General features: G+C 73.2%; 59 protein-coding genes and 1 pseudogene (2 of these 60 cut by a window edge). 34 read left to right on the top strand and 26 right to left on the bottom strand.

Annotation, left to right across the window (positions count from 1 at the left end; translation table 11 throughout):
- From sufB to Sfr03f_RS12885, 7 genes are all read left to right on the top strand, one after another.
- On the top strand, nucleotides 1-91 hold the final stretch of the coding sequence (sufB, locus tag Sfr03f_RS12855) for a Fe-S cluster assembly protein SufB (protein ID WP_108953976.1). It extends 1,331 nt beyond the left edge of the window; only the last 91 of its 1,422 coding nucleotides appear in the window; its start codon lies beyond the left edge, outside the window; its stop codon occupies nucleotides 89-91.
- A gap of 74 nt (nucleotides 92-165) precedes the next feature.
- Entirely contained in the window at nucleotides 166-1,350 is a 1,185-nt protein-coding gene (sufD, locus tag Sfr03f_RS12860) for a Fe-S cluster assembly protein SufD (RefSeq protein WP_108953977.1), read from the top strand.
- Entirely contained in the window at nucleotides 1,347-1,667 is a 321-nt protein-coding gene (locus Sfr03f_RS12865) for a bifunctional 3-phenylpropionate/cinnamic acid dioxygenase ferredoxin subunit (RefSeq protein WP_108953978.1), read from the top strand. The genes sufD and Sfr03f_RS12865 overlap by 4 nt, the downstream gene beginning before the upstream one ends.
- Before the next feature lie 7 nt (nucleotides 1,668-1,674).
- Entirely contained in the window at nucleotides 1,675-2,439 is a 765-nt protein-coding gene (gene sufC / locus Sfr03f_RS12870; protein ID WP_108953979.1) for a Fe-S cluster assembly ATPase SufC, read from the top strand.
- Complete coding sequence (locus tag Sfr03f_RS12875; RefSeq protein WP_108953980.1) at nucleotides 2,436-3,695, top strand: cysteine desulfurase; 1,260 nt, start codon at nucleotides 2,436-2,438, stop codon at nucleotides 3,693-3,695. Before sufC ends, Sfr03f_RS12875 begins: the two co-directional genes overlap by 4 nt.
- Nucleotides 3,696-3,712: 17 nt before the next feature.
- Nucleotides 3,713-4,177: a Fe-S cluster assembly sulfur transfer protein SufU gene (sufU, locus tag Sfr03f_RS12880; RefSeq protein ID WP_108953981.1), complete on the top strand. Its 465-nt coding sequence runs from the start codon at nucleotides 3,713-3,715 to the stop codon at nucleotides 4,175-4,177.
- Nucleotides 4,174-4,506 carry a metal-sulfur cluster assembly factor gene (locus Sfr03f_RS12885; RefSeq protein WP_108953982.1) on the top strand — a complete coding sequence of 111 codons (333 nt, stop codon included), beginning with the start codon at nucleotides 4,174-4,176 and terminating at the stop codon, nucleotides 4,504-4,506. Before sufU ends, Sfr03f_RS12885 begins: the two co-directional genes overlap by 4 nt.
- A 157-nt stretch (nucleotides 4,507-4,663) precedes the next feature.
- Here Sfr03f_RS12885 and Sfr03f_RS12890 read toward each other — a convergent pair whose 3' ends face one another.
- Nucleotides 4,664-5,080, bottom strand: coding sequence for a DUF2200 domain-containing protein (locus tag Sfr03f_RS12890; protein ID WP_108953983.1), 417 nt, complete (start codon nucleotides 5,078-5,080; stop codon nucleotides 4,664-4,666).
- A gap of 137 nt (nucleotides 5,081-5,217) precedes the next feature.
- Complete coding sequence (locus tag Sfr03f_RS12895; RefSeq protein ID WP_108953984.1) at nucleotides 5,218-6,519, bottom strand: DUF7847 domain-containing protein; 1,302 nt, start codon at nucleotides 6,517-6,519, stop codon at nucleotides 5,218-5,220.
- 343 nt (nucleotides 6,520-6,862) lie between these two features.
- Between Sfr03f_RS12895 and dapD the strand changes: the two genes are divergently transcribed.
- A complete protein-coding gene (dapD, locus tag Sfr03f_RS12900; RefSeq protein WP_108953985.1) occupies nucleotides 6,863-7,852 on the top strand; it encodes a 2,3,4,5-tetrahydropyridine-2,6-dicarboxylate N-succinyltransferase in 990 nt (329 codons plus the stop codon).
- Nucleotides 7,853-7,927: 75 nt separating this feature from the next.
- Here the strand turns inward: dapD and dapA are convergent, their stop codons facing one another.
- Nucleotides 7,928-8,815, bottom strand: coding sequence for a 4-hydroxy-tetrahydrodipicolinate synthase (dapA, locus tag Sfr03f_RS12905; protein ID WP_108953986.1), 888 nt, complete (start codon nucleotides 8,813-8,815; stop codon nucleotides 7,928-7,930).
- A gap of 199 nt (nucleotides 8,816-9,014) precedes the next feature.
- Between dapA and Sfr03f_RS12910 the strand changes: the two genes are divergently transcribed.
- The gene (locus Sfr03f_RS12910; protein WP_108953987.1) at nucleotides 9,015-10,502 is read left to right on the top strand and encodes a hypothetical protein; all 1,488 of its coding nucleotides are present in this window, start codon (nucleotides 9,015-9,017) and stop codon (nucleotides 10,500-10,502) included.
- Nucleotides 10,503-10,569: 67 nt separating this feature from the next.
- Nucleotides 10,570-10,728: pseudogene (locus tag Sfr03f_RS30625) on the top strand (TROVE domain-containing protein); the annotation flags it as partial.
- A 58-nt stretch (nucleotides 10,729-10,786) separates the two neighbouring features.
- On the opposite strand, the gene Sfr03f_RS12915 reads toward Sfr03f_RS30625, so the two are convergent.
- Nucleotides 10,787-12,013, bottom strand: a complete 1,227-nt coding sequence (locus Sfr03f_RS12915; protein ID WP_108953988.1) for a TerD family protein — start codon at nucleotides 12,011-12,013, stop codon at nucleotides 10,787-10,789.
- Nucleotides 12,014-12,495: 482 nt separating this feature from the next.
- On the opposite strand from Sfr03f_RS12915, the gene ectA reads away from it, so the two are divergent.
- From ectA to thpD, 4 genes are all read left to right on the top strand, one after another.
- Nucleotides 12,496-13,062, top strand: coding sequence for a diaminobutyrate acetyltransferase (gene ectA, locus Sfr03f_RS12920; RefSeq protein WP_108953989.1), 567 nt, complete (start codon nucleotides 12,496-12,498; stop codon nucleotides 13,060-13,062).
- Nucleotides 13,063-13,166: 104 nt separating this feature from the next.
- A complete protein-coding gene (gene ectB, locus Sfr03f_RS12925) occupies nucleotides 13,167-14,438 on the top strand; it encodes a diaminobutyrate--2-oxoglutarate transaminase (RefSeq protein ID WP_108953990.1) in 1,272 nt (423 codons plus the stop codon).
- Nucleotides 14,439-14,516: 78 nt separating this feature from the next.
- Entirely contained in the window at nucleotides 14,517-14,915 is a 399-nt protein-coding gene (locus tag Sfr03f_RS12930; protein ID WP_108953991.1) for an ectoine synthase, read from the top strand.
- A gap of 76 nt (nucleotides 14,916-14,991) precedes the next feature.
- Nucleotides 14,992-15,834, top strand: a complete 843-nt coding sequence (gene thpD / locus Sfr03f_RS12935) for an ectoine hydroxylase (RefSeq protein ID WP_108954095.1) — start codon at nucleotides 14,992-14,994, stop codon at nucleotides 15,832-15,834.
- A gap of 34 nt (nucleotides 15,835-15,868) precedes the next feature.
- On the opposite strand, the gene Sfr03f_RS12940 is transcribed toward thpD, so the two are convergent.
- The 3 genes from Sfr03f_RS12940 to Sfr03f_RS12950 form a co-directional block, all read right to left on the bottom strand.
- A complete protein-coding gene (locus Sfr03f_RS12940) occupies nucleotides 15,869-16,921 on the bottom strand; it encodes an aminotransferase class V-fold PLP-dependent enzyme (protein ID WP_170145071.1) in 1,053 nt (350 codons plus the stop codon).
- 101 nt (nucleotides 16,922-17,022) lie between these two features.
- On the bottom strand, nucleotides 17,023-17,733 hold the full coding sequence (locus Sfr03f_RS12945) for a DsbA family oxidoreductase (RefSeq protein ID WP_108953993.1): 711 nt from the start codon (nucleotides 17,731-17,733) through the stop codon (nucleotides 17,023-17,025).
- Between the two features lie 85 nt (nucleotides 17,734-17,818).
- A complete protein-coding gene (locus Sfr03f_RS12950) occupies nucleotides 17,819-18,919 on the bottom strand; it encodes a pyridoxal-phosphate-dependent aminotransferase family protein (protein ID WP_108953994.1) in 1,101 nt (366 codons plus the stop codon).
- Nucleotides 18,920-19,144: 225 nt separating this feature from the next.
- On the opposite strand from Sfr03f_RS12950, the gene Sfr03f_RS12955 reads away from it, so the two are divergent.
- Nucleotides 19,145-20,236: an amidohydrolase family protein gene (locus tag Sfr03f_RS12955; RefSeq protein ID WP_108953995.1), complete on the top strand. Its 1,092-nt coding sequence runs from the start codon at nucleotides 19,145-19,147 to the stop codon at nucleotides 20,234-20,236.
- 246 nt (nucleotides 20,237-20,482) lie between these two features.
- On the opposite strand, the gene Sfr03f_RS12960 is transcribed toward Sfr03f_RS12955, so the two are convergent.
- From Sfr03f_RS12960 to Sfr03f_RS12970, 3 genes are all read right to left on the bottom strand, one after another.
- Complete coding sequence (locus Sfr03f_RS12960; RefSeq protein WP_108953996.1) at nucleotides 20,483-21,274, bottom strand: enoyl-CoA hydratase/isomerase family protein; 792 nt, start codon at nucleotides 21,272-21,274, stop codon at nucleotides 20,483-20,485.
- A 134-nt stretch (nucleotides 21,275-21,408) separates the two neighbouring features.
- On the bottom strand, nucleotides 21,409-21,630 hold the full coding sequence (locus Sfr03f_RS12965; RefSeq protein WP_030578326.1) for a helix-turn-helix domain-containing protein: 222 nt from the start codon (nucleotides 21,628-21,630) through the stop codon (nucleotides 21,409-21,411).
- Nucleotides 21,631-21,948: 318 nt separating this feature from the next.
- Nucleotides 21,949-23,547 carry an ABC-F family ATP-binding cassette domain-containing protein gene (locus tag Sfr03f_RS12970; protein ID WP_108953997.1) on the bottom strand — a complete coding sequence of 533 codons (1,599 nt, stop codon included), beginning with the start codon at nucleotides 23,545-23,547 and terminating at the stop codon, nucleotides 21,949-21,951.
- Between the two features lie 196 nt (nucleotides 23,548-23,743).
- On the opposite strand from Sfr03f_RS12970, the gene Sfr03f_RS12975 reads away from it, so the two are divergent.
- On the top strand, nucleotides 23,744-24,157 hold the full coding sequence (locus Sfr03f_RS12975; protein WP_170145072.1) for a VOC family protein: 414 nt from the start codon (nucleotides 23,744-23,746) through the stop codon (nucleotides 24,155-24,157).
- Nucleotides 24,158-24,284: 127 nt separating this feature from the next.
- On the opposite strand, the gene Sfr03f_RS12980 is transcribed toward Sfr03f_RS12975, so the two are convergent.
- From Sfr03f_RS12980 to Sfr03f_RS12990, 3 genes are all read right to left on the bottom strand, one after another.
- The gene (locus Sfr03f_RS12980) at nucleotides 24,285-25,751 is read right to left on the bottom strand and encodes a hypothetical protein (protein ID WP_174721577.1); all 1,467 of its coding nucleotides are present in this window, start codon (nucleotides 25,749-25,751) and stop codon (nucleotides 24,285-24,287) included.
- A gap of 89 nt (nucleotides 25,752-25,840) precedes the next feature.
- Nucleotides 25,841-26,977 carry an alpha/beta hydrolase gene (locus tag Sfr03f_RS12985; RefSeq protein WP_108953999.1) on the bottom strand — a complete coding sequence of 379 codons (1,137 nt, stop codon included), beginning with the start codon at nucleotides 26,975-26,977 and terminating at the stop codon, nucleotides 25,841-25,843.
- 88 nt (nucleotides 26,978-27,065) lie between these two features.
- Nucleotides 27,066-27,743 (bottom strand): class II aldolase/adducin family protein, encoded by a 678-nt coding sequence (locus tag Sfr03f_RS12990; RefSeq protein WP_108954000.1) that lies wholly within the window; start codon nucleotides 27,741-27,743, stop codon nucleotides 27,066-27,068.
- Between the two features lie 313 nt (nucleotides 27,744-28,056).
- On the opposite strand from Sfr03f_RS12990, the gene Sfr03f_RS12995 reads away from it, so the two are divergent.
- Together Sfr03f_RS12995 and Sfr03f_RS13000 are read left to right on the top strand one after the other, a co-directional pair.
- Nucleotides 28,057-29,310 (top strand): inorganic phosphate transporter, encoded by a 1,254-nt coding sequence (locus Sfr03f_RS12995; protein ID WP_108954001.1) that lies wholly within the window; start codon nucleotides 28,057-28,059, stop codon nucleotides 29,308-29,310.
- A gap of 43 nt (nucleotides 29,311-29,353) precedes the next feature.
- Nucleotides 29,354-29,575 (top strand): hypothetical protein, encoded by a 222-nt coding sequence (locus tag Sfr03f_RS13000; protein ID WP_108954002.1) that lies wholly within the window; start codon nucleotides 29,354-29,356, stop codon nucleotides 29,573-29,575.
- Nucleotides 29,576-29,666: 91 nt separating this feature from the next.
- Here Sfr03f_RS13000 and Sfr03f_RS13005 read toward each other — a convergent pair whose 3' ends face one another.
- Entirely contained in the window at nucleotides 29,667-30,443 is a 777-nt protein-coding gene (locus tag Sfr03f_RS13005) for a nucleopolyhedrovirus P10 family protein (RefSeq protein ID WP_108954003.1), read from the bottom strand.
- A gap of 86 nt (nucleotides 30,444-30,529) precedes the next feature.
- Between Sfr03f_RS13005 and Sfr03f_RS13010 the strand changes: the two genes are divergently transcribed.
- The 5 genes from Sfr03f_RS13010 (at nucleotide 30,530) to amaP (ending at nucleotide 32,833) form a co-directional block, all read left to right on the top strand.
- Entirely contained in the window at nucleotides 30,530-30,955 is a 426-nt protein-coding gene (locus Sfr03f_RS13010) for an Asp23/Gls24 family envelope stress response protein (RefSeq protein ID WP_245967535.1), read from the top strand.
- A gap of 96 nt (nucleotides 30,956-31,051) precedes the next feature.
- Complete coding sequence (locus Sfr03f_RS13015) at nucleotides 31,052-31,237, top strand: hypothetical protein (RefSeq protein WP_108954004.1); 186 nt, start codon at nucleotides 31,052-31,054, stop codon at nucleotides 31,235-31,237.
- Between the two features lie 2 nt (nucleotides 31,238-31,239).
- On the top strand, nucleotides 31,240-31,623 hold the full coding sequence (locus tag Sfr03f_RS13020; RefSeq protein WP_108954098.1) for an Asp23/Gls24 family envelope stress response protein: 384 nt from the start codon (nucleotides 31,240-31,242) through the stop codon (nucleotides 31,621-31,623).
- Nucleotides 31,620-32,249, top strand: a complete 630-nt coding sequence (locus Sfr03f_RS13025) for a DUF6286 domain-containing protein (protein WP_108954005.1) — start codon at nucleotides 31,620-31,622, stop codon at nucleotides 32,247-32,249. The genes Sfr03f_RS13020 and Sfr03f_RS13025 overlap by 4 nt, the downstream gene beginning before the upstream one ends.
- Nucleotides 32,246-32,833, top strand: coding sequence for an alkaline shock response membrane anchor protein AmaP (gene amaP / locus Sfr03f_RS13030; protein ID WP_108954006.1), 588 nt, complete (start codon nucleotides 32,246-32,248; stop codon nucleotides 32,831-32,833). The genes Sfr03f_RS13025 and amaP overlap by 4 nt, the downstream gene beginning before the upstream one ends.
- Nucleotides 32,834-33,072: 239 nt before the next feature.
- Here amaP and Sfr03f_RS13035 read toward each other — a convergent pair whose 3' ends face one another.
- From Sfr03f_RS13035 to Sfr03f_RS13050, 4 genes are all read right to left on the bottom strand, one after another.
- On the bottom strand, nucleotides 33,073-33,828 hold the full coding sequence (locus tag Sfr03f_RS13035) for an SDR family oxidoreductase (protein ID WP_108954007.1): 756 nt from the start codon (nucleotides 33,826-33,828) through the stop codon (nucleotides 33,073-33,075).
- 28 nt (nucleotides 33,829-33,856) lie between these two features.
- On the bottom strand, nucleotides 33,857-34,693 hold the full coding sequence (locus tag Sfr03f_RS13040; RefSeq protein ID WP_108954008.1) for an SURF1 family cytochrome oxidase biogenesis protein: 837 nt from the start codon (nucleotides 34,691-34,693) through the stop codon (nucleotides 33,857-33,859).
- A gap of 68 nt (nucleotides 34,694-34,761) precedes the next feature.
- On the bottom strand, nucleotides 34,762-34,995 hold the full coding sequence (locus Sfr03f_RS13045) for a metallothionein (RefSeq protein WP_108954009.1): 234 nt from the start codon (nucleotides 34,993-34,995) through the stop codon (nucleotides 34,762-34,764).
- Nucleotides 34,996-35,059: 64 nt separating this feature from the next.
- Nucleotides 35,060-36,091 carry a DEDDh family exonuclease gene (locus Sfr03f_RS13050; RefSeq protein ID WP_108954010.1) on the bottom strand — a complete coding sequence of 344 codons (1,032 nt, stop codon included), beginning with the start codon at nucleotides 36,089-36,091 and terminating at the stop codon, nucleotides 35,060-35,062.
- A gap of 164 nt (nucleotides 36,092-36,255) precedes the next feature.
- On the opposite strand from Sfr03f_RS13050, the gene Sfr03f_RS13055 reads away from it, so the two are divergent.
- The 3 genes from Sfr03f_RS13055 to Sfr03f_RS13065 all read left to right on the top strand — a co-directional run bounded on the left by Sfr03f_RS13055 (nucleotide 36,256) and on the right by Sfr03f_RS13065 (nucleotide 38,839).
- The gene (locus tag Sfr03f_RS13055; RefSeq protein WP_108954011.1) at nucleotides 36,256-36,948 is read left to right on the top strand and encodes a VIT1/CCC1 transporter family protein; all 693 of its coding nucleotides are present in this window, start codon (nucleotides 36,256-36,258) and stop codon (nucleotides 36,946-36,948) included.
- A gap of 134 nt (nucleotides 36,949-37,082) precedes the next feature.
- Nucleotides 37,083-38,087, top strand: a complete 1,005-nt coding sequence (locus tag Sfr03f_RS13060; RefSeq protein WP_108954012.1) for a sterol desaturase family protein — start codon at nucleotides 37,083-37,085, stop codon at nucleotides 38,085-38,087.
- Nucleotides 38,084-38,839: a lysoplasmalogenase gene (locus Sfr03f_RS13065; RefSeq protein ID WP_245967536.1), complete on the top strand. Its 756-nt coding sequence runs from the start codon at nucleotides 38,084-38,086 to the stop codon at nucleotides 38,837-38,839. Before Sfr03f_RS13060 ends, Sfr03f_RS13065 begins: the two co-directional genes overlap by 4 nt.
- Here Sfr03f_RS13065 and Sfr03f_RS13070 read toward each other — a convergent pair.
- Complete coding sequence (locus Sfr03f_RS13070) at nucleotides 38,805-39,827, bottom strand: CopD family protein (RefSeq protein WP_372514419.1); 1,023 nt, start codon at nucleotides 39,825-39,827, stop codon at nucleotides 38,805-38,807. The genes Sfr03f_RS13065 and Sfr03f_RS13070 overlap by 35 nt on opposite strands.
- A gap of 177 nt (nucleotides 39,828-40,004) precedes the next feature.
- Nucleotides 40,005-41,546 carry a S8 family serine peptidase gene (locus tag Sfr03f_RS13075; protein WP_108954014.1) on the bottom strand — a complete coding sequence of 514 codons (1,542 nt, stop codon included), beginning with the start codon at nucleotides 41,544-41,546 and terminating at the stop codon, nucleotides 40,005-40,007.
- 286 nt (nucleotides 41,547-41,832) lie between these two features.
- Here Sfr03f_RS13075 and Sfr03f_RS13080 point away from each other — a divergent pair, with 286 nt between their 5' ends.
- The 3 genes from Sfr03f_RS13080 to moaA all read left to right on the top strand — a co-directional run bounded on the left by Sfr03f_RS13080 (nucleotide 41,833) and on the right by moaA (nucleotide 45,007).
- On the top strand, nucleotides 41,833-42,216 hold the full coding sequence (locus Sfr03f_RS13080; protein ID WP_108954015.1) for a DUF485 domain-containing protein: 384 nt from the start codon (nucleotides 41,833-41,835) through the stop codon (nucleotides 42,214-42,216).
- Entirely contained in the window at nucleotides 42,213-43,835 is a 1,623-nt protein-coding gene (locus tag Sfr03f_RS13085; protein ID WP_108954016.1) for a monocarboxylic acid transporter, read from the top strand. The genes Sfr03f_RS13080 and Sfr03f_RS13085 overlap by 4 nt, the downstream gene beginning before the upstream one ends.
- A gap of 176 nt (nucleotides 43,836-44,011) precedes the next feature.
- Entirely contained in the window at nucleotides 44,012-45,007 is a 996-nt protein-coding gene (gene moaA / locus Sfr03f_RS13090) for a GTP 3',8-cyclase MoaA (protein WP_108954017.1), read from the top strand.
- On the opposite strand, the gene Sfr03f_RS13095 is transcribed toward moaA, so the two are convergent.
- Nucleotides 45,004-45,210, bottom strand: a complete 207-nt coding sequence (locus Sfr03f_RS13095) for a hypothetical protein (protein WP_108954018.1) — start codon at nucleotides 45,208-45,210, stop codon at nucleotides 45,004-45,006. The genes moaA and Sfr03f_RS13095 overlap by 4 nt on opposite strands.
- A gap of 220 nt (nucleotides 45,211-45,430) precedes the next feature.
- The gene (locus Sfr03f_RS13100; RefSeq protein WP_108954019.1) at nucleotides 45,431-45,859 is read right to left on the bottom strand and encodes a DUF3099 domain-containing protein; all 429 of its coding nucleotides are present in this window, start codon (nucleotides 45,857-45,859) and stop codon (nucleotides 45,431-45,433) included.
- A 201-nt stretch (nucleotides 45,860-46,060) separates the two neighbouring features.
- Here Sfr03f_RS13100 and Sfr03f_RS13105 point away from each other — a divergent pair, with 201 nt between their 5' ends.
- Complete coding sequence (locus tag Sfr03f_RS13105) at nucleotides 46,061-46,357, top strand: GlsB/YeaQ/YmgE family stress response membrane protein (protein WP_108954020.1); 297 nt, start codon at nucleotides 46,061-46,063, stop codon at nucleotides 46,355-46,357.
- Between the two features lie 112 nt (nucleotides 46,358-46,469).
- On the opposite strand, the gene tyrS is transcribed toward Sfr03f_RS13105, so the two are convergent.
- The 3 genes from tyrS to Sfr03f_RS13120 all read right to left on the bottom strand — a co-directional run bounded on the left by tyrS (nucleotide 46,470) and on the right by Sfr03f_RS13120 (nucleotide 50,775).
- Nucleotides 46,470-47,738 (bottom strand): tyrosine--tRNA ligase, encoded by a 1,269-nt coding sequence (tyrS, locus tag Sfr03f_RS13110; RefSeq protein ID WP_108954021.1) that lies wholly within the window; start codon nucleotides 47,736-47,738, stop codon nucleotides 46,470-46,472.
- A gap of 122 nt (nucleotides 47,739-47,860) precedes the next feature.
- Nucleotides 47,861-49,255 (bottom strand): metallopeptidase TldD-related protein, encoded by a 1,395-nt coding sequence (locus tag Sfr03f_RS13115; protein ID WP_108954022.1) that lies wholly within the window; start codon nucleotides 49,253-49,255, stop codon nucleotides 47,861-47,863.
- Nucleotides 49,252-50,775, bottom strand: coding sequence for a TldD/PmbA family protein (locus Sfr03f_RS13120; protein WP_108954100.1), 1,524 nt, complete (start codon nucleotides 50,773-50,775; stop codon nucleotides 49,252-49,254). The genes Sfr03f_RS13115 and Sfr03f_RS13120 overlap by 4 nt, the downstream gene beginning before the upstream one ends.
- 141 nt (nucleotides 50,776-50,916) lie before the next feature.
- Between Sfr03f_RS13120 and Sfr03f_RS13125 the strand changes: the two genes are divergently transcribed.
- The 4 genes from Sfr03f_RS13125 to Sfr03f_RS13140 all read left to right on the top strand — a co-directional run bounded on the left by Sfr03f_RS13125 (nucleotide 50,917) and on the right by Sfr03f_RS13140 (nucleotide 53,723).
- Entirely contained in the window at nucleotides 50,917-51,480 is a 564-nt protein-coding gene (locus Sfr03f_RS13125) for a precorrin-3B C(17)-methyltransferase (RefSeq protein WP_159105635.1), read from the top strand.
- Nucleotides 51,481-51,737: 257 nt separating this feature from the next.
- Nucleotides 51,738-52,457, top strand: a complete 720-nt coding sequence (fabG, locus tag Sfr03f_RS13130) for a 3-oxoacyl-[acyl-carrier-protein] reductase (RefSeq protein ID WP_108954024.1) — start codon at nucleotides 51,738-51,740, stop codon at nucleotides 52,455-52,457.
- Nucleotides 52,458-52,462: 5 nt separating this feature from the next.
- The gene (gene fabI / locus Sfr03f_RS13135; RefSeq protein WP_108954025.1) at nucleotides 52,463-53,230 is read left to right on the top strand and encodes an enoyl-ACP reductase FabI; all 768 of its coding nucleotides are present in this window, start codon (nucleotides 52,463-52,465) and stop codon (nucleotides 53,228-53,230) included.
- A gap of 175 nt (nucleotides 53,231-53,405) precedes the next feature.
- The gene (locus tag Sfr03f_RS13140) at nucleotides 53,406-53,723 is read left to right on the top strand and encodes a hypothetical protein (RefSeq protein WP_108954026.1); all 318 of its coding nucleotides are present in this window, start codon (nucleotides 53,406-53,408) and stop codon (nucleotides 53,721-53,723) included.
- A gap of 27 nt (nucleotides 53,724-53,750) precedes the next feature.
- On the opposite strand, the gene Sfr03f_RS13145 is transcribed toward Sfr03f_RS13140, so the two are convergent.
- Nucleotides 53,751-54,102, bottom strand: partial view of a pyridoxamine 5'-phosphate oxidase family protein gene (locus tag Sfr03f_RS13145; protein ID WP_108954027.1) — the 3' portion only. Its footprint extends 71 nt past the window's final position; 352 of the gene's 423 nt are visible here — the last part of the coding sequence; its start codon lies beyond the right edge, outside the window — the gene reads right to left on this strand; it ends in the stop codon at nucleotides 53,751-53,753.

Raw genomic sequence — 54,102 nt, forward strand, 5'->3', positions numbered from 1 at the left:
CGTCGAGCCGATCGCGAAGGAGCTGCCCATGGAGTACGCCCTCGAGCTCAACCGGCTGATCGAGCTCCAGATGGAGGGCGCGGTCGGCTGACCCCGGCCCCCGCCCCGCCCGTCCCTGAAGCAACGAACAGTCCTGAAGCAACGAAAGCGAGCATGACGACAGCCATGGCTGACGCTCAGAATGCCCCGGTGGGCTCCACCACCGCCGGATCCATCGCGGTGGCCGCAGAGTCGACCGTCGCCACGCGCATGAGCGCGCCGCCCTCCTACGACGTGGCGGACTTCCCGGTCCCGCACGGCCGCGAGGAGGAGTGGCGGTTCACCCCGCTGGCGCGCCTGCGCGGTCTGCACGACGGCACCGCCACCGCCTCCGGCGACGGCGTGAAGGTCACCGTCGACGCCCCCGAGGGCGTCGCGGTGGAGTCCGTCGGCCGTGACGACGCCCGCCTGGGCCGGGCCGGCAAGCCGGTCGACCGGGTCGCCGCCCAGGCGTACTCGGCGTTCGAGCAGGCCACCGTGGTGACCGTGCCCAAGGAGACGGTGCTGAGCGCGCCGGTCCGCGTGACGGTCGCCGGCCAGGGCGGCACCTGCTACTCCCACACCGTGGTCGAGCTGGGCGCGTTCGCCGAGGCCGTCGTCGTGGTGGACCACAGCGGCGACGCCGTCTACGCCGGCAACGTCGAGTACGTGCTCGGCGACGGCGCCAAGCTGACCGTCGTCTCCGTGCAGGACTGGGACGAGAAGGCCGTCCACGTCGGCCAGCACAACGCGCTGGTCGGCCGCGACGCCACCTTCAAGTCCGTCGTCGTCACCTTCGGCGGCGACCTGGTGCGCCTGCACCCGCGCGTCGAGTACGCCGGTCCCGGCGGCGAGGCCGAGCTGTTCGGCCTGTACTTCACCGACCAGGGCCAGCACCAGGAGCACCGCCTCCTCGTCGACCACAACATCCCGCACTGCAAGTCCAACGTGGTCTACAAGGGCGCCCTGCAGGGCGAGCAGGCCCACGCGGTGTGGATCGGCGACGTGCTCATCGAGGCCGCCGCCGAGGGCACCGACACCTACGAGATGAACCGCAACCTGGTTCTGACCGACGGCGCCCGCGTCGACTCCGTGCCGAACCTCGAGATCGAGACGGGTGAGATCGTCGGCGCCGGCCACGCCAGCGCCACCGGCCGCTTCGACGACGAGCAGCTCTTCTACCTGATGGCCCGCGGCATCCCGGAGTACGAGGCCCGCCGCCTCGTCGTCCGCGGCTTCTTCGCCGAGCTGGTCCAGCAGATCGGCGTCGACGACATCGAGGAGCGCCTGCTCGCCAAGATCGACGAGGAGCTGGAGGCGGCGGTCGCATGACGGCCTTCGTACGCGCCTGCGCACTGGGCGAGCTGGAGGAGAACACCCCCAAGCGGGTGGAAATCGACGGCACGCCGGTCGCCGTCGTGCGCACCGAGGGCGAGGTGTTCGCGATCAACGACGTCTGCTCGCACGCGAACGTGTCCCTCTCCGAGGGCGAGGTGGAGGACTGCCAGATCGAGTGCTGGCTGCACGGCTCCGCGTTCGACCTCCGCACCGGCAAGCCGTCCGGTCTTCCCGCGACGCGCCCCGTCCCCGTATACCCCGTAAAGATCGAAGGGGACGACGTACTCGTCTCCCTCACCCAGGAGTCCTGAGGCACCCATGGCAACGCTTGAAATCCGAGACCTGCACGTCACCGTCGAGGCCGACAACGCCACGAAGGAGATCCTCAAGGGCGTCGACCTCACCGTGAAGCAGGGCGAGACGCACGCCATCATGGGCCCCAACGGCTCCGGCAAGTCGACTCTCGCCTACTCCCTGGCGGGTCACCCCAAGTACACGATCACCGGCGGCACGGTCACCCTCGACGGCGAGGACGTCATCGAGATGTCCGTCGACGAGCGCGCCCGCGCCGGCCTCTTCCTCGCCATGCAGTACCCGGTCGAGGTCCCCGGCGTCTCCGTGTCGAACTTCCTGCGGACCTCCGCCACCGCGATCCGCGGCGAGGCCCCCAAGCTGCGCACCTGGGTGAAGGAGGTCAAGGAGGCCATGGAGCGCCTCAACATGGACCCCGCCTTCGCCGAGCGCAACGTGAACGAGGGCTTCTCCGGCGGTGAGAAGAAGCGCCACGAGATCCTCCAGCTCGAGCTGCTCAAGCCGAAGATCGCGATCCTCGACGAGACCGACTCCGGCCTCGACGTCGACGCCCTGCGCGTCGTCTCCGAGGGCGTCAACCGCGTCCGCGAGAGCGGCCAGGTCGGCACCCTGCTGATCACGCACTACACGCGGATCCTGCGCTACATCAAGCCCGACCACGTCCACGTCTTCGCGAACGGCCGCATCGTCGAGTCCGGCGGTCCCGAGCTGGCCGACAAGCTGGAGAACGAGGGCTACGAGGCCTACACGAAGGGTGGCGCTTCCGAGTGACACAGCTGCCGGGCCTCCTCGACGACCTTGAGGCGATCCGCAAGGACTTCCCCATCCTGGACCGCGAGGTCCACGACGGGCGGAAGATCGTGTACCTGGACAACGCGGCGACCTCCCAGAAGCCGCGCCAGGTGCTCGACGCCCTGAGTGCCTACTACGAGCGCCACAACGCCAATGTCCACCGCGGGGTGCACGTGCTCGCCGAGGAGGCCACGGCACTGTACGAAGGCGCCCGCGACAAGGTGGCGGAGTTCGTCAACGCCCCCAGTCGCGACGAGGTGATCTTCACCAAGAACGCCTCCGAGTCCCTCAACCTCGTAGCCAACATGCTGGGCTGGGCCGACGAGCCCTACCGGGTGGACAGCGACACCGAGATCGTCATCACGGAGATGGAGCACCACTCCAACATCGTGCCGTGGCAGCTGCTCGCGCAGCGCACGGGCGCGAAGCTGAAGTGGTTCGGCCTCACCGACGACGGCCGCCTCGACCTGTCGAACATCGAGGAGGTCATCACCGAGAAGACGAAGATCGTCTCCTTCGTGCTGGTCTCCAACATCCTCGGCACGCACAACCCCGTCGAGGAGATCGTGCGACGGGCCCAGGACGTCGGCGCGCTGGTCTGCGTCGACGCCTCCCAGGCCGCCCCGCACATGCCGCTGGACGTGCAGGCCCTCGGCGCCGACTTCGTGGCCTTCACCGGCCACAAGATGTGCGCCCCGACCGGCATCGGTGTGCTCTGGGGCCGCCAGGAGCTCCTGGAGGACCTGCCCCCGTTCCTCGGCGGCGGCGAGATGATCGAGACGGTCTCGATGAGCTCGTCGACCTACGCCCCGGCGCCCCACAAGTTCGAGGCGGGCACCCCGCCGATCGCCCAGGCGGTCGGGCTCGGCGCGGCGATCGACTACCTGTCGGCCATCGGCATGGAGAAGATCCACGCGCACGAGAAGGCGATCACCGAGTACGCGGTCAAGCGCCTGATCGAGGTCCCCGACCTGCGGATCATCGGCCCGGCCACGTCCGAGGACCGCGGCGCGGCGATCTCCTTCACGCTCGGCGACATCCACCCGCACGACGTGGGCCAGGTCCTCGACGAGCAGGGCATCGCCGTCCGGGTCGGACACCACTGCGCGCGTCCGGTCTGCCTGCGGTACGGAATTCCCGCGACCACGCGAGCGTCGTTCTATCTGTACTCCACACCGGCCGAGGTCGACGCCCTGGTCGACGGCCTGGAGCACGTACGGAACTTCTTCGGCTGAGAGGACGCGGCGGAGCCGTGAAGCTGGATTCGATGTACCAGGACGTCATCCTGGACCACTACAAGAACCCGCACGGGCGTGGTCTGCGTGACGGCGACGCCGAGGTGCACCACGTCAACCCCACCTGCGGTGACGAGATCACCCTGCGCGTGAAGTACGACGGCACGAAGGTCACCGACGTGTCGTACGAGGGGCAGGGCTGCTCCATCAGCCAGGCCTCCGCCTCCGTGCTCAACGAGCTGCTGGTCGGCAAGGAGCTGGACGACGCGCGCACGATCCAGGAGACCTTCCTGGAGCTGATGCAGTCCAAGGGGAAGATCGAGCCGGACGACGCCATGGAGGAGGTGCTGGAGGACGCGGTCGCGTTCGCCGGCGTCTCCAAGTACCCGGCCCGCGTGAAGTGCGCCCTGCTGAGCTGGATGGCCTGGAAGGACGCGACCGCACAGGCGCTGGGCGCCACCGACAAGGAGACCACCGCATGAGCGAGACGGTTGAGATGAAGCCCGCCTCGGAGGAAGAGGTCCGCGAGGCGCTGCTGGACGTCGTCGACCCCGAGCTGGGCATCGACGTCGTCAACCTGGGCCTGATCTACGGCGTGCACGTCGACGACGCGAACATCGCCACCGTGGACATGACGCTGACCTCGGCGGCCTGCCCGCTGACCGACGTCATCGAGGACCAGGCCAAGTCGGCCACCGACGGACTGGTCAGCGAGCTGCGGATCAACTGGGTCTGGATGCCGCCGTGGGGTCCGGACAAGATCACCGACGACGGCCGCGAGCAGCTGCGGGCGCTGGGCTTCAACGTCTGACGTTCACGCGCGCCCGCACGCCCGCCCTCCGCGCGACGCGTTCGTACGGCACGGCCGAACGGCCCCCCTCCACCGCCCTTGCCGGGCGGGGAGGGGGGCCGTCGTCGTCGTGTCGTGGCTCGGGGAACGCCCGGGGAGTACTTGGGTGCCGCGCGGGTCAGGCGGCGCTGCCGCTGCCGCTGCCGCTGCCGCTGCCGCTGCCGCTGCCGCTGCTTCCGCTGACGCCGGCGCGGAGGATCGACGTCATCTTCTTGCCGCGGGCCAGCTCGTCGACGAGCTTGTCCATCCAGCGGATCCGCTGCATCAGAGGATCCTCGATCTCCTCGACCCGGTGGCCGCAGATCACGCCGGTGATCAGCGAGGCGTTCGGGTTCATCGCGGGGGCCTCGTCGAAGAAGGTCTCCAGGTCCGTCCCGTCGGCGACCACCCGGTCGAGACCGGCGCCGTCGTAGCCGGTGAGCCAGGTGATCACCTGGCGGACCTCGTCCTCGGAGCGGCCCTTGCGCTCCACCTTGGTCACGTACAGCGGATAGATCGAGGCGAAGGTCATGCGCCTGATGCGGTCGGCGGCCACGGTGTGCTCCCCACGTCGTCGGTCGTCCCCACTGTAGTTCCGCCGTCGGGGGTGAGCCGGCCGGTCCGGGCAGGGGGTCGCCCATCGACCGGACCGGCCGATGCGTCGTCCGCTCAGGCGGGCGGGGCGGGCGGCTCCTAGCGCGGCGCGGGAGGTCCGGCGGGCGGTGCCGGCGGGGAGGCCGGGCCGTCGGCAGGGGAGGCCGGGCCGTCGGGCGGCGTGAGGGCGCCCGACGGAGAGGCGTCTGCCGGAGGGGTGTCCGCCGGAGGGGCGGACGGGGGCGCCGTGGGCGGGACGGGCGGCGCCATGGGCGGGAGGTACGGGTCCGTGGGGCCCGCGGCAGCTCCGGGCGGGGGCGTCGGGGCGGTGTACGGAGCCACGGGGCCGGTGTACGGAGCCGTCGCGCCGGGGTACGGGCCGGCCGGCGCCGCCGGGGGAGCCGCTCCGGGCGGGCCGTACGACGCGGCGGAGGCGAGCAGCGTCTCGGCGAAGTTCTCCCGGCGCAGGCGCTGGTCGACGTAGAGCAGCCCGGTGCTGTACGAGCTCAGCGCGAAGGTCAGGAAGTACACGGCCGCCATCACCGCGCCGACCAGCACCATGACCACCACCGCGGCGATGCCCCACGTCGGGTCGGCCCCCTCGGAGAAGCCCGCGGAGGAGGCGAGGGGCACCGTGACGAGCATCATCACCAGCATGCAGACCAGGATCGCCACGTACGCCATGGCACCGACGATCATGCCCATGAGGTAGGTGATGCCGAAGACCCGCCACCAGTCGCCCTTCACCAGCGCCGCCGAACGGCGCAACGAGGCCACCGGGCCCAGGTCCTCCAGGACGGTGATCGCGGGGGCGAAGATCAGGCGGTAGCCCATCCAGACCATGCCCACGATCGCCGCGCACACCACCAGGAAGCCGACGACCGCGAGCGCCGTGCCCCCCGGGTTCTGCTGCTCGACGCCCACGCCCACGCAGACGCCGCCCACGACGGCCACCAGGAAGAACGGCAGGGCCGCGCACATGACGAGCAGCATCGTGCCCAGCACGCGCAGCGTCCGGACGCCGATGCGCTCCCGCAGCACGGACAGGGTGACCTTGCGGCCGACCACGGTCTCCCGCAGCGCGATCATGGGCGCCACGTAGATCAGCGCGGGCAGGACGAACAGCGCGGCCGGGCCGCCGAGGAGGGCCAGCGACACCGAGGCGGGCGCGGTGGTCTCCGGGTCGCCGGCGCCGAGCAGGACCAGCGGGACGGTCAGGAGCAGACCGACGCCCAGCATCGTCAGCAGGGCGAAGACCAGCAACTGCAGCCAGGACCGGCCGAACGCGAGGAACGTCCCCTTGATGATGTCGCCCACGCCCAGCGGGCGCAGCGGGACGACGCCCGGCTGCGGCGCCCAGGCCTTCTGCGCGTAGTACGGGTAGGGCGGCTGCGGCGGCACGCCGTACCCGCCGTGTCCGCCGTGTCCGCCGTACGGAGGTTGCGGCGGCTGTCCGCCGTGCGGCGGTTGCGGCGGAGGGCCGTACGGAGGCGGTGGCGGCTGGTTGTACGACATTTTCGGTTGTGCTCCCACCCCTGGGGCGCCGCGGAGGATGTCGACCGTGGCGCGGTCCTACGTGAACATGGCGAACGTTAGTTCGCCGGGCTCCGGACGGGCGTGCCGGGGTCCGGCGGCGCGTGCCGCCCGGGTCGTCGCCCGGCACGGCCCACGCTCCCTGAGGAGGACGCCCGTTCCGTGGACACCGGTTCGCCTCCACGAGCCCGCTCCGGATAGCGTTTCCCCCATGACCGACACGACTGCCACCCGCGCCACCGGCGCCGTCGCCGCGGGTCTCGCGACCATCGCCGCCGACGGAACCGTTCTCGACACCTGGTTCCCCGCCCCCGCGCTCGCCGACGCCCCCGGCCCGACCGGGACGGAGCGGCTCTCCGCCGAGCGTGCCGCCGAACTGCTCGGCGGGGGCGCCGCCAAGGCCGTCGGCCAGGACGCCCGCCGCGGCGTCGAGGTGGTCGCCGTCCGCACGGTCATCGCCTCCCTGGAGGACAAGCCGGTCGACGCGCACGACGCCTACCTGCGCCTCCACCTGCTCTCGCACCGCCTGGTCAAGCCGCACGGCCAGTCCCTGGACGGCATCTTCGGCCACCTGGCCAACGTCGCCTGGACCTCGCTCGGCCCGGTCGCCGTCGACGACATCGAGAAGGTGCGCCTCAACGCGCGCGCCGAGGGCCTGCACCTCCAGGTCACCTCCATCGACAAGTTCCCCCGCATGACGGACTACGTCGTCCCCAAGGGCGTGCGCATCGCCGACGCCGACCGGGTCCGCCTCGGCGCCCACCTGGCCGAGGGCACCACCGTGATGCACGAGGGCTTCGTCAACTTCAACGCGGGCACCCTGGGCACCTCGATGGTCGAGGGCCGCATCTCGGCCGGTGTCATCGTCGGCGACGGCTCCGACATCGGCGGCGGCGCCTCCACCATGGGCACCCTGTCCGGCGGCGGCAACGTCGTCATCTCCATCGGCGAGCGCTGCCTGGTCGGCGCCGAGGCGGGCGTGGGCATCGCGCTGGGCGACGAGTGCGTCGTCGAGGCCGGCCTGTACATCACCGCCGGCACCCGGGTCACCATGCCCGACGGGCAGGTCGTCAAGGCCCGCGAGCTGAGCGGCGCGTCCAACATCCTCTTCCGCCGCAACTCGGTCACCGGCACGGTCGAGGCCCGCCCGAACAACGCGGTCTGGGGCGGCCTCAACGAGATCCTGCACAGCCACAACTGATCCGCCGGGAGCTTCCCGCGAGAGATCCGCAGGAACGCCCTCCGCCGGCCGACGGGCCGGGGGAGGGCGTTCCCGTCAGGCGGCGGTCAGCGCCTCGTACCGCTTGCGCAGGTCCGCCGTCACCCCGGCGGACGCGGCCCGCAGCGGGGCGCGGACCGGGCCGGCCGGGAGACCGAGGTCGGACAGCAGGGCCTTGGCGGTGACCGCGCCGGGCAGGCCCGAGGACATCATGGCCTCGATCAGCGGGACCGCCTCGCGCTGCAGCCGGGCCGCCCGCTCCGTGTCCCGCGCGTCGAACGCGTCGACGATCGCCCGGAAGTGCCCCGGCACCACGTTCGCCACCGTGCCGACGTACCCCGCGCACCCGATCGCGTAGGTGGCGAGCACGTACTCGTCGCACCCCGTGTACACCGCGAGATCCGACTCGGCCAGCAGCTTCTGCGTGCCGAGCAGGTCGTAGGCGCAGTCCTTGACCGCGGCCACCCGCGGGTGCTCCGCGAGCCGCAGCAGCGTCGCCGTCTCGATGCGCACGCCGGTCCGGCCGGGGATGTCGTACAGCATCACCGGCAGCCCCGTGGCGTCCGCCACCGCGCGGAAGTGCTCCTCCAGCGCGTCCTGCGGCGGGCGGCTGTAGTAGGGGGAGACCAGCAGGAGTCCGTCCGCGCCCGCCCCCTCCGCCTGCCGGGCCAGCTGTGCGGAGTGCGCCGTGTCGGCGGTGCCCACCCCGGCCAGCAGCGCGGGCCCCTCGCCCACCGCCGCCCGCACGGCGCCGATCAGCGCGGACTTCTCCGCGTCCGAGGTGGTCGGCGATTCGCCCGTGGTGCCGTTCAGCACCAGTCCGTCGCAGCCGCCCGACACCAGCCGTTCGGCGAGGACGGCCGCGCCGTCGAGGTCGAGGGCGCCGTCCGGGGTGAAGGGGGTGACCATCGCGCACAGGGCGCGTCCGAAGGGAAGCGTCGTCATGTCTGGAGTGTCGGCCGCCGGTCGGTGAAGGTCCACTTAAAAGTTCTGGCCTGTATCGGGTAGCAGAACTGAAACGAAGGTCTTCGCGTCAAGGATCTTCGGGTGCTTCCCTCGCAAGAGGGACACGCCGTCCCGGGGGCACCATCACCCGTCTAGGCTGGTCGCCCTGCCCGAACGCCCTCCGAGGAGAACCGCCCCGATGTCAGACAGCACCCCCCTGCCGCCGGTACGGCTGCCCTCCGAGGCGGAGCTGGCGCGCGACGCGCTCGCCACCCCGCTGCTCTCCCGGGCGGCCCGCCTGGCCCGCTGGGCGGGGCCGGACACCCGGGTCGACTCCGGCGGCGGTCTGGTCGAGGAGCAGCTCGCCGCGGCTGCCGAGGCGCTGGGGCTGACCGGCCGGAGTGCCGAGGGCGGCGCGGACGCCGGGGCGGTCACGGACGCCGAGGCGGCCGAGGAGGCCCAGGCCGAGGCGAGCGAGGCCTGGCGCGCCGCCGTCGACACCGGCCTGGTGGAGGTCCTGGACGAGGAGGAGGGCACCGTCCGCGCCGGCGACAACCTGGCGCTGCTGACCTCCGGTTCGCCCGCCGAGGTGCTGCACATCTGGCTGGACGCGCTGGACGCGGCGATCGCCGACGCCTCCGTCCCCGACTTCGACGACCTGATGGACGTGATGGACGAGGGCGGCGAGATCGACTTCTCCTCGCTGGACTGGGACCCGCAGGCCGAGGCCGAGTTCCTCGAAGGCGTCCTGGCGAACCTCTACCTCCTCACCGCCGACGAGCGCGCCCCCGAGGGCGCCCCCGTTCCGCTGCCCGCGCTGGCCGCCTCGGTGGTCGTCCCCTCGGACGTCGCCGAGCCGACCGACGCGATGATGGAGGAGGTCTCCACCGCCATGATGCGGCTGGACGACCAGTTCCGGATCCTCGCGCCGACCGGCCTGGCCGACTTCCGGCCGGTCGACGAGTCGCTGCTGATCGAGGAGGGCCAGGCGGCTCCGCAGACCCCCGACGACGAGCCGGAGGACCTGGAGCGCTACGGCGTGGTCCGCCTGACCCCGCTCGGCCTCTACGGGCTGCGCGCCCGGCTGCTCGACGCCGGCTACGCCGCCCCGGCCCTCGGCGACCTCGCCGGCAAGGGCGCCGACGCACTGCTCGACGGCACCGTCCACTACGGCCCGCTCGCTGCCCGCGCGGAGACCGAGCAGTGGCTGGCCCGCCGTGAACCGCTCGCCGCCGCACGGGAGTTGCTGGCCGCCGCCCGGGGCGGCGACGCGGACGCCCCGCTGCGCCGGCTGCACTGCCAGCAGGCACTGTCGCTGGTGGGCACCGAGGCCGAACCCGCGCTGCGCGAGGTGCTGGACGACCCGGAACTCGGCGGCCTCGCCCGGGTGTGGCTGGCCGAGCACGGCGCGGCGGACATCCCCGCGCCCTCGCAGGAGCTGGTCTTCTGGCTCACCGTCGACACCGTCGCCGCGCAGCTGGCCGCCGAGGGCAACTCGGAGGAACTGGTGGCGCTGGTCGAGGGCCTGGCCGCGCAGCACAGCGGGTTCTTCGACACCGCCTGGCGGGTCGACCACCCGGCCACCGCCGAGGTGCTCGAGGCGATGGGGCGGCTCCACCCGGACAAGAGGATCGCCAAGGAGGCCCGCAAGGCCGCCTACAAGGCCCGGTCCCAGCAGGCCGGCTGACCACGGGACCGCGCGACACCACCTACCGCGGCTGATCCGGTCGCCCGGCCGCCCGCTCGGCTCCGGGGTTGGCACCCGGGTGCCCCTCCACACGTGGGACCGGGCCGGGCACGGGCGCTCCGGCAACGCCACCCGGCACACCTTCGGCGGCCTGACCGACGCGGCGTTCCGGATGGTGCCGCTGCTCGAGGCGGCGGGCCGGGCCGAGTGGCGCCGGGCCGCGTGACCCGGCGGCGGGCGCCCTGGTGCGCCCGCCGCCCGGCCCGGGTTGTCCTGCGGCGCCCTCAGAGCGCGCGGGCGGCCGGCTGGAGCATGTCGCGGACCGTGCGGGCCTTCACGAAATCGCCGATGGCCGTCATCTCCCACTCGCCGGAGTACTGACGGATGAACTTGGCCATCATCACGCCCGTCTTGGCCTCCGCCGAGGTCAGGTCGAAGCGGACCAGTTCGTTGCCCGAGGCGTCCAGCAGGCGGCAGTAGGCCTTGGCCACCTCGGTGAACTTCTGGCCGGTGAAGGAGTTCACCGTGAAGACGAGGCCGGTGACCTCCTGGGGGATCCGGCCCAGGTCGACGGCGATGACCTCGTCGTCGCCGCCGCCCTCACCGGTGAGGTTGTCGCCGGAGTGCTTGATCGCGCCGTTGAGGATCGACAGCTTGCCGAAGTAGCAGGCGTCGACCACGTTGCGCTGCGGGCCGTAGGCGATCACCGAGGCGTCCAGGTCGATGTCCCGGCCGCGGTAGGCGGGCTCCCAGCCCAGGCCCATGCGGACCTGGGAGAGCACCGGCTGCCCGCCCTTGACCAGGGAGACCGTCTGGTTCTTCTGCAGGGAGACGCGGCCCTTGTCGAGGTTGACCTTGCCGGAGCCGGGCGCGGGCGCCGGGGGAGCGGCGGCCGGCGGCGGGGGAGTGGAGGCGAAGGCCCGCGGATCGGCGACGGTGGGCTGCGAGGGCGCGGGCGGGGCGGGCGGTGCCGCCGGGGGAGCCGCGGGCGCCGCCTGGGCGGGGGCGGGAGCGGCGGGTTCCTCCACGGAGACGCCGAAGTCGGTGGCGATGCCGGCCAGACCGTCGGCGTATCCCTGCCCGACGGCACGGGCCTTCCAGACGCCGTTGCGCCGGTAGATCTCCATCACCACGAGAGCGGTTTCGGAGCCGAGGCCGGGCGGGGTGAAGGTGGCGAGGACGGAGCCGCCGTCGGCGTCGCGCAGCGTGGCCGTGGGCTCGATGCCCTGGAAGGTCTGGCCGGCCGCGTCCGGGCTGGCCGTCACCACGATCTTCTCGATGGCCGGGGGGACGGCGGCGGTGTCCACGGTGACGGAGTCGGGAGCCGCCCCGCCGCCCGAGCGGTACGTCACGCCCGGTCCGGACGGCTGGTTGTAGAAGATGAAGTCGTCGTCCGAGCGCACCTTGCCGTCGGCGGTGAGCATCAGGCCCGAGACGTCCAGCCGCACCGGTGCGGTGACCTCGACCGTCACACGGGCGGGGCTGAGGGGAATGTTCGAGCCAGGGGTCATAGCGGTCATGTGAGGAAGAACGACCGGGAGCCTTTTACCGTTCCCTTACCGGCCGAACGGGTGATCCGGACGGGGGACGTGGGGCAGGACGTCCGGGCCCGGGAGCACCCACGTGACGAGCGCGGCGGGATTCGGCTGCGGCGAAAGGAGTCCCTGCATCGGGCACGCCGATGAATACGCAAAGCGATTTCGGCGCTTTCCGTCCGCGCATTTCCCATTCGAACATGCCCAGCCCGGGGGAGATCAAACGTCAAGGTTCTGCGGAGATCGTGAGAGCGGTCCGGGGTCGCCGCGGGCGGTGTTACGTCACTGTAATCAGGCTCACAAGGTGACCGTTATGCCGTGTTCGTACCGGGTGAAAAGGTGCATAAGTCCTGCGCCGACATCCTCCGCTGCGCGCCCGCGTGATACCACAACGGGTCCGGTCGCGTAACCCCGCGCGGGAATGCAATTCTCTTTCCTGCTGGGTAAGTTAATTTCACATGACTGCCCTTCAAGCAGCCCCGACGACGCAGCCGACGACGACTTCCGAATTCCCCGGCGGATTCCGTGACGGATTCCGCGTCGACCGCCCGAACGTGGCCGACGGCGCCGCCCTGTGGCGCATCGCCCGTGACTCCCGGACGCTCGACCTCAACTCCTCCTACAGCTACCTGCTGTGGTGCCGCGACTTCGCCTCCACCTCCGCGGTGGCCCGCTCCGAGGACGGCCGGGTGGCCGGCTTCGTGACCGGTTTCCTGCGCCCCGAGGACCCCCGGGTCCTCCTCGTGTGGCAGGTGGCCGTGGACGAGCGGTACCGCGGCCACGGGCTGGCGGGCCGGATGCTCGACGAGCTGGTGGCCCGGATCGACCACGAGAGCGAGCTCGGCGTGGACACCGTGGAGACCACCGTCACTCCGGGCAACCGGGCCTCCGAGCGCCTCTTCGCCTCCTTCGCCGCCCGCCACGGCGCCCAGGTGACCCACGAGGTCCTGTTCGCCGGCGAGCAGTTCCCGGCCGAGGGGGAGGCCCACGCCCCCGAGGTCCTGCACCGCATCGCGCCGCTGTGAGCCACCGCCGGAGGCAGCCACCGCGCCCCGGAACACCGGCCCCACCGCCCGTGCGGATCCTCCCCCCGCAGACTTCTCCGACTTCCCACGAGGAGCTCCACGTCGTGACCGTCACCCAGCCTGACCTGACCGTCTTCGAGTCCCTGGAGTCCGAGGTGCGCAGCTACTGCCGCGCCTGGCCCACCGTGTTCGACCGCGCCCAGGGCAGTCACCTGTACGACGAGGAGGGCCGCGACCACCTCGACTTCTTCGCCGGGGCCGGCTCGCTGAACTACGGCCACAACAACCCGGTGCTCAAGCGCGCCCTGCTGGACTACCTGGAGCGGGACGGCGTCACCCACGGCCTGGACATGTCGACGACGGCCAAGCGGTCCTTCCTGGAGACCTTCCACCGTCTGGTGCTCCAGCCCCGCCACCTGCCCTACAAGGTGATGTTCCCCGGTCCGACCGGCACCAACGCCGTCGAGTCGGCGCTCAAACTGGCCCGCAAGGTGAAGGGCCGCGAGTCGGTCGTCTCCTTCACCAACGCCTTCCACGGCATGTCGCTGGGCTCGCTCGCGGTCACCGGCAACGCCTTCAAGCGGGCCGGCGCCGGCATCCCGCTGGTGCACGGAACCCCGATGCCGTTCGACAACTACTTCGACGGCACCGTCCCCGACTTCCTGTGGTTCGAGCGGCTCCTGGAGGACCAGGGCTCCGGCCTCGACAAGCCCGCCGCCGTGATCGTGGAGACCGTCCAGGGCGAGGGCGGCATCAACGTCGCCCGCCCGGAGTGGCTGCGCGCCCTCGCCGAGCTGTGCGAGCGCCAGGACATGCTGCTGATCGTCGACGACATCCAGATGGGCTGCGGCCGCACCGGCGCCTTCTTCTCGTTCGAGGAGGCGGGCATCACCCCGGACATCGTCACCGTCTCCAAGTCCATCAGCGGTTACGGCCTGCCGATGTCGCTGTGCCTGTTCAAGGGCGAGCTGGACGTCTGGGAGCCGGGCGAGCACAACGGCACCTTCCGCGGCAACAACCCCGCCTTCGTCACCGCCACCGCCGCCCTCGAGGCCTACTGGTCGGAAGGCGACGCCCTGGAGAAGCAGACCCTGGCCCGCGGCCTTCAGGTCGACCAGGCGCTCGCGCAGATCACCGCCGAGAACCGCCCCCACGTCAAGGAGTACCGCGGCCGCGGGCTGGTGTGGGGCCTGGAGTTCCACGACAAGGAGCGGGCCGGGCGGGTGGCGCGCCGGGCCTTCGACCACGGCCTGCTCATCGAGACCTCCGGCCCGGAGAGCGAGGTCGTGAAGCTGCTTCCCGCGCTGACGATCACGCCCGACGAGCTGGACGAGGGCCTGCGCGTCCTCGACCGGGCCGTGCGGGAGACGGCCTGACGCGTCGGCCCGACACGCCGCCGCACCACCCCTCCCGCACGACCGCCGAACGATCACCAGAGAGGTGAGCACCACACCGTGATAGTCCGATCCTTCAAGGAGATCGAGGGCACCGACCGGCACGTGAAGGCCGCCACCGGTACCTGGGAGAGCAAGCGCATCGTCCTGGCCAAGGAGGGCGTCGGCTTCTCCGTGCACGAGACGGTCCTCTACGCGGGCACCGAGACGACCATGTGGTACGCCAACCACATCGAGGCCGTCGTCTGCACCGAGGGCGAGGCCGAGCTCACCGACGAGACCACCGGCGAGACGTACCTGATCACCCCCGGGACCATGTACCTCCTGGACGGCCACGAGAAGCACACCATGCGGCCGCGGACGGACTTCCGCTGCATCTGCGTCTTCAACCCGCCCGTGACCGGACGGGAGGACCACGACGAGAACGGCGTCTACCCCCTGCTCACCGAGGAGGTCTGAGCACGTGTCCACCGCGACGAGCGCACCCGCCGGCCACGGCGTCACCGACCTGTACCCCACCCGCGGGGCCCAGGAGATGACGGTCCCCCGCCAGGACCCCGTCGTCTGGGGCAGCCCGGACGGGCCCGGCCCGATCCAGCCGCAGGACCTCGGCGCCTTCGCGCGCGACGGCTTCCTGGCGGTCGACCAGCTGATCACCCCGGAGGAGGTCCAGGTCTACCGCCGTGAGCTGGACCGCCTGGTGGCCGACCCGGAGATCCGCGCCGACGAGCGTTCGATCGTCGAGCCGCGCACCCAGGAGATCCGGTCCGTCTTCGAGGTGCACCGGATCAGCGAGCTCTTCGCCCACCTGGTCGCCGACGAGCGGGTCGTCGGCCGGGCCCGGCAGATCCTGGGCTCGGACGTCTACGTCCACCAGTCCCGGATCAACGTCAAGCCCGGCTTCGGGGCCTCCGGCTTCTACTGGCACTCGGACTTCGAGACCTGGCACGCCGAGGACGGCCTGCCGAACATGCGGACCGTGTCGGTGTCGATCGCCCTCACCGAGAACGTCGACACCAACGGCGGCCTGATGATCATGCCGGGGTCGCACAAGACCTTCCTCGGCTGCGCGGGCGCCACCCCGAAGGACAACTACAAGAAGTCGCTGCAGATGCAGGACGCGGGCACCCCGTCCGACGAGGCGCTCACCGCGCTCGCCGGGCAGCACGGCATCAAGCTCTTCACGGGCAAGGCCGGTTCGGCGACCTGGTTCGACTGCAACTGCATGCACGGGTCCGGCGACAACATCACGCCGTTCCCGCGCAGCAACGTCTTCGTCGTGTTCAACAGCGTGGAGAACACCCCCGTCGAGCCGTTCGCCGCGCCGGTGCGGCGCCCCGCCTTCCTCGGGGCCCGCGACTCCACGCCGGTGCGCTGAGGCCCGCCCGCGACTCCCGGGCGCGCCGGGCCGTTCAGCGGTCCAGGGCGTCGAGCAGGCGGTCCACGTCCGCGGGGCCGTTGTAGAGGTGGAAGGCGGCCCGCAGACTGCCCGCACGGTCGGAGACCTCGATCCCGGCCGCGGACAGCGCGGTCCGCCGTCCGCCCAGCCCCGGCACCGACACGATCGGCGAGCCCGGCGAGGGCAGCGGCTCGTGCCCCAGCCTCAGCAGGCCCTCGCGGAAGCGGTCCGCCAGCGCCAGGTCGTGCCGGCGGACCGCCTCCACCCCCACTTCCTCCACCAGCGCCAGGGACCGCGCGCCGGCCACGCAGGCGACGCTCTGCGGTTCGTCGAACCGCCGCGCGGTGCCGGCCAGTTCGGTGACCGGCCCGTAGCAGCTCGCCCAGGGGTCCTCGCCCGCCACCCAGCCGGCCGACAGCGGCAGCAGCCCGCCGAAGTCCTCCGGCACGGTCAGGAACGCCAGGCCGAACATGCCGCACAGCCACTTGTGCGTGACGGTGACGGTGAAGTCGTACTCCCCGGCGTCCAGCGGGAGCCAGCCGGCCGCCTGGGACACGTCCAGGCAGATCCGCGCCCCGTGCGCCGAGGCGGCGGCGCGCAGCGCCGGCAGGTCGGCCAGCCGGCCGTCGGACGACTGCACGGCGCTCACCGCCACCAACGCGGTGCCCGGGCCGACCTCCTCGGGGATCCGCTCCAGAGGGACCGTCCGGACCTTCAGGTCACCGCGCACGTGGAACGGGTTGACCAGCGAGCTGAAGTCGCCCTCCGCGGTGAGCACCTCGGCGCCGGCCGGCAGCGAGGCCGCGATCAGCGCGCAGTACCCCACCACCGAGGTGCCGACGGCCACCCGGTCGGCCCCGACGCCCATGATCCGGGCGTAGGAGGCCCGGGCCTCGTCGACGGGCCCGAAGAAGTCGGGCGGCAGGCCCGCCACGCCCTCGTCCAGGGCGGCACGGGCGGCGCGGGCGGAACGGGCGGGGATCAGGCCGACGGCGGCGGTGTTCAGGTACACGCGCACCGGGGCGAACTCTGACGCGACGACAGGGGCACGGTCGAGGTTCGGCATGACACTCACCATGCATCCCCGGCCGCGCCCCGTCCACGGTGCGTCACCGCGCGCCGCACGACGCGCCCCTCACCGCCCGCGGGGCGCGGGGCGCGCGCCGGTCACCGCTGGGGGACCTCGCAGCCGTCGGGGCCGCAGGCGTCCCCGTCGGAGAGCACCGTCAGCGGCGACCGCTCACCCCACGCCTGGGTCAGGGCCTGGGAGAACAGCTCCACCGGCTGCGCGCCGGACACCCCGTACCGGCGGTCGATGACGAAGAACGGCACGCCGGAGACACCCAGCTCCGCCGCCTCCTGCTCGTCGGCCCGCACCTCGCGCGCGTACGCGGACGGGTCGCCCAGCACCTCGCGCACCTCGTCCTCCGCCAGGCCGGCCCGCACGGCCAGCTCGACCAGGTACTCGTCGGCGTCGCCGAACACCGAGCGCTCCTCGGCGAAGTTGGCCCGGTAGAAGAGGTCCAGCAACTCGCTCTGGCGGCCCCGCTCCTTCGCCAGCTGCAGCAGCCGGTGCAGGTCGAAGGTGCCGCCGTGGTCACGGCCCTCCGAGCGGTACGGCAGGCCCTCGCCGGCCGCCTGCGCGGCCAGGTTCGCCTCCCCGGCCGCCGCCTGCTCCTCGCTCATCCCGTACTTCTTGGCCAGCAGCCCGAGCACCGGCTCCACGTCCCCCTTGGCGCGCCCGGGGTCGAGCTCGAACGACCGGTGCACGACCTCGACGTCGTCACGGTGCGCGAAGGCGGCCAGCGCCTTCTCGAAACGGGCCTTCCCGACATAACACCAGGGGCACGCGATGTCGGACCAGATCTCCACACGCACGGGGGCACTCCATCAGCAGGGGGCAGTTCTCCGGCGGCAACCGTTCACCCGGCCGCCGCATTCCCGCACGGTGCGGGGGAGGGGACTACTTCCAGGCGCTCGCGGCGGCCCGCAGCGCTCCCGCCAGGTCCACCTCGGCTCCCCGCTCCGCCAGCGCCGCGCCCAGCGCGGCCAGGCTGCCCTGGACGGCGCCCGGCGTGGCGTCCCGTCCGTAGTGGTTGACCCGGATCATCTCGGACGCGAGCGCGCCGCCGCCCGCCGCCAGCGGCAGCGCGGGATCGGCCGCCAGCGCCCGCGCCACCAGCTCGGAGGCCACCACCCCGGCCGGGGTGCGCAGCGTGGTCGCCACCGGCGCGGCGTCCCGCGCCTGGTGGACGTACGGCTCCAGCCCGCCGCCCAGCGCCACCACGCCGGCCCGGGTCGCCGCGGCGGCCGACGCGTGACGGGCCATCAGCGCGTCGAGTCCCTCGCCCTCGACCCGCTCCACGCAGGCCTCCAGCGCCAGCATCTCCAGCTGCGCCGGGGCGTGCAGCAGCGCGGTGCGCCCACGGTCGATCCACCGCTCCTTCCAGTCCAGCAGCGACAGGTAGGAGTGCCGGGGCGCCCTCGGGTTGGCGGCCATCCGGGCCCAGGCCCGCTCGCTCACCGACACCGCGGAGACACCCGCCGGGCCGCCCAGCGCCTTCTGCGCGCCGATCACGCACAGGTCGACGCCCCACGCGTCGGTCAGCACCGGCTCCGCGCCGACGGAGGCCACCGCGTCCAGGTACAGCAGCGCGCCGTGCTCCCGGACCACCTCGCCGATCTCCCCGACCGGGTTGGTGTTGCCGGTGGCCGCCTCGGCGTGCACCAGCGAGACGAAGTCGATCTCCGGGTGCTCGGCCAGCGCCTCGCGGATCTGCCGTGCGGTCACCGCGGTGTGGAAGGGCACCGCCAGGTCGTGCACCGTCGCGCCGCAGTCGCGCAGCCAGTCGCCGAAGGTCTGCCCGTAGGGACCGGTGACGACGTTCAGCGCCACCGTCCCGGGACCCGCGCAGCCGCGGATCGCGCCCTCCAGCGGCAGCAGCGCCTCGCCCTGGGTGATGACGACGTCGTTGCGGGTGCCGAGGAGCCGCGCCACCCGGTCCGCGACGTCGGCGAAACGGGCGGCGCTGAGCGGCGCCAGGTCCAGGAAGGGGTGGGTCACGGTGGTGCTCTCTTCGCTCAGGGACTGCGGGGGACTGCGGCGCGTGCCGCACGGGCCGGTACGGGAAGGGCCGGCGCGCGGGAAAGGCCGGTGCGCCCTGAGGGTAACCGGTGCCCGGGCGGGCAGCTGACGGCCCGCCTCCGCCCGCCGGCCGCACGGCGGGCGGGCCACTTCGCCTCCCGCCCCTCATGACGGGGTCCGACCGGGGGCTCTAGGGTGCGGTGCATGAGCGATCACGCGGTGCTGCGGGTGAAGGGGAGGGTGCTGGTCGGGCCCGAGGAGGTCCGGGACGAGATCTGGGTGGTCGGCGGGCGGATCAGCCTCGACCGCCCCGCCGGGGCCCGGGACGTCCGCACGGTCGAGGGCTGGGTCCTGCCCGGGCTGGTCGACGCCCACTGCCACGTCGGGCTCGGCCCGCACGGCGCGGTGCCGGACGACGTCGCCGAGAAGCAGGCGCTGACCGAGCGGGAGGCCGGGGCGCTGCTGCTGCGGGACGCCGGCTCCCCCGCCGACACGCGGTGGATCGACGACCGCGAGGACCTGCCGAAGATCATCCGCGCCGGGCGGCACATCGCCCGCACCCGGCGCTACATCCGCAACTACGCCTGGGAGATCGAGCCGGAGGACCTCGTCGCCCACGTCGCCCGGGAGGCGCGGCGCGGCGACGGCTGGGTGAAGCTGGTCGGCGACTGGATAGACCGCGGCGAGGGCGACCTGGCGCCCTGCTGGCCCCGCGGGGCCGTCGAGGCCGCGATCGCCGAGGCGCACCGGCTGGGCGCGCGGGTCACCGCGCACTGCTTCGCCGAGAGCTCGCTGCGCGACCTGGTCGAGGCGGGCATCGACTGCGTCGAGCACGCCACCGGGCTCACCGAGGACACCATCCCGCTCTTCGCGGAACGGGGCGTGGCCATCGTCCCGACGCTGGTCAACATCGCCACCTTCCCGGCCCTGGCGGCGGGCGGGGAGGAGAAGTTCCCGCGCTGGTCCGCCCACATGCGGCGGCTGCACGAGCGGCGCTACGACACGGTGCGCTCCGCGTGGGACGCCGGCGTGCCGGTGTTCGTGGGCACCGACGCCGGGGGATCGCTGCCGCACGGGCTGGTCGCGGAGGAGGTCGCCGAGCTGGTGCGGGCGGGCATCCCGGCCGCCGACGCGGTCGGGGCCGCCTCGTGGACCGCGCGGTCCTGGCTCGGCCGCCCCGGCATCGAGGAGGGCGCCCCGGCCGACCTGGTCGTCTACCCCGCCGACCCCCGCGAGGACGTCACCACCCTCGCCGCGCCCCGACGGGTCGTCCTCGACGGCCGCGTCGTGGCGTGACCCGCCGAGGGCTCCCGCGGCGGAGCGGTCCGCCCGCCGCCCCGGGCCGGCGCTCCCACCGGTGAGGACGGGACCCCGACACGCGGAACGCGACGGCCTCGCGGACCCCGTGCCCCGTGACCGCGGGGGCCGAGGCCCGGCACGTAGGAACCGACCGCCCCCGTGACCGCGAGGGCCGTGGCCCCGGTACGCCGGGGCCACGGCCGAACGCCGAGGCGGGGGAGGGGAGTTGCTCCCCGACCCGAGTTACTCCCCGACCCCCGCGAGGTCCTTCAGCCGGCGGCCCTGCGCGGCCCGCTCCGCCGCCCGCTGCTCGTCGAAGGTGCGGTCCACCGCCCCCTGCAGCAGCGCCTTCGTCTCGATCACCGCGTCCCGCGGCGCGGCCAGCAGCGCCGCGACGAGATCACGCACCGTGTCGTCCAGCTGGTCCCGCTCCACCGCGAGGTTGGCCAGGCCGCTGGCGACCGCCTCCTGCGCCGTCACGAACCGGCCGGTGGCGCAGATCTCGAGCGCACGGGCGTATCCCACGAGCGCCACCAACGGCTGCGTGCCGGTGAGGTCGGGCACCAGGCCCAGGCTGGTCTCCCGCATGGCGAACTGCACGTCGTCCGCGACCACCCGCAGGTCGCAGGCGAGGGCGAGCTGGAAGCCGGCGCCGATGGCGTGCCCCTGCACGGCCGCGACGGACACGATGTCGCTGCGACGCCACCAGGTGAACGCCTCCTGGTATTCGGCGATGATCGCGTCCGTCTCCGCGTCGCCGCCGCGGGCCATGTCCAGGAAGGACGGCTCACCGGGGAAGCCCTCGGGGGTGAACGCCTGGCGGTCGAGCCCCGCGGAGAAGGACTTGCCCTCGCCGCGCAGTACGACCACCCGGACGTCGCCCGGGAGCGCCCGGCCCGCCTCCGCGAGGGCCCGCCACAGGGCGGGGCTCTGCGCGTTGCGCCGGGCCGGGTTGGTCAAGGTCACCGTCGCGGTCTCACCGTCGACGACGAGCCGGACACCGTCCTTGTCGAGGACAGGGTCGAGGGAAGTCATGACGCCTCCGAATGGGTGCGGTCGGCCGGCACGCCCCGTGGAACGCGCCGGTAAGTGACTGCACAGTAACCACCCGGTCGGTCGCGTGACCGACCGGGTGGCCGCCGTTCATCGGAGCCGACGGCTGCCCGGCCTCAGGCCGACTGCGCCTTCTTGCCACGCGTCGCCCCGCCACGCCCACGAAGCGTGACACCCGACTCGCTGAGCATCCGGTGCACGAAGCCATACGAGCGGCCGGTCTCCTCGGCCAGCGCCCGGATGCTCGCACCGGAGTCGTACTTCTTCTTCAGGTCTGCCGCGAGCTTGTCGCGCGCGGCGCCGGTCACCCGGCTGCCCTTCTTCAGAGTCTCGGCCACCCGTGCCTCCTCATGGGAAGTGCGCTCTGGTCCTCTCATGATCACCCCTCCCCGCCGTCCTGGCCACCCATTCGGCAAGGTCCGTGCGACCGGCTTTTGACGACAGGAGCGTGTGCGCACAATCGGAATGCGTCATTCTGTCGACCGGTACCCGCACAGCTGAGCGGTATTCCGGACGAATCAGCAGGTCATGGACGCAAAACGGCCGGGCTCCCGGTCAGAGGGAGCCCGGCCGAAACTCCATGCACGACACACCTGGGGACCAGGAGTTCTCACACAGATGACGGAGCGGGGATCGTCCGAATGATCCAATACGGGTCAGGCGAGCGCCACCAGGTCGGCGTACGAGGCACCCCAGAGGTCCTCGATGCCGTCCGGGAGAAGGATGATCCGCTCCGGCTGGAGCGCCTCCACCGCGCCCTCGTCGTGGGTCACCAGCACCACCGCGCCCTTGTAGGTGCGCAGCGCCCCGAGGATCTCCTCGCGGCTGGCCGGGTCGAGGTTGTTGGTCGGCTCGTCCAGCAGCAGCACGTTGGCCGAGGAGACGACCAGCGTCGCCAGGGCGAGACGGGTCTTCTCCCCGCCGGAGAGGACGCCGGCCGGCTTGTCGACGTCGTCGCCGGAGAACAGGAACGAGCCGAGCACCTTGCGGACCTCGACCAGGTCCAGGTCGGGCGCCGCCGAGCGCATGTTCTCGAGCACCGTGCGGTCCGGGTCGAGGGTCTCGTGCTCCTGGGCGTAGTAGCCGACCTTCAGGCCGTGCCCGGGGACGATCCGGCCGGTGTCGGGCTGCTCCACCCCGGCCAGCATGCGCAGCAGGGTGGTCTTGCCGGCGCCGTTGAGGCCCAGGATGACGACCCGTGAGCCCTTGTCGATGGCCAGGTCGACGTCGGTGAAGATCTCCAGCGAGCCGTAGGACTTGGACAGCTCCTCGGCCATCAGCGGCGTCCTGCCGCAGGGCGCCGGCTCCGGGAAGCGGAGCTTGGCCACCTTGTCGGACTGGCGGGCGTCCTCGAGGCCGGAGAGCAGTCGCTCGGCGCGCCGGGCCATGTTCTGCGCGGCGACCGTCTTGGTGGCCTTGGCGCGCATCTTGTCGGCCTGGGCGTTGAGCGCCGCGGCCTTCTTCTCGGCGTTCTGACGCTCGCGCTTGCGGCGCTTCTCGTCCGCCTCGCGCTGCTGCTGGTAGAGCTTCCAGCCCATGTTGTAGACGTCGATGGCGGCCCGGTTGGCGTCCAGGTAGAAGACCTTGTTGACGACCGTCTCGACCAGCTCGACGTCGTGGGAGATCACGATGAAGCCGCCGCGGTAGCTCTTCAGGTAGTCGCGCAGCCAGACGATCGAGTCCGCGTCGAGGTGGTTGGTGGGCTCGTCCAGGAGCAGGGTGTCGGCGTCCGAGAAGAGGATGCGGGCCAGCTCGATGCGGCGGCGCTGACCGCCGGACAGGGTGTGCAGCGGCTGGCCGAGCACCCGGTCGGGCAGGTTGAGCGCGGCGGCGATGGTGGCGGCCTCGGCCTCGGCGGCGTAACCGCCCTTGGTGAGGAACTCGGTCTCCTGGCGCTCGTACTGCTTCATCGCCTTCTCGCGCGTGGAGCCCTTGCCGCTGGCGATGCGCTCCTCGTTCTCGCGCATCTTGCGCAGCAGCACGTCCAGGCCGCGGGCGGACAGGACGCGGTCGCGGGCGAGCACGTCGAGGTCGCCGGTGCGGGGGTCCTGCGGGAGGTAGCCGACCTCGCCGGAGCGGGTCACGCTGCCGGCGGCGGGGGCGCCCTCGCCGGCCAGGACCTTGGTGAGGGTGGTCTTGCCGGCGCCGTTGCGGCCGACCAGGCCGATGCGGTCGCCCTTGGCGACGCGGAAGCTGGCGGACTCGATGAGGACGCGGGCTCCGGCACGCAGTTCGATACCGGTGGCGGTGATCACGGTCAGACTCCAGGGCGTGAGAAAGGGCGGACGGGCTTCGCGGAGGCGTACCGCCGTCTAATGCGCGAGGAGAAAGGCCATGCGGAAAAGTCTAACGGGCGGATGCAAGCAGATTTCCCGGCGTGCGTTGTCGGACCCGGGTGCCAGACTGTGCAACAGGTCACACAAAAACGACATACGAGGCAGGTGGTTCGCGATGACCGGCTCCCGAGGCGGCTCGCCCGGTCTGTGCCCGACGCTGCTCTACGCGGACGCCCGGGCGGCGGTCCGGCAGCTGACCGAGGCCCTGGGCTTCCGGCAGCTCGCCCTGTACGAGGGCGAGGACGGCACGGTGGCGCACGCCGAGCTCGCCCAGGGCGGAGGGGTGGTGATGCTCGGCTCCAAGGACAACGGCGGCGCCTTCGCCCGGGCCATGCGGAACGCCGGCCCGGCCGGGGTCTACGTGGTCGTCGAGGACGTCGACGCGCACCACGCCCGCGCCGTGGAGCACGGCGTGGAGATCCTCACGGCGCCGGCCGACCAGGACTACGGCGCGCGGGACTACATGGCCCGGGACCTCGAGGGCAACGTGTGGAGCTTCGGCACGTACACCCCCGAGATACCGGCCTGAGCGTCCCGCGGCCACCGGCCCGCGCGACCTGCCCGGCGCGCGGGCGTCCCGCGGGTACCGGCCCAGGCGTCCCGCAGGACGGGCCCGGGTCGTCCCGCCGCGGCGACGCGGGCCCCGCGGCCGGCGGTCAGCCGCCCCCGGTGTGCACCTGGAAGGCCGCCCGGCGCACGGCCTTGGCCAGTGCCGGGTCGGGGTGGGCCGCGGCCAGCGCCACCAGCACCTGCACGGTGCGCGGGTGGCCGACGGCGCGGACCTCCTCCAGCAGCTGCGGCACGGTCGGCTGCATGGCTGACTCCAGGTGGCGCACCAGCATGGGGCCCTCGCCGTGGTCGGCCACCGCCGCCGCGGTGTCGACCCACAGCCAGGTGGCCTCCTCCCGGGTGAGCACCTCGTGCGCGTCCTCGGGGTCGGCGCCCTCGTGCACGGCGAGCCACAGCAGGGCGTAGGGCCGCAGCACGGCCTCGGCGGCCGCGGCGCGGACCTCCGCCTCGGCGGGGGCGCCGACCACGCGCAGCGCGTCGAAGGCGAGCCCGCGCAGCAGGGCGTCCTCGCCGCGGGCGGCGGCCAGCAGTTCGGAGACCGCGCTGCCCACCGGACGGGCCGCCAGCCACGCCTGGTACTCGGCGCGGGCGGCGTTGGGCCGCAGCCGGGCGCAGCCGCGCAGCATGTCCTCGGCGGCCTGCTCGATGTTCCCCGCCGGGCTCTGCGCCGCCACGCAGATCTGCTCGAGCTTGACCCAGACCGCCCAGCTGCCCAGCGGCGTGAGCGTGGCCTGCCGGGCCGGACCGTCGTCCTCCAGCTCCAGGGCGCCCACGCCGGCGAGCGCGCCCAGCGCCCAGTCCAGCAGCGGAGCGAACTCGCCCGCCGTGACGGGCTCGGGGGCCGTGCGGTCCTCGGGCGGCGGCGAGGCCGTCGGCTCGGTGGGCGGCTCGGAGGGGTGGGCGTCCGGCGTCGCCGTGTAGGGGACCTCGCAGCGCTCGGTGCGCAGCTCGGTGACCCGCTGGCCGAGCAGGTCGAGGAGCTGCTCGACCGGCACCGGTCCGGCCGACAGCTGGAGGAAGGAGAGGACCTGGGGCATCGCCGAGACGGTGTCGGACACCGCGGAGTGCTCCTGGCCGTCGGGCTCGGGGCAGGCCAGCGACCAGGCGTCGAAGAGCGCCACCCAGCCGCGCAGCACGGCGCTGTCGTCGCGGTCCCAGGCACGCAGCCGCCAGCCGGGGCGGGCGTCGGCGCCGTGCACCTCGACCAGTCCGGCCAGCCGGGCGATGTCCCAGTCGGAGCGGACGCGCTCCACGCTCAGCCCGAGCTCACGGGCGGCGCGGTCGGCGGTCGGGTCGGAGAGCGTGCCCTTGCCGTCGGGGGTGCCGCCCTGGGTGCCGGGGCCCAGCGCCGCGTCGGCCCAGCGGGCCACGCGGACCGGGCCGGCCAGCCGGGCGCGGGCCATGGCGGCCAGCGCGGAGCGGGGCGGCGTCCCCTCGGGTGGCCGGGGCGCCGGCCTCGGGGCACGCCGCTGGTCCGTCACTCGGGGGGCGGCGGCCAGGGGTCGGGTACGGACGAGTCGAAGCCTGGAGTCGCGCGGAATACGGGACGTCACGGGGGCAGTCTCTCGGGTGGGGGACCGAAAACCCAAACGGAACGTCCGGTCGGCCTTCGGAAAGGAGCCTCCGGAGGCCGACCGGGGCGTCACATGAAGGGCGTGAGGAAGCGGCGCACGGCCTCTTCGTAGCGGTTCGGGTCGCTGTTCCACATCGCCGCGTGCGGAGCGTCGAGGAAGGTTCGCAGCGTCACCAGCTGCGGGAGGCGGTCGGCGAGAGCGCGGGACAGCTCCCAGTCGGCCACCCCGTCGCCGGGCCCGTGCAGGATCAGCGTGGGCGTCCGCAGCGGTTCGGGCGCGTCCCAGGCGGGGTCCTGGTGGGCCTGGAGCCTGCCGCGGGCCGCGCGCACCGCCAGCGGCAGCAGGGCGCGGGGCACCCCTCGCGCGGAGGCCAGGGTGCGTGCCGTCGCCTCCCAGTCCAGCACCGGCGAGTCCAGCACCAGTCCGGCGATCCGGCTGCGCAGCGGTGAGCGCTGGGCGGCGCGCAGCGCCATGGTCGCGCCGGCGGACCAGCCCAGCAGGACCACCCGGCGCGCGCCGAAACGGACGGCGTAGCGGATCGCGGCGTCCAGGTCGCGCCACTCCGTCTCGCCGAAGTGGAACCGGCGGTCGGGGGAGCGCGGGGCGTCCGGATCGCCGCGGTGGGCCAGGGCGAGCACCGCGAAGGCCTGGTCGTGGAAGAAGGGGAGCAGGTTGAGCACCTGTTCACGGGTGGAGCCCAGGCCGTGGGCGGCGATCACCCAGGTGGAGCGCTGTCCCGGCATGAACCAGGCGGGCAGCATTCCCAGCTCCCCGGGGACCTCCACGTCCGCGTAGGTCAGGTCCAGGGCGGTCACCGGGTTGCCGACGCGCAGCGAGGGGGTGAGCCACACGCGGTCGCCGGGCCGGAAGGAGCCCCGCTGGACGCTCCGCAGACCGCGGACGACCGCGTCCGCCGCGTGTGCGACGTCCTCGCGGACCGGGCCGACCACGGCGTGCGCACCGCCGGCCCCCTCGTCCTTGCCGATGAGGCCGTAGTACCCCGGGCGCAGGGCCGCGAGGTCGCGGGTCAGGCTGATCCAGTCCTCGCCGACGGCGTGCACGGTGAGGTGGGGTTCCGTGGGCAGCGGGCGGTCCGGCGGAGTCTTCAGCGCGGCGTCGCCCGCCAGCCGTCCGGCGGCCACGGCGGCCGCCGCTCCGGCGACCGCGGTGACAGCTGTCGCGGCCTTGATGTTCACAGTGCGCACCTGACCAGTTTCACGGAGCTCCCCAGACCTCGCCACCGCAAGCCGCGTCGGGCTTCCTCGCACGCACGTGTGCCCCGTTCCGGCGCTGTCAGCCCTCGGCGGGCCGCCCGTAGTGCCGCAGGCGCTCGGCGGTCGACGCCAGCTGCGCGGGCGTCAGGAGGGAGGGGGAGCGGCCCGGGACGGAGGAGGCGAGGAGCCACAGCCGGCACATCCACTCCAGCTGTGCCGTGCGGTCGTACGCCTGGTCGAGGTCCTCGCCGAAGGCCACCGTTCCGTGGTTGCGCAGCAGGCAGGCCGTGCGGTCCCGCAGCGCCTCCACGGCGGCCGCGGCCAGCTCCGGGGTCCCGTACGTCGCGTAGGGGGCGACCCGGACCGGGCCGCCGAGCGCCGCCGTCATGTAGTGGACCGGCGGCAGCTCGTCGGCGAGCGTGGAGACGGCGGTGGCGTGCACCGCGTGGGTGTGCACGACGGCCCCGGCGCCGGTGGCCCGGTACACGGCGAGGTGCAGCGGCAGCTCGCTGGTCGGCTCCGCCGTCCCCAGCACCCGGCGCCCGTCGAGGTCCACGCCCAGCACGTCACCGGGCCCCAGCCGGTCGTAGGGCACCCCGGAGGGCGTGACCAGCACCGTCCCGCCGACGCGCACCGAGAGGTTGCCGGAGGTGCCGACCACCAGTCCCTCCTCCGCGGTGCGGCGCGCGGCGGCCACCAGCCGCCGCCAGGCCTGTGCCGTTTCGTCCGGTACGCTCGTCCGCTCGGTGTCGCGCATGGCGGGGATCCTGCCACCTCCCGCGGCCCCGCCGGGACCGTGACAAGGATCTCCCCCACGCCGTCGGCGCCGCCGCGCCGCAGCCGGCCGGCGGGAGGTCCCCGGAGGGCCGGAAGGCTTGCGGCTCTTGGGCTCTGTCGACAAGTCGACACCTCCGCCCGGCCCCGGACGCCGGCGGTCCGGGGCCCCCGTGGGGCCCCCGTGGGGCCCACATGGGTGACCGTAAACCGCGCGTAGGGCGTCAGTTCACCTTCCGTTCACCCTGGTTACCTACGTTCGAATCGCCAACGACGTCGAACGATTGCCTGGGTAAATGGAAAGCTTCTCGCTGATCCTCGCGATTGTGGTGATCACCGCTCTCGCGTTCGATTTCACGAACGGTTTCCACGACACCGCCAATGCCATGGCCACCACGATCTCCACCGGCGCGATGAAGCCGAAGATCGCCGTGGCGATGTCCGCCGTGCTGAACCTTGTGGGTGCTTTCCTCTCCGTGGAGGTCGCCAACACGATCTCCAAGGGACTCGTCGACGAGTCGGGGATCCAGCCCGAGGTGATCTTCGCGGCCCTGGTGGGCGCCATTCTCTGGAACCTGGTGACCTGGCTGGTCGGTCTGCCGTCCAGCTCCTCGCACGCCCTCATGGGCGGTCTGCTGGGCGCCACCGTCGCCTCGGCCGGCTTCGGCGCGGTCAACGGCGGCACGCTGGTCACCAATGTGCTGATCCCGGCTCTCGCCGCGCCGCTGGTGGCCGGCATCGCCGCCACGGTCGGCGCGCGGATGACCTACAAGCTCGGCTCGAAGACCGAGGAGCGGACCGCCAAGAAGGGCTACCGCGCCGGCCAGATCGCCTCCGCGGCCCTGGTCTCCCTCGCGCACGGCACCAACGACGCGCAGAAGACCATGGGTGTCATCACCCTGGCCCTGGTCACCGGCGGCGTGCTCGTCCCGGACTCCGACCCGCCGGTGTGGGTCATCGCCTCCGCGGGCCTGGCCATCGCGCTCGGCACCTACCTCGGCGGCTGGCGCATCATCCGCACCATGGGCAAGGGCCTGACGGACCTGCAGCCGCAGCAGGGCTTCGCCGCCCAGACCTCCGCCGCCACGGTCATCCTGGCCTCCTCCCACCTGGGATTCTCGCTCTCCACCACGCACTCCGTCTCGGGTGCCGTGATGGGCGCCGGTCTCGGCCGCAAGGGCGGCGTGGTCCGCTGGTCCACCGCCGGCCGCATGCTGGTCGCCTGGCTGCTCACCCTGCCGGCCGCCGCGCTGGTCGCCGCGGGCGCCGAGTACGTCACCCAGCAGGGCACCTGGGGCACCGTGGTGGTGGCCGTCTTCCTGGTCGGCTCCAGCCTCGGCATCTGGCTGCTCTCCCGCCGCGAGGTCGTCGACCACACCAACGTGAACCAGGTCGAGGAGGAGGGCGTCGTCGCCGACGCCGTCGCCGCGGTCGGCGTGCCCCCCACCCTCGCGGTCGAGGAGGAACTGGCCCGCGTGATGCCCGCCCAGGCCAGCGGCCCCGCCGTCGGCCTCGACGAGAAGCACGCGACCTCGCCCGCCAAGGTCTGACGACCTCCGGCGCACTCCCCAGCGAACCAGGAAGAGAAGCAGCATGAAGATCGACTGGGCGGCTCTCGGCTCCGTCTTCGGGGTCAGCCTCGTGGCCACCGTGGTCCTGGTGGGCCTGTTCACCCTCGGCATCGCCGGCCTCTCCCAGAAGGAGAAGGCGGCCCGCACCGGGGGCACGGCCCCCCTCGCGGTCACCGGCGCGTACCTCAGCTTCGCCGCGTGCGCGGCGGCGGTGGCGTACGGCATCTACCTGATCGTCGCCTGACCTCCCGGGGTCGGCACGGCAAGCGCCCGGGGCCCGGCGGAGACACGCTCTCCGCCGGGCCCCGGGCGTTTCCCGTCCGCTTCCCCCGGGCCTACTCCACCGCGGTGACCAGCACCGCGACCTCGGCCTGCGGCAGCACCCCCGTCACCGCGCCGCGCACGTCGCGCGCCACGTCCAGCGGCCGGCGCGCCCGGCTCACCGCCACGTCCACCCGGACCAGGCGCCGCCCGGTCCCCGCCTCCTCGGACAGGTGCAGGCCGCGCCGCACCGGCCCTCCGGGCACCACCGGCATGCCGCGCGGCTCCAGCACGCCTGGCACGGCGCGCACCGCCGCGTCGACGAGCGCCTCGTCGCCGCCGACCGGTGCGTGGTGGTCCCCGGCCGGGCGGGCCGGACCCGGGGGACCGAAGGGCTCGTCCTCGTCCTCCTCGGCCTCCGCGTCACCCGAACGGCCGTCCCCGTCGACGAGAAGATCCGTCACCTCCAGATCGACCGTCCCGACCAGCAGCCCCAGCTCCCCGGCGGCCGCCGCGAGTGCCTCGCGCAGCCGCCGCGCGGCCTCGGTCACCGGCTCGCCGCCCTCCGCGGCGAAGGCCGCCGCCACCCGCAGCGGACCCGGCGCCGCAGCGGCCTCCGGCGCGGGCGGGCCCGGGCGCCGCCCGGAGCCGTCCGCGGGGTCGATCCGCAGGCTCCGTAGACGGATCCCCCGCACCTGGAGCGCCGCCCGCCGCAGCGCCGCCCGCGCCGGGCGCGCGGCGATCCACAGGCCGTCGCCGGGCCCGCCCAGCGGCAGCGGCCTGCCGAGTCCGGTCCGGTGCCGGAGCGTCCCGGCCAGCTCCTGAGGGGTCCTTCTCGCATGGGAGGTCATTCCTCCACCTTGCCGTATCCGCACGGCGAGTCACGCCAACGCCACTTAGCGTGGTCGCAGGAGGACGACCGAAAGGACGTACGGCTATGAGCGAGACGACGAACGCCACCGGCGCCGCGGGCACCCGTGGCCGCACCACGATCGCCGACGGAGTGGTCGAGAAGATCGCCGGCCTGGCGGCCCGCGACGTGATGGGCGTGCACGCGATGGGCAGCGGCACCTCCCGGGCCTTCGGCGCGATGCGTGAGCGCGTCCCCGGCGGAGGCGGCACCAAGTCCGTCTCCCGCGGCGTGAAGGCCGAGGTCGGCGAGGTGCAGACGGCACTGGACCTGGAGATCGTCGTGGACTACGGCGTCTCCATCTCCGACGTCGCCCGCGACGTCCGGGAGAACGTGGTCGCCGCCGTCGAGCGGATGACCGGCCTGCAGGTGGTCGAGGTCAACATCGCGGTGAGCGACGTGAAGCTCCCCGACGAGGAGGACGAGTCCGGGCCGGAGCCCAGGATCCAGTGACCCGGTCCACCGGGCACCGGCCCGCCGCGACCGCACCCGGCGCGGCGGGGCACGCGACCGTGACGCGCACGTGAGGCGCACGATGAGGAGCGCACGATGAACATGGCCGTGATCGGCATGATCGCCGGGATGGCGCTGGGCTTCGCCGGGTACTTCGGCGGCTTCGGGGCCTTCCTGCTGGTGGCGGCGCTGGGCGCCGTCGGCTTCCTGGTCGGCAGGTTCCTGGAGGGAGACCTGGACGTCGGCGACCTGTTCCGGCCCCGCGGCGACCGGCGGGGGTGACGGTGCCCGCGACGACCACGGCCGCCCGCCGCCCGGAGAACGCTCCGGGCGGCGGCCCGGCCTCCGTACCCGCCGGCGAGCGCGGCGAGACCCGGCTCGCGGACCGCGTGGTGGCGCGCATCGCCGCCCAGGGCGCACGCGAGGCGCTGGACCACCTCCCCGCCGACGCGGTGCCGCCCTACGCCACCGTGAACCTGCACCAGGACGCCGGGACGGTGCGGGTCGACGTCAGCCTCGAACTCGCCTACCCGTCCGACATCGCCGGCCAGTGCCGCGCCGTGCGCCGCCGCGTCACCGGGCGGGTGGCCGAACTGACCGGACTGAAGGTCCTGGAGGTCGAGGTGCACGTGGAACGCCTGCACGCCGTCCGGGGAGAACTGCGATGAGCGACACGACGACGGAAGAACGGCCGCCCCAGCAACCGCCGCAGGTCCCGGACACCGGGGCCACGATGGTCGAGCCGGGCGCCACCGGACGGTTCTGGTCCACTCGGCGGCGGCCCTCCGCCGTGGCCGCGCTGGTGCTGCTGGCGGCCTCGGTGCTGCTCCTGTCCGACCTGGTGGCGGTCCGCGCCGGACGCTCCGCGACGGCCGCGCGCCGCAGCCTGGCCCGGGAGCTGGCCGAGCGGCCGCTGGACGACGTGTGGGTGCTGGTCGGAGCCGGGGTGGCGGCCGCCCTGGGGCTCTGGCTGCTGATCCTGGCGCTCACCCCCGGCGTCCGGGGCATCCTGCCGATGCGGCGCACCAACCCGGAGATCAACGCCGGCCTGGACCGCAAGGCCGCCGCCATGGTGCTCAGGGACCGGGCCCTTGAGGTGCCCGGGGTGCGGTCGGCCAGGGTCAAGGTCGGGCGCAGGAAGGCCGACGTGCGCGCGGTGGTGCACTTCAGGGAGCTCGACGAGGTGGGCGGCGACATCCGCGCGCGGCTGGAGGAGGCGGTGCGCGGGCTCGGCCTGTCGCGGCCGCCGTCCCTCGCGGTGCGGGTACGCCGTCCCGAACGGAAGAAGGGGTGAACGGGGTGCTGCGCATCGTCAACCGGGTGCTGCTGGGACTGATCGGCCTGGTGCTGCTGGTGGTGGGCGGATCGGTCCTGGCGATCGGGCTGGGCGCGCCGTCGCCCGGCTGGTGGATCCACCGCGACCGGCACGACGTCCTGCTGACCGCGTCGGAGCGGACCAGGTGGCGGGACCAGGGCTGGTGGTGGCCGGTGGTCTTCGCGGTGCTCGCGGTGCTGGTCGTCCTGGCCCTGTGGTGGCTGACCCGGTCGGTGCAGCGGCACCGGCTGTCCGTGGTGAACGTCGACACGGGCGACGACGAGGGCGCGGTGCTGCGGGCGCGGGCGCTGGAGAGCGCGGTCGCCTCCGAGGCGGCGGACCTCGACGGCGTCGAGCGGGTACGGGTACGGCTCACCGGACGGCGGCGGACGCCGCGGATGCGGATGCGGGTACGGCTGGAGCCGGACGCGGACCCGGGCCACACGCTCGACCGCCTCACCTCCGAGACGCTGGCCCACGCCCGCGCCGCGGTGGGCACGACCTCCCTGCCCTCCGAGATTCGCATGCGTGCCCACGCCCACCGCGGCGAACGCGTCTCCTGACCGGACCCGCCGCACCGCTGCGCGCCCCGACCGGGGCGCAGCGGTGCGGCCGACCGGGCCGATACGACGGTGGCACTGGCACCCGGGTCCGCACGATGGAAGGACCCCGGTCCACACGACGGAGGGATTCCCGGTCCGCACGATGGAGGGATTCCCGGTCCGCACGATGGAGGGGATCCCGTGTCGGCGCGCGGAGGGACCCCGGTCCCGCCCGGGTGCCGGGGGCCCTCCGCGCGCGTTCAGAAGCCGCGGCGCACGCCGCCGTCCACCGGGAGCATGATCCCCGTCAGGTAGGACGCGGCCGGCGAGAGGAGGAACGCGGCGACCCGGCCGAACTCCTCGGGCGCCCCGTACCGCCCCAGCGGGATGCGCGACTCGTTGGCCGCCCGCGTCGCCGCCGGATCGGCGGACAGCGCGTCCAGCTCCCGCACCCGGTCCGTGTCGATCCGCGACGGCAGCACGCCCACCACCCGGATCCCGCGCGGACCGAGCTCGTCCGCGAGGGACTTGGCGAAACCGGCCAGCCCCGGCCGCAGCCCGTTGGAGATGGTCAGCCCGCCGATCGGCTCGTGCACCGAGGCGGACAGCACGAAGCCGATCACGCCGCCCGCGCCGAGCTCCGCCGCGGCGGCCCTGGCCATCCGCACCGCGCCCAGGAACACCGTCTCGAACGCGCCCAGCCACTGCTCGTCGGTGTTGTCCGCGGCCAGTCCGGCCGGCGGCCCGCCCACGCTGATCAGCACACCGTCGAACCGCCCGAAGCGCTCACGCGCCACCGCGATCAGCCGCTCGGGCGTGGCGGGGTCGCCGTTGTCGGCGGCCACGCCCACGGCGTTCGGGCCCAGCTCCGCGGCGGCCGCGGTGACGGAGGCCTCGTCACGGCCGGAGACGACCACCCTCGCGCCGTCGGCGACCAGCTCCCGCGCGGTGGCGTTGCCCAGGCCGCGGGAGCCGCCGGTGACGACGTAGACACGATCCTTCAGTCCGAGATCCATGCCCACCATCCTGCACCCGGCGGTCCGGTCAGGCGGTGGCCGGGGTGGGCGTCCCCTCCGCGGCGTCCTCGCCGCCGGTCCCGTCGCCGTCCCCGCCGGACCCCTTCCCGGCGGCCGCCTCCTCGCGGCGCTCCCGCAGCTCGCGCCGCACCAGCACCACCCAGCCGACCGGCACGCCGGCGGTGAACAGCCACCACTGGATCGCGTAGGCCATGTGGTTGCCGATGGAGTCGTGGTCGGGGCCGGAGACCGGCTCGGGGCTGCCGTCGGCGGGGACGGGGGAGACCAGCTCGACGTAACCGCCGAGGACCTCGGCGCCCAGCCGCTCGGCCTCCCGCTCGCTGTCTATCAGCATCACCTGCCGGTCGGGCAGGTCGTCGAGGTTCTTGATGCCGCTCGCCGCGGTGGTCTGGTCGGCCATCAGCCGCCCGGTCACCGTCACCTCGCCGCGGGGCGGGGCGGGAATCTCCGGGAACTCCGCCTGCCGGCTGCCGGCGGGCACCCAGCCGCGGTTGACCAGCACATAGCGCCCGTCGTCCATCCGCAGCGGGGTCAGCACGTGGTAGCCGACCCGGTCGTCCGCGTTGGTACGGCGGCGCACCACCACCTCGCGGTCGGTCTCGAAGACCCCGCGGGCGCTCACCCGCCGGTAGTAGAGGTCACGGTCGATCCGCGCGCCGGGCCGCGTGAGCGACCCGACCGGCACCGGATCGGCGTCCAGCGCGTCCGCGATGCGCTGGTTGGAGGCGACCCGGTCGAAGTGGCGGTGCCACTGCCAGAAGCCCAGCTCGATCATCGTGGGGATGAGCGCGAGGGCGACCAGGGTGACGATCACCCACTGCCGGGTCAACAGGAAGCGGTACACAGGACGACGGTAACAATTGCCGCGTCCCGGCCCGCCTCCGACCCCGGCGCCCGGCCGCCCCCGCCCGCTCAGACCCGGTCGACGATGCCCACCTTGCCGTCCGCCCTCGCACAGTGGGCGCCGCAGTACCACTTGCCGTCCGCCTCGACGCCCTGGCCGATGACCTGCACCCGGCAGTGCTCGCAGATCGGGGCCATCCGGTGGATCGCACAGGCGAAGCAGTCGAAGACGTGGACGGCGCCCTGTGCGTGCACCTCGAACGTCATGCCGTATTCGTTTCCGCAGACCTCACAACGTGCCATGCGCCACAGCGTGAGCCGTGCGGGCCGCCCGCCCCGGCAGCCGGACCGCGCGCCGCCCGGGGAATCACCCGTCCGCCGGTTCGACGTCCCCCAGCAGCTGGCCGAAGGCCGCCTCGTCCACCACGGGCGTGCCGAACTGGCGGGCCTTGACGGTCTTGGAGGTGCCCGAGTCGGGGTCGTTGGTCACCAGCAGGCTGGTCAGCCGCGAGATGCTGCCCGCCACGTGGAGCCCGGCCTCGGTGGCCCGGTCCTCCAGCAGCTCGCGCTCCACCGAGGTGTCGCCGGAGAAGGCCACCCGCATGCCCTGCTTGAGCCGCCCGCCCGGCAGGTACCGCCCCGGGTTCGGGTGGGGGCACGGCGGACGCTTCTTCGAACGGTTCCACGCCGTGGGCCGGTAGCCGCCCGCTCCCGAGCCCGCTCCGCCGCCGGGACCGGACCCGTAACCGCCGCGCCCGCCCGGCTGGCGGCCGATCCGCGGGGAGGCGCCGTCGCTCCACTCGGTGAGCGGCAGGCACTCCAGGAGCGGCAGCCGCAGACCCGAGGCCGCCGCCGCCCGCAGGCTCGGACGGAACGCCTCGGCCAGCACGCGGGCGTCGTCCAGCGCGTGGTGGGCGCGCCGCTGGACCACGCCGAAGTGCGCGGCCAGCGACTCCAGTTTGTGGTTGGCCAGCGGCAGCGCCAGCGCCTTGGACAGCGCGATGGTGCACAGCCGCTGCCGCACCGGGGCCTCGCGCCCCGCCCGGGCGTACTCGCGGGCGATCATCTGCCAGTCGAAGACGGCGTTGTGGGCGACCAGCACCCGGCCGGCCAGCCGGGAGGCGAACTCCTCGGCGACCTCCGCGAAGAGCGGCGCGCCCTCCAGGGCGTCGCCGGTCAGCCCGTGGATCCACACCGGACCGGGGTCGCGCTCCGGATTGACCAGCGTGTACCAGTGGTCCTCCACCTCGCCGCGGGCGTCCAGCCGGTACACGGCCGCGGAGATGATGCGGTCGTCCCGGGCCAGTCCGGTGGTCTCCACGTCGACGACCGCGTACCCCTGGGGATACGCGGCCGGCCATGGAGCGGTGGACGCTTCGGGCGTGCGGTCTTCGAGCATGGTCAACGAGGATAAGCGCCGGGGCCGACACCTCCGTCCCCCGGGGAGCGTCGGTACCCCGCCGGACGCATGTCCGGTGCGATCCTCCCGATGTGACGGAACGACAGGATCCCGGCGAAAGGTCCCAAGCGGCCGAAAGCGGTGAAACGCTCGAACAAGAGGATATGGGGCAGACCCGGGGGGCGTTCGCCGGCCGGCTCAACTGGCTGCGGGCCGCCGTTCTCGGCGCCAACGACGGCATCGTCTCCACCGCCGGGCTCGTGGTGGGGGTCGCGGGCGCGACCGGGAGCCGTGACGCCCTGCTGACCGCGGGCCTGGCCGGACTGCTCGCCGGATCGATGTCGATGGCGGCGGGGGAGTACGTCTCGGTCTCCACCCAGCGCGACTCCGAACGGGCCGCGCTCGCGGTGGTGCGCCGCAGGCTCCGCGAAAGACCGCAGGCCAAGCTGGAGAAGCTCACCGGCCTGCTGGAGGAGCGCGGGCTGCGCCGGGAGACCGCCGGGGACGCGGCCCGCCAGCTCACCGCGCGCGACGCGGTGCGCGCGCACGCCGCCGTGGAACTGGGCATCGACCCCGACGAGCTCACCAACCCCTGGCACGCGGCGGGGGCCAGCTTCGCCGCCTTCACGGTCGGCGCGCTGCTCCCGCTGCTCGCCATCGTGCTTCCGCCGGCCGGGATGCGGCTGCCGGTCACCGTGGTCTCCGTCCTGGCCGCCCTGATGATGACCGGTTTCAGCAGCGCCCGCCTCGGCGCCGCCGACCCCCGGCGCGCGATGGTGCGCAACGTCGGCGGAGGGGCGCTCGCCATGGCGGTCACCTACGCCGCGGGCGCCCTGCTGGGCGCGGCCGGCGTCTGAGGCGAGCGGTCCGGCGGAGCGGCCGGGACCGCCGGCCGTTGGTGGAGACCCACAGGAAAAGTGCCCCTACCGGCGGTAAGAGTTGTCGATCCGGAGGTCTGGTCGCCGTCCGGAACCACCCCTACCGTGCACGTATGCCGAACCTGCCCGATGTCGTGCTCTGGTCGATCCCGGCCTTCCTGCTGCTCACACTGATCGAGGTGGTCAGCTATCGCGTCCACCCGGACGAGGACGCGGAGGGGTACGAGACCAAGGACGCCGCCACCAGCATCGGCATGGGCCTGGGCAGCCTCTTTTGGGATCTCCTGTGGAAGATCCCGATCGTCGCCCTCTACACCGTGGTCTACGAACTGACCCCGCTGCGCATCCCCGTGCTGTGGTGGACGGTCCTGCTGATGCTGGTCGCCCAGGACTTCTTCTACTACTGGTCGCACCGCGGCCACCACGTGATCCGCCTGCTGTGGGCCTGCCACGTGGTGCACCACTCCAGCCGGAAGTTCAACCTCACCACCGCGCTGCGGCAGCCCTGGACCTCGCTCACCGGCTGGCCGTTCTACCTGCCGCTGATCGCGCTCGGCGTGCACCCGGCGGCGCTGGCCTTCCTCAACTCCGTCAGCCTCGTCTACCAGTTCTGGATCCACACCGAGCGGATCGGGAAGCTGCCCCGGCCGGTCGAGTTCCTCTTCAACACGCCGTCCCACCACCGGGTCCACCACGCCTCCCAGGGCGGCTACCTGGACCGCAACTTCGGCGGCATCCTGATCGTCTGGGACCGGATGTTCGGCAGCTTCGCGGCGGAGACCGAACGGCCCGTGTACGGGCTGACCAAGAACATCGAGACGTACAACCCGTTCAAGGTCGCCACCCACGAGTACGTCGCCATCGCCAAGGACCTCAAGGCGGCGCGCAGTTGGAGCGAGCGGGCGGGACGACTGTTCCGCGGACCCGGCTGGCAGCCGCGGGCCGCCGCGACCGCCGCGACCGCCGGGGGCGTGCCCGCGCAGGCCGCCGCCGGAGCCGCCGTTCCAGCGCAGGCCGCGGCCGGGGGCGCCGGAGCCGCCGTGCCCGCGCAGGCCGCCGCCGCGGAGGCCGGAGCCGCGGCCGCCGGTACCGCCGCCGCCGTGAAGGAGTCCGCGTGAGCGCCGCGACCGGCACGGGGGGCCCGGCGCCCTGGCTGCGCAAGGCCCTGCCCGCGGCCTTCCTCCTCGCCTCCGCCGTCAACCTGGTCACCGTCTCCACCGGCCACGGCACGGTCGAGACGGTGTCCAAGGCCCTGCTGATGCCCCTGCTGGCGGCCACCGCCGCGCTCTTCGGGGCGCCCCGGATCCTGCTGGTGGCGCTCGCCTTCGGCTGGGGCGGCGACGTGATGCTCTCCCTCGGCGGGGACGCCTTCCTGGTCGGCATGGGCTCCTTCGCCCTCGGCCACGTCGTCTACATGGTCCTCTTCCGCCGCCACGGCGCGGACCGCGGCCGCCCGGAGAGCGTCGGCACGGCCGTGGCGTACGCGGCCGGGCTGGCCGCGCTGATGGTCCTGCTGCTCCCGGGACTGCCGGCCGACCTGCGGATCCCGGTGGCCGGCTACAGCTGCCTGCTGACCGCGATGGCCTGGTCGGCGGGCCGGGCGGGCCGGCTCGCGGCGGCGGGCGGCGCGCTGTTCCTCCTCTCCGACTCGCTGATCGCCGCCGAGATGGCCGGCTGGGGCCCACTGCCGGTGCACGGCCTGTGGGTCATGGCGACCTACCTCGCCGCCCAGGCGCTGCTCGCCGCAGGCGTCTGCCGCCCGACGCCGCAGCGCGCGCCGCGCGAGCCCGCGGAGCCGCGGGCTGCGGCCGTCACGGCCGGCGGTGACGCGGCCGTCACCGCCAGCGGATCGGCAGCGGCAACGCCGTGAGCAGGCCCGAGGCGGCCACCACCAGCCCCAGCAGCGCCACCTCGGCGCGCGCCGGGACACAGGCCGTCAGCGGATCGGGGGCCCGGCGCAGCCGCAGCCGGGCCCACAGCGCGAGCGCGGCCACCGCGGCCACCAGCACCACCTTGGCCAGCAGCGTCCGCCCGTAGGCGGTGGTCGCCAGCTGCTCCAGCACCGTCCCCGGCGGCATCCGCCGCAGCGCGCTGGTCACGCCGGTGGCGGCGACCGCGGCCAACAGCGCGGCGGCGGCCCGGGCGTAGCGGCCGAGCAGCGCGGCGGCCTCCGCGGGCGCCTCGCCGCGCCAGAGCCGCAGGACGCGCAGCACGTGCAGCAGCCCGCCCGCCCACAGCGCGCCGCAGGCCAGATGCACGGCGGTCAGCACGGCCCCCGTCGCCGGGTCGTGGTAGTCCCAGGCGGGGTGGGCCCGCAGCGCCTCCGCCACGACCACCGCGCCCAGCGGCCACAGCTGGGCGGCGGGACGCCGGGAGAGGGCGAGCAGCCCGGCCACCAGGAAGCCGTTGACCTCCACCAGGGCAAGCAGCCCCTCGCGGTGCCCCTGCAGCCCGCCGAGGTCCACGTCGCCCCAGCCGCGCGGCACCCGGTTGCCGGCGGCGACCACGAACGCGAGGCCGAGCGAGGCCAGGAACCCGGCCGCCGCCGCGGTGGCCGACCACGGCCGCGGCAGCGCCGCCCGCGGCCGCAGCCGCCGCGCGGAGCGGCCGGTGAACACCTCGCCCAGCGGCACGCACAGGGCCGCGAACAACACCGCGCGCAGCAGCCCGACGCCGGGGGTGCCGGGCGCGGCGGCCTCCCCGCTGCCGTGCAGCGCGGCGGACGGGCCCAGCAGCGGTACCAGGGCGCCCGCCGTCACCAGGACGAGCAGCGCGACGGACCGCCGGGCGGCGGCGCGCCCCGATGGCGGACCGTCACCGGCTGCGGCCGGACCGGAGGTTCGGGTCGTCAACGTCACGGGACGATCCTCACCGGGAGGGATGAACCCGGGCAAGCGGACCACGCAAGTGGCGGACGCCTTTCCGCTCCGAGGGGCGACCGGGGCGCGACGCCGGAGCCCGCACGGCAGGACGTCCGCCCGGCCGTGGCCGGGCGGACGCCAGGTGGTGCGGGCACTGCGGTGGTGCGAGGGGACTTACTTGGTGACGGCCTTCAGCGCGTTGACGATGCCCGCGCCGTAGAAGCCGTTCTGACGCGGCCCGCCGACGCAGACCGCGTCCACGGTGCCGTTGCTGTCGTAGTCGTACGACGTCGGGCAGTCGAACTTGGTCGCCTGGGCCTTCAGCATCGCCGCCAGCGCGCCCGGAGTGGCGTGCGGGTGCGTCGACTTGATGAGGGCGGCCACGCCCGCGGCGTGCGGGGCCGCCATCGAGGTGCCCTGGGCCCAGCCGTAGGCGCCGTTCGGGAGCGTCGAGTAGATGGCGCCCCGCCTCGGCTCGGTGCCCGGCGGGAGCTGGTACCGGCTGTCACCACCCGGAGCGGCGACGTCGATGACGCCCTTGCCGTAGTTCGAGTAGTACGACTTCTTGTCGAGGTAGCCGGTGGCGGAGACGGTCACCACGCCGTCCAGCTGGGCCGGCATGTCCAGGCACACGTGCGGGTCGATGGTCCGCGTGACCGGGGTGCCGTCGTCCGGGCTGCCCTCGTCGAGGATGGCGTCACCGTCGAGGTCGTTGTAGGAGTTGCCCGCCGAGGCGATGTGCAGGGTGCCCTTCGACGTGGCGTACCTCTTGGCCCGGTTCACCGCGTCCAGAAGCGCCTTCTGGTCGGGGTCGTCGGGGCAGTTGTACTCCCACGGGTCGACGTAGTAGCTGTTGTTGGTGATCTCCACGCCGGAGTCGGCGGCGAAGACGAACGCGCAGACGATCGCCTCGGTGAAGAACAGCTGCGTCTCGTCCGGCTGGGCCACGGTGATGCCCGAGACCTTCACGCCGGGCGCGACGCCGGCCACGCCGATCCCGTTGCGGGCGGCGGCGATCTCACCGGCCACGTGGGTGCCGTGGTAGTGGTCGGCGTCGGCCGGACGCCAGGCGCCGGGCGAGGTGTCGGCCACGCCGGTGGAGCAGTCCGCGGACTGGGAGGCCGAGAAGTTGGGCGCCAGGTCCGGGTGGAGGTCGTCGACGCCGGTGTCGATCACGGCGACGGTGACGTTCCGGCTGCCCGGGTTGATCTCGGCGGCCTTGTCGGCGCCGATCGCCGGCAGGTCCCACTGGGCGGCCTCGAACGGCTCGGTCATCCCGGCCTCGGCGGAGGCCTTGGCGAGCTCGGCCTCGTCCGCCCCGGTGGCGCGCTCGACCTGGCCGATGTCGGTGGTCGCGGCGGGCACGAAGGGCTTGGTGCGGGTCGCGCCCGCGCTCTCCACGCCGCGCACGGCACGGATGGTCGTGCCGAAGGAGGGGTCGGCCGAGTGGACGACGATCACGCCGATCTTGTCGTACGACGTGACGATCGAGCCGCCGGCCTTGCCTATCGCCTTCTTGACGGATGCCAGGGTGCGGTGGTCCGTCCGGGTGTTGACGACGTACGACAGCGTCTCCCCGGCCTGGGCGGCCGTGACGGCGGCGTCGGGGGCCGGGGCGGCGACGGCCGCGGTCGGCAGGAAGCCGAGCGACGCCGTGAGCGACAGCGCGACCGGCACCGCGAGAGCCAGGCGGCGTCTTGAGCTCAGATGAGCCATGGGGTCTCCACATCATCCTGAATCGAGGCCCGCCCGGGCAGTGGTGTGCGGCAGGCAGGTACATGACGGATGGTTCAGTGAGGAAAGCTATCCCCCGACGTCGCAGGCCAGCAATGACTTGCCGCAACGATTCCCGAACATCGGCCGGCCGTTGAACCGGCCCCCGCTCCGCTCCGTGAAGGCGGACAAGGGGTGAAGAGCCGCGTCCCCCTGTCGGATCACGTTCCGGGGCCTTAGCATCTCGACCTTGTTCAGTGATCCATGTCACAAGCGGGCTGATTTTCCTATGTCCCCATCCAGTTCACGAGGAGACTCCGTGGCAGACGCCCCGCCCCTCAAGACGCCGCAACAACGGCAGCCGTCCACCGAGGAGTACACCGAGGTCCAGCAGAGCGCCGAGTTCGCCGAACTACGCCGTTCCTACCGGTCGTTCGCCTTTCCGCTGACCCTCGCCTTCATAACCTGGTACCTGCTGTACGTCCTGCTGTCGAACTACGCGGGCGGCTTCATGGGCGCCAAGGTGATCGGCAACGTCAACGTCGCCCTCGTCCTGGGCGTTCTGCAGTTCGTCAGCACCTTCCTCATCGCCTGGTGGTACGCGCGGACCGCCGCGGCCAAGCTCGACCCCAAGGCCGAGGCCATCAAGAACCGGATGGAGGGCGGCGCGTGAGCACCGAGTACGTGATCCTCGCGGCCAACGAGGCCAGCGAGCACCGCACACTGATCATCAGCCTGTTCACCGCCTTCGTCCTCGCCACCCTGGGCATCACCGTCTGGGCCGGCCGCCAGACCAAGGACGCCGCCGACTTCTACGCCGGCGGCCGCCAGTTCTCCGGTTTCCAGAACGGCCTCGCCATCTCCGGCGACTACATGTCGGCCGCGTCCTTCCTGGGCATCGCCGGAGCCATCGCCCTTTCCGGTTACGACGGCTTCCTCTACTCCATCGGCTTCCTGGTCGCCTGGCTCATCGCCCTGCTCCTGGTCGCCGAACCACTGCGCAACTCCGGCCGTTACACGATGGGCGACGTGCTGGCCTACCGGATGCGCCAGCGCCCGGTCCGCACCGCGGCGGGCGTCTCGACCATCATCGTCTCGATCTTCTACCTGCTCGCGCAGATGGCCGGCGCCGGCGTGCTCGTCTCGCTGCTCCTGGGCATCACCAGCGAGGCCGGCAAGATCGGCATCGTCGCCCTGGTCGGCGTGCTGATGATCATGTACGTGTCCATCGGCGGCATGAAGGGCACCACCTGGGTGCAGATGGTCAAGGCCGTGCTGCTGATGTTCGGCGCGCTGCTGCTGACCTTCCTGGTGCTGCTGAAGTTCAACTTCAACATCTCCGACCTGCTGGGCACCGCCGCCGAGAACAGCGGCAAGGGCGACGCCTTCCTCGAGCCGGGCCTGAAGTATGGCATCGACTCGATGACCAAGCTGGACTTCGTCTCGCTCGGCATCGCCCTGGTCCTCGGCACCGCCGGTCTGCCGCACATCCTGATCCGCTTCTACACGGTCCCCACCGCCCAGGCGGCCCGCAAGTCCGTGCTCTGGGCGATCGGCCTCATCGGCGCCTTCTACCTGATGACCCTGGCCCTCGGCTTCGGCGCCGCCGCGCTGATGAGCCCGAAGGAGATCACCGACTCCAACCCGGCGGGCAACACCGCGGCCCCGCTGCTCGCCCTGCACCTGGGGGGCGTCGACTCCACCTGGGGCGCCATCCTGCTGGCCTCGATCTCCGCGGTCGCCTTCGCCACCATCCTCGCGGTGGTCGCCGGCCTCACCCTGGCCTCGTCCTCCTCGTTCGCCCACGACATCTACGCGAACGTCATCAAGCGGGGCCAGGCCAGCGAGAAGCAGGAGATGAAGGCGGCCCGCTGGTCGACGGTGTTCATCGGCATCGTCGCCATCGGCCTCGGCGCCCTCGCCCGCGACCTCAACGTCGCCGGCCTGGTCGCGCTGGCCTTCGCGGTCGCCGCCTCCGCCAACCTGCCGACGATCCTCTACAGCCTGTTCTGGAAGCGCTTCACCACCCAGGGCGCCCTGTGGTCGATCTACGGCGGCCTGGTCACCGCCGTCGGCCTGGTGCTGTTCTCGCCGGTCGTCTCCGGCGCCGCCACCTCGATGTTCCCGGACGTCGACTTCCACTGGTTCCCGCTGTCCAACCCCGGCATCATCTCCATCCCGGTCGGCTTCCTGCTCGGCTGGCTGGGCACCCTCCTGTCCAAGGAGGAGCCGGACAAGGCCAAGTACGCCGAGCTGGAGGTCCGTTCGCTCACCGGCACCGGAGCGCACTGACCGTCGCCGGCACCCGCCGGCGCCCGTCGGACGTCACCCGCGGCCGCGCCGCCCCGAGCCGACGCCGGGGCGGCGCGGCCGTCGCCGTCACGTAGGCTCAGGACTGCGGGGACCTGGTCGCGGGAACCCGGCTGCGGATCCGGACCGTGGATCTCGACTGCGAGGGAGGGGCCCTGGTGAAGAAGCTCATCGACACCTTCGGCCGGGTGGCCACCGATCTGCGGGTGTCGCTGACCGACCGGTGCAACCTGCGCTGCACCTACTGCATGCCCGAGGAGGGCCTGCAGTGGCTGGCCAAGCCCGACCTGCTGACCGACGACGAGATCGTCCGGCTGATCCGCATCGCGGTCACCCGCCGCGGCGTCGACGAGGTCCGCTTCACCGGCGGCGAACCGCTGCTGCGCCCCGGCCTCCCCGGCATCGTGGAGCGGGTCGCCGCGCTCGAGCCGCGCCCCGAGATGAGCCTCACCACCAACGGCATCGGCCTCGGCCGCATCGCCCCCGCGCTGCGCGCCGCCGGTCTCGACCGGGTCAACGTCTCCCTGGACACCCTGCGCCCCGAGGTCTTCAAGACCCTCACCCGCCGCGACCGGCACCACGACGTCCTCGCCGGACTCGCCGCCGCCCGCGAGGCCGGCCTCACGCCCGTCAAGGTCAACGCCGTCCTCATGCCCGGCCTCAACGCGGACGAGGCCCCCGACCTGCTCGCCTGGGCCGTGGAGAACGACTACGAGCTCCGCTTCATCGAGCAGATGCCGCTCGACGCCCAGCACGGCTGGAAGCGCGAGGGCATGGTCACCGCGGGCGACATCCTCACCTCGCTGCGCACCCGCTTCCAGCTGACCCCCGAGGGCGACACCGCCCGCGGGTCCGCCCCGGCCGAACGCTGGCTGGTCGACGGCGGGCCGCACCGGGTCGGCGTCATCGCCTCGGTCACCCGGCCCTTCTGCTCGGCCTGCGACCGCACCCGGCTCACCGCCGACGGACAGGTCCGCACCTGCCTCTTCGCCACCGAGGAGACCGACCTGCGCGCGGCCCTGCGCTCCGGAGCGCCCGACGAGGAGATCGCCCGCCTCTGGCAGACCGCCATGTGGGGCAAGAAGGCCGGCTCCGGCCTCGACGACCCCACCTTCGCGCAGCCGGCCCGCCCGATGTCCGCGATCGGCGGTTAACCCTCCCACTCGGAGAGCGGGACCACGTCCTTCAGGAAGCCGCGGACGCCCAGGAACTGCGACAGGTGCTCACGGTGCTCCTCGCAGGCCACCCAGGTCTTGCGGCGCTCGGGGGTGTGCACCTTGGGGTTGTTCCAGGCCAGCACCCACACGGCGGCGTCACGGCAGCCCTTGGCGGAACAGACGGCGGATTCGTCACTCACGGTTGGTCTCACAGACGGCAGCGGGAACAGCGGGGAGAAGGAAGAGCGGAGAAGGAGGAGCGGAAAAGAAGACGCCGGGCAGCCACGGGGGGAGCTGCCCGGCGTCGGTCCATCACTCCTACGGGGGATGCGGAGCGTGTGAGAAGTATGTCACGCGACCCCTCTCCGGGGGGACCGGTTCGGCGCCGCCCGCGGCAGGCGGACGGCCCGCACCGGCCGGTCACTCGCGGTCGCCGACCCCCTGCGGGGTCCGGTGGGCCGGGTCCTCCCACGCCTTCGAGACCGGGTCCTCCCACGGCTTCGCGGCGGGGTCCTCCCACGGCTTCGAGGCCGGGTCCTCGCGGGGCGGCGCGATCATGGGGCGCACCGGAGCTGCGAGGAAGGTCGAGGGCAGCGCGGGGGTGTTCTCCCGCCCCGCGTTCGCGATCACCACCGCCACATAGGGGAGCAGGACGCCCAGCACCAGCGCCACCACGGCCACCGGGCGCGAGACGTTCCACAGGGTGGCGGCCAGGATCACCGAGAGGGTGCGGACCAGCATGGAGATCACATAGCGCCGCTGCCGCCCGCGTACGTCGTCCGCGAGGCTCTGCCGGGCACCGGTGATCCGGAAGACCTGGCCCGTCGAGTCGCTCCGCCGCTTCCGCATCACATCTCACCATCCACCAGCATCGGTCCGGACCGGCATCCACCACGGTACGCCCAGGGACCCCGGTCGTGGAGACCGGGGCCGACCGCCGGGGTGGCCGGGTCGCGTGGCCGCGTGTGCGGACCTGTCCGACATGCGCCGAAAGGGGGACGGGCGGAGACTGGGCGTAATGCTCACGTCGATCCGTACGAGGAGGCATTCATGGGCTGGTTGTGGGCGATCATCGTCGGATTCGTGCTCGGCCTGCTGGCCAAGGCCATCCTGCCGGGCAAGCAGAACATCCCGTTGTGGCTGACGACGCTGCTCGGCATCGGCGGCGCGATCGCCGGCAACGCGATCGCGCGCGGTCTGGGCATCGAAGCGACACCGGGCATCGACTGGGGCCGCCACGTGCTGCAGCTGGTGGCGGCGATCGTCCTGGTGGCCGCCGGAGCCGCGGCGTGGAGGGCGATCATGTCCAGGAGGCAGCGGACGACCTCGACCCGCACGATCGCCTGAGGCCGCACCCCGGCTCCGCGGAGGACCGACCACGCACGACGGCGGGCCGGGAAGGGCTCACCGCCCCTCCCGGCCCGCCGGTCGTGTTCCGCCGCCTGCCGGGTGTCCGGCCTCAGGCCCCGGTGACCTCGACCGCCGCCAGGTTCTTCTTGCCCCGGCGCAGCACCAGCCAGCGGCCGTGCAGCAGGTCCTCACGGGCCGGCACGGCGTCCTCGGCGGTCACCTTGACGTTGTTCACGTAGGCGCCGCCCTCCTTCACCGTCCGCCGCGCCGCCGATTTGCTGGCCACCAGGCCGACCTCGGCGAAGAGGTCCACCACCGGGCCGAGCTCGGCGACCCGCACGTGCGGGACCTCGGAGAGCGCCGCGGTCAGCGTCCGCTCGTCCAGCTCCGCCAGCTCGCCCTGGCCGAACAGCGCCCGGGAGGCGTTGATCACCGCGGCGGTCTGGTCCGCGCCGTGCACCAGGGTGGTCAGCTCCTCGGCCAGCGCGCGCTGGGCTCCACGGGCCTGCGGGCGCTCCTCGGTCTGCCGCTCCAGCTCCTCCAGCTCCGCGCGGGAGCGGAAGGACAGGATGCGCAGGTACCGGGTGATGTCACGGTCGTCCGTGTTCAGCCAGAACTGGTAGAACGCGTACGGCGTGGTCATCTCCGGGTCAAGCCAGACGGCGCCGCCCTCGGTCTTGCCGAACTTGGTGCCGTCCGCCTTGACCATCAGCGGCGTCGCCAGGCAGTGCACGTGGGCCTCGGGCTCCAGGCGGTGGATCAGGTCCATGCCCGCCGTGAGGTTGCCCCACTGGTCGCTGCCGCCCTGCTGCAGCGTGCAGCCGTGGCGGCGGTACAGCTCCAGGAAGTCCATGCCCTGGAGCAGCTGGTAACTGAACTCGGTGTAGCTGATGCCCTCCTGCGACTCCAGGCGGCGGGCCACCGAGTCCTTGGTCAGCATCTTGTTGACGCGGAAGTGCTTGCCGATGTCCCGCAGGAACTCGATCGCCGACAGCCCGGCGGTCCAGTCCAGGTTGTTGACCATGGAGGCCGCGTTGTCGCCCTCGAAGGAGAGGAACGGCTCGATCTGCGCGCGCAGCCGGTCCACCCAGGCGGCGACCGTCTCCGGCGGGTTCAGCGTGCGCTCGGCGGTCGGCCGGGGGTCGCCGATCTGCCCCGTCGCGCCGCCCACCAGGGCCAGCGGGCGGTGTCCGGCCTGCTGGAGCCGGCGCATGGTGAGCACCTGCACCAGGTGGCCGACGTGCAGCGAGGGGGCGGTCGGGTCGAAGCCGCAATAGAACGTGACAGGACCGTTCGCCAGAGCCTTGCGCAGGGCGTCCTCGTCGGTGGACTGGGCGAACAGCCCGCGCCACTTCAACTCGTCGACGATGTCCGTCACGGTTCTCTTGTCTCCTCGAAACGATCTTCGACCGCCGTCCCGGCAGCCTCTACGAGGTTATACGCCCCGGGCGGCGGGGCCCGCAGCCCCTTTCGGGGGCCGCCCCCACCGCCCGGCCCCGCTCACACGCCCTGGCTCACGGAGCTCATGTTGAAGTCCGGCACCCGCAGCGCCGGCATCGCGGCACGCGTGAACCAGTCGCTCCACTCGCGCGGCAGCGTGCGCTCCGTCCGCCCCGCCTCGACCGCCCGCCCCAGCACGTCCACCGGCGACTCGTTGAACCGGAAGTTGTTCACCGCCCCGGTGACCTCCCCGTTCTCCACCAGGTAGACGCCGTCGCGGGTGAGCCCGGTCAGCAGCAGCGTCGCCGGGTCCACCTCCCGGATGTACCAGAGGCAGGTCAGCAGCAGGCCCCGCTGCGTGGAGGCCACCATCTCCTCCAGCGAGCGGTCCTCCCCGCCCTCGAGCACCAGGTTGCCGATGGACGGCGTCACCGGCATGCCCGTGAGCGCCGCGCTGTGCCGCGTGGACGTGAGGTGCCGCAGCTCGCCGTCGGAGACCCACTCCGTCGCCGACACCGGCAGCCCGTTGTCGAAGACCGACGCGTCGTCCCCCGAGGAGTGCGCCAGGACGAACGGCGCGCACTCCAGGCCCGGCTCCCGCGGGTCGCTGCGCAGGGTCAGCGGCAGGTTCGTCAGCTTCTCGCCGACCCGGGTCCCGCCGCCCGGCCTGCTGAACACGGTCCGCCCCTCGGCGGCGTCCCGCGCCGAGGACGACCACAGCTGGTAGACCAGCAGGTCGGCCACCGCGGAGGGCGGCAGCAGCGTCTCGTAGCGCCCGGCGGGCAGGTCGACCTGCCGCTCGGCCCACACCAGCCGCTGGGCCAGCTCCGCGTCGAGCGCGGCCGGGTCCACGTCGGTGAAGTCCCGGGTGGAGCGGCCCGCCCAGGCGGAACGGAGCCGGTCGGGGGACTTGGCGTTGACCTCCAGCGTCCCGTTGGGCTGGTCGTGGCGCAGCCGCAGCCCGGTGGAGGTGCCGAGGTAGCTGGTGACCATCTCGTGGTTGGCGAAGCCGTACAGCTCGCGCCCGCCGTCCCGGGCGCGCGCGAACGCCTCGCCGAGCGCGGGGGCGAAGGCGTCGAAGACCGCCGAGGAGGTCTCGGTGGGCGCCTCGGTGAAACCGGGGGAGTGCGGAACGTCGCGGACCAGCTCGGTCGCGTCCTCCGCGGGGGCGGCCCCGCGGGCGGCGGCCTCGGCGGCCCGCACCAGTGGCTCCAGGTCCTCCGCGGTGACCGCGCCCCGGCTCACCACGCCGGCCGCCGTGCCCTCCTTGCCGTCCACCGTGGCGATCACGGTGAGGTGCCGGCCCCGGGTGACGCCGTTGGTGGTGAGCGCGTTCCCCGCCCAGCGGAGGTTGGCGCTCGAGGTCTCGGCCGCGATCACGACGCATCCGTCGGCCCGCGACAGCTCCAGGGCGCGCTCGACGATCTCGTGCGGCTTGTTGGTACGCGGGCTCATCGACCGGCCTCCTGCGTGGTGTTGAGGATGTTGACGCCGCGGAACAGGGCGGACGGGCAGCCGTGCGAGACGGCGGCGATCTGCCCCGGCTGTGCCTTGCCGCAGTTGAACGCGCCGCCCAGCACGTACGTCTGCGGGCCGCCGACCGCTTCCATGGAGCCCCAGAACTGCGGGGTGATGCCCTGGTAGGCGAAGTCCCGGACCTGCCCGTCGAGCCGCCCGTCCTTGATCCGGTAGGCGCGCTGCCCGGTGAACTGGAAGTTGTAGCGCTGCATGTCGATGGACCAGGAGCGGTCGCCCACCACGTAGATCCCGTTGTCGACGCTGCCGATCAGGTCCTCGGTGGACATCCCCGCCGGGTCGGGCAGCAGCGACACGTTGGCCATCCGCTGCACCGGCACCCGCGACGGGGAATCGGCGAAGGCGCACCCGTTGGACCGCTCGAACCCGGTCAGCCGGGCCATCCGCCGGTCCAGCTGGTAGCCGGTCAGCACACCGGCCCTCACCAGGTCCCACGACTGGCCGGCCACGCCCTCGTCGTCGTAGCCGATGGTCGCCAGGCCGTGCTCGGCGGTGCGGTCGCCGGTCACGTTCATCTTCTCGGAGCCGTACCGCAGTGTGCCGAGCTGGTCGAAGGTGGCGAAGGAGGTGCCCGCGTACGCGGCCTCGTAGCCCAGCGCCCGGTCCAGCTCGGTGGCGTGGCCGATCGACTCGTGGATGGTCAGCCACAGGTTCGACGGGTCGACCACCAGGTCGTACACCCCGGCCTTCACGCTGGGGGCGCGCATCTTCTCGCGCAGCAGCTCCGGAATCTCGGCGAGCTCCCGGTCCCAGTCCCAGCCGGTGCCGGTCAGGTACTCCCAGCCGCGCCCCACCGGCGGGGCGAGGGTGCGCATCGAGTCGAACTCCCCGGTCGACTCGTCCACCGAGACCGCGTTGAACTGCGACTGCAGGCGGACGCGCTGCTGGGTGGTGACGGTGCCCGCGGTGTCGGCGTAGAACTTGTTCTCGTGGACGGTGCGCAGCGAGGCGTCCACGTGGTCGACCCCGTCGGCGGCGAGCAGCCGCGCGCTCCAGTCCGCCAGCAGCCCCGACTTCTCCTCGTCCGGCACCTCGAACGGGTCGATCTCGTACGCGGAGACCCAGGTCCGCTCGGCGTGCACCGGCTCGTCGGCCAGCTCCACGCGCTCGTCGGACCCGGCCGCGGCGATCACCTTCGCGGTCAGCTTGGCCATCGCCACCGCCTGCGAGGCGACCTTGGCGGCGGCGTCCATGGTGAGGTCCACGCCGGAGGCGAAGCCCCACGCCCCGCCGTGCACCACGCGGACCGCGTACCCCAGGTCGGTGGTGTCCGAGGACCCGGCCGGCCGGGCGTCCCGCAGCCGCCAGGACGCGCTGCGCACGCGCTCGAACCGGAAGTCCGCGTGCTCCGAACCGAGCGCCCTGGCCCGCGCCAGCGCGGCGTCGGCCAGGGCCCTCAACGGCAGTGCCAGGAACGACGGATCGATTTCATGGGGCACGGAGGGCATCCCTTCAGGCGGTCACTGCGCTGACAACAGGGCAGTGAACCACGGCGGCACGCCCCCGTGCGCGCGTGTTCGTCGAGGGGCGAACCCCGGCCGGCTCGCCCGTTCGCACGCCAGGGGCCCATCATGCGGGGCATGTTGAGGACAAGGCTGCTGCCGCTGGCGCTCATCCCCCTGCTCGCCGCCTGCGGTTCGGTGATCACCGATCCGGGGGAGAGGGCCGCCGGCGCCGCGAGCGCCTGCCCGTCCCCCGTCGACGACCCGGCGGGCGCGTCGGCGCCCCCGCCCGCCGGCTGCGCGGCGGAGGGCGAGCCGGCCCCCGGTGACCTGGGGGAGGAGTGGAACCGGCGGCTCGCCGAGAACCACCGCTACCGCGAGGAGCGGGAGATCACCGCCGGGCAGCGGGCCGCGGCGGAGCCGGGAGCAAGGGCCCTCGCCCGGCTGCTGGCCCGGATCGCGGACGACGGGGCCGCGACGGACGAGGCCGCCCTCCGGGAGGCCGTCGCCGGGGAGCTCGGCGTCGAGGCCGGTGCGGTCGACATGCGGGTGGAAAGCTTCCACCCCCTGCGGAACGCGCGGGTGTCCGTGGCCCGGGGGCCGGTCTGCACCAAGGCCACGGTGGAACCGACCGGCGAGGTGACGTCGGAGGTCACCGGCATGATCCTGGACGGCGGCTGTCTGCCCGCACCGGGGCACTGAGGCGCCGGCGGGGACGACGGCTGGCGGGCCGCCACAACCGGGGTCCGCGGGCCGTCGGTCCTGGCGCACGTTCCGGGCCCGGGACGCCCCCGCGCCGTGACGGGCGACTGTAGGGATCCCACAGCGGGCGGAGTGCGCTGCTGTTCGTGCCCGAAGGGCCCGGAGGGCGGGTGGACCGATAGGTTTTCGGGGAAGCCGCCGGCCGGCGCGCGAGCGCTGCCGGGCGGGGAGACCTAAGGAAGCACGAAGGGGGACGGATGAGCCGCTCGGTTCTCGTCACCGGAGGCAACAGGGGCATCGGCCTCGCCATCGCCCGCGCGTTCGCCCAGGCCGGCGACAAGGTCGCGTACACCTACCGCTCCGGCGAGCCGCCGGCCGAGCTCGCCGACCTCGGCTGCCTCGCCGTCCGCTGCGACATCACCGACTCCGAGCAGGTCGAGCAGGCCTACAAGGAGGTCGAGGAGCGGCACGGTCCGGTCGAGGTGCTGGTGGCCAACGCCGGCATCACCAAGGACCAGCTGCTGATGCGCATGTCGGAGGAGGACTTCACCTCCGTCGTCGACACCAACCTCACCGGCACCTTCCGCGTGGTCAAGCGCGCCAACAAGGCCATGCTGCGGGCCCGCAAGGGCCGCGTCGTGCTGATCTCCTCCGTGGTCGGGCTGATGGGCCAGGCGGGCCAGGCCAACTACTCGGCCTCCAAGTCCGCGCTGGTCGGCCTCGCGCGCTCCCTCGCCCGCGAGCTGGGCTCGCGCAACATCACCTTCAACGTCGTCGCCCCCGGTTTCGTGGACACCGACATGACGCGCGAACTCCCCGAGCAGACGCGCAAGGAGTTCCTGTCCCGGGTGCCGCTGGGGAGGTACGCGGAGGTCGAGGAGATCGCCGGCGTCGTGCGCTTCCTCTCGTCGGACGAGGCGTCGTACATCACTGGAGCCGTCATCCCCGTTGACGGCGGATTGGGCATGGGTCACTGATCGACATGAGCGGAATTCTCGAGGGCAAGCGGATCCTGATCACCGGCGTGCTGCTGGAGTCCTCCATCGCCTTCCACACGGCGAAGCTGGCCCAGGAGCAGGGCGCGGAGATCATCCTCACCGCCTTCCCCCGGCCGACGCTCACCGAGCGGATCGCCAAGAAGCTGCCGAAGCCCACCAAGGTCGTCGAGCTGGACGTCACCAACGACGAGCACCTCGGCCGCCTCTCCGACGTCGTCGCCGAGGAGCTCGGCACGCTGGACGGCGTGGTCCACTCCATCGGCTTCGCGCCGCAGGACGCGCTGGGCGGCAACTTCCTCAACACGCCGTTCGAGTCGGTGGCCACGGCCATGCACGTCTCGGCGTTCTCCCTGAAGTCGCTGACCATGGCCTGCCTGCCGCTGATGCAGAACGGCGGCTCGGTGGTGGGCCTCACCTTCGACGCCCAGTACGCCTGGCCCCAGTACGACTGGATGGGCCCGGCGAAGGCCGCGCTGGAGGCGACCAACCGTTACCTGGCCCGCGACCTGGGCAAGCAGAACGTGCGGTCCAACCTGATCTCCGCGGGCCCGATCGGCTCCATGGCCGCGAAGTCCATCCCCGGCTTCAGCGACCTCGCCTCGGTGTGGGACACGCGCGCGCCGCTGGAGTGGGACCTGGCGGACCCGGAGCCGGCCGCGAAGGGCGTCGTCGCGCTGCTGAGCGACTGGTTCCCGAAGACGACGGGCGAGATCATCCACGTCGACGGCGGCCTCCACGCCATCGGCGCGTAACGCCCGACCGTCCGCCTTCGACACCGCTGCCCCGCGCCCACCGCGCGGGGCAGCGGTGTGTGGGCCCTCGCGGTGCCGCCTTCCGGGGGCACCGTCACCCGTGCGGGGGAACCGGAGGGGCCGCGCACCACCGCACGCGGCAGCCTTAGGACGTACTCCACCCCCGGGAGGCGTCATGACCCCCCGCCGTACCACCCTCGTCGCACTGGCCGCCGCATCCCTCGCCGTCCTCGCACCCGCCGCCCCCGCCCCGGTGCCCCCGGAAGCCGGCGCCGACTGCACCGTGAAGGTCGCCGGCTCCACGGTGACCGCCCACTGCCACAACCCGAACTCCCGCACGGACCGCGTCCGCCTGCACGTCGAATGCGCCCGCTGGTGGGACGTGGACACCGACGGCGCCCCCGCCGACGTCACCCCGGCCCGTGCCGTCGACCTCGACGGCCGCTGCTGGAAGGAGGTCGCCTCCGCCTGGGTGAGCCACCGGCCGGTCTGACCCCGGGCGGGCAGGACGGCCCGCCGGCTACCAGGCCCCGAGGTCCGACGAGGTCCACCGCCGCGGGCGCATCCTCAGCACCACCGACTCCTCGACCGCCGCCGGCGACGCCAGGTACCCCTCCAGCGCGGCCCCGGACAGGTACCGCCCGGCGATCTCCCGCACGTGTTCCGCCGTCGCGGTGAGCGACTCGACGACCGGCCCCTCCACCGACACGTACCGCACCGTCGGCGTCAGCCGCTGCACCAGCAGCGAGAACCGTCCCGCCTCGGCGATCAGCGCCGCCTTGCGCGAGTCGCGCCCGGTCAGGATCCAGGGCAGGCCGCCCGGCTCGTACCCGTACCACAGCGGCACCAGCAGCGGCCCGCGCTCCGGTCCC

The sequence above is a fragment of the Streptomyces fragilis genome, assembly GCF_003112515.1.
GTDB classification, from domain to species: domain Bacteria; phylum Actinomycetota; class Actinomycetes; order Streptomycetales; family Streptomycetaceae; genus Streptomyces; species Streptomyces fragilis.

Bases quoted from the DNA above. Each gene is read 5' to 3' on its own strand.
- Sfr03f_RS12975 (WP_170145072.1), top strand. From the start codon at position 23,744: ATGACCGGCTCCCGAGGCGGCTCGCCCGGTCTGTGCCCGACGCTGCTC.
- Sfr03f_RS13075 (WP_108954014.1), bottom strand. From the start codon at position 41,546: ATGGCTCATCTGAGCTCAAGACGCCGCCTGGCTCTCGCGGTGCCGGTC.
- Sfr03f_RS13010 (WP_245967535.1), top strand. From the start codon at position 30,530: ATGAGCGAGACGACGAACGCCACCGGCGCCGCGGGCACCCGTGGCCGC.
- Sfr03f_RS13105 (WP_108954020.1), top strand. From the start codon at position 46,061: ATGGGCTGGTTGTGGGCGATCATCGTCGGATTCGTGCTCGGCCTGCTG.
- thpD (WP_108954095.1), top strand. From the start codon at position 14,992: ATGACGGTCCCCCGCCAGGACCCCGTCGTCTGGGGCAGCCCGGACGGG.
- Sfr03f_RS12885 (WP_108953982.1), top strand. From the start codon at position 4,174: ATGAGCGAGACGGTTGAGATGAAGCCCGCCTCGGAGGAAGAGGTCCGC.
- Sfr03f_RS13050 (WP_108954010.1), bottom strand. From the start codon at position 36,091: ATGCTCGAAGACCGCACGCCCGAAGCGTCCACCGCTCCATGGCCGGCC.
- Sfr03f_RS13035 (WP_108954007.1), bottom strand. From the start codon at position 33,828: ATGGATCTCGGACTGAAGGATCGTGTCTACGTCGTCACCGGCGGCTCC.
- Sfr03f_RS12995 (WP_108954001.1), top strand. From the start codon at position 28,057: ATGGAAAGCTTCTCGCTGATCCTCGCGATTGTGGTGATCACCGCTCTC.
- Sfr03f_RS13000 (WP_108954002.1), top strand. From the start codon at position 29,354: ATGAAGATCGACTGGGCGGCTCTCGGCTCCGTCTTCGGGGTCAGCCTC.
- fabG (WP_108954024.1), top strand. From the start codon at position 51,738: ATGAGCCGCTCGGTTCTCGTCACCGGAGGCAACAGGGGCATCGGCCTC.
- Sfr03f_RS13060 (WP_108954012.1), top strand. From the start codon at position 37,083: ATGCCGAACCTGCCCGATGTCGTGCTCTGGTCGATCCCGGCCTTCCTG.
- Sfr03f_RS12960 (WP_108953996.1), bottom strand. From the start codon at position 21,274: ATGACTTCCCTCGACCCTGTCCTCGACAAGGACGGTGTCCGGCTCGTC.
- Sfr03f_RS12865 (WP_108953978.1), top strand. From the start codon at position 1,347: ATGACGGCCTTCGTACGCGCCTGCGCACTGGGCGAGCTGGAGGAGAAC.
- Sfr03f_RS13080 (WP_108954015.1), top strand. From the start codon at position 41,833: ATGTCCCCATCCAGTTCACGAGGAGACTCCGTGGCAGACGCCCCGCCC.
- Sfr03f_RS13015 (WP_108954004.1), top strand. From the start codon at position 31,052: ATGAACATGGCCGTGATCGGCATGATCGCCGGGATGGCGCTGGGCTTC.
- Sfr03f_RS12940 (WP_170145071.1), bottom strand. From the start codon at position 16,921: ATGCCGAACCTCGACCGTGCCCCTGTCGTCGCGTCAGAGTTCGCCCCG.
- Sfr03f_RS13100 (WP_108954019.1), bottom strand. From the start codon at position 45,859: ATGCGGAAGCGGCGGAGCGACTCGACGGGCCAGGTCTTCCGGATCACC.
- ectA (WP_108953989.1), top strand. From the start codon at position 12,496: ATGACTGCCCTTCAAGCAGCCCCGACGACGCAGCCGACGACGACTTCC.
- dapA (WP_108953986.1), bottom strand. From the start codon at position 8,815: ATGACGACGCTTCCCTTCGGACGCGCCCTGTGCGCGATGGTCACCCCC.
- sufC (WP_108953979.1), top strand. From the start codon at position 1,675: ATGGCAACGCTTGAAATCCGAGACCTGCACGTCACCGTCGAGGCCGAC.
- Sfr03f_RS13140 (WP_108954026.1), top strand. From the start codon at position 53,406: ATGACCCCCCGCCGTACCACCCTCGTCGCACTGGCCGCCGCATCCCTC.
- Sfr03f_RS12955 (WP_108953995.1), top strand. From the start codon at position 19,145: ATGAGCGATCACGCGGTGCTGCGGGTGAAGGGGAGGGTGCTGGTCGGG.
- sufD (WP_108953977.1), top strand. From the start codon at position 166: ATGGCTGACGCTCAGAATGCCCCGGTGGGCTCCACCACCGCCGGATCC.
- Sfr03f_RS12915 (WP_108953988.1), bottom strand. From the start codon at position 12,013: ATGACCCCTGGCTCGAACATTCCCCTCAGCCCCGCCCGTGTGACGGTC.
- Sfr03f_RS13005 (WP_108954003.1), bottom strand. From the start codon at position 30,443: ATGACCTCCCATGCGAGAAGGACCCCTCAGGAGCTGGCCGGGACGCTC.
- Sfr03f_RS13045 (WP_108954009.1), bottom strand. From the start codon at position 34,995: ATGGCACGTTGTGAGGTCTGCGGAAACGAATACGGCATGACGTTCGAG.
- Sfr03f_RS13115 (WP_108954022.1), bottom strand. From the start codon at position 49,255: ATGAGCCCGCGTACCAACAAGCCGCACGAGATCGTCGAGCGCGCCCTG.
- Sfr03f_RS12910 (WP_108953987.1), top strand. From the start codon at position 9,015: ATGTCAGACAGCACCCCCCTGCCGCCGGTACGGCTGCCCTCCGAGGCG.
- Sfr03f_RS13025 (WP_108954005.1), top strand. From the start codon at position 31,620: ATGAGCGACACGACGACGGAAGAACGGCCGCCCCAGCAACCGCCGCAG.
- Sfr03f_RS13125 (WP_159105635.1), top strand. From the start codon at position 50,917: ATGTTGAGGACAAGGCTGCTGCCGCTGGCGCTCATCCCCCTGCTCGCC.
- fabI (WP_108954025.1), top strand. From the start codon at position 52,463: ATGAGCGGAATTCTCGAGGGCAAGCGGATCCTGATCACCGGCGTGCTG.
- Sfr03f_RS12990 (WP_108954000.1), bottom strand. From the start codon at position 27,743: ATGCGCGACACCGAGCGGACGAGCGTACCGGACGAAACGGCACAGGCC.
- dapD (WP_108953985.1), top strand. From the start codon at position 6,863: ATGACCGACACGACTGCCACCCGCGCCACCGGCGCCGTCGCCGCGGGT.
- Sfr03f_RS13055 (WP_108954011.1), top strand. From the start codon at position 36,256: ATGGGGCAGACCCGGGGGGCGTTCGCCGGCCGGCTCAACTGGCTGCGG.